This is a genomic window from Streptomyces marincola (genome assembly GCF_020410765.1).
Lineage (GTDB): Bacteria > Actinomycetota > Actinomycetes > Streptomycetales > Streptomycetaceae > Streptomyces > Streptomyces marincola.
This window is the reverse complement of the sequence record NZ_CP084541.1, coordinates 6,473,630-6,531,300: the sequence shown is the minus strand read 5'-3', so window position 1 is coordinate 6,531,300 and position 57,671 is coordinate 6,473,630. Positions and strand designations below refer to the sequence as shown.

The following is a 57,671-nucleotide window of genomic DNA, read 5'->3' as shown; positions in this document are numbered from 1 at the left end:
AGGTCGAGCTGATCGGGCGCCGCGAGGAGGAACCGCTGGCCGACCCGGACCTCGACGCCCGCAGGCGGTCGCTCCCGTTCCTGCTGTGCGAGTACGCGCACGCCATGGGCAACGGACCGGGCGGGCTCTCCGAGTACCAACGGCTGTTCGAGACCTACGAGCGACTCCAGGGCGGCTTCGTCTGGGAGTGGATCGACCACGGGCTGCCGAAGCGGACGCCCGACGGGCGGACCTACTTCGCCTACGGGGGCGACTTCGGCGAAGAGGTGCACGACGGCAACTTCGTGTGCGACGGCCTGCTGTTCCCCGACCGCACGCCCTCGCCCGGGCTGCTTGAGTACAAGAAGGTCATCGAACCGGTGCGCATCACCGGCGACGCCGGGCGCGGCACGCTCACCGTGCGCAACGGCCACGATTTCGCCGACCTGTCCCACCTGGCCTTCGAGTGGGTCTTCGAGACCGACGGCGAACGCCTGGGCGGAGGCCTGCTCGACGTCCCGCCCCTGGCCCCCGGCGAGTCGGCCGACATCGCGCTGCCGCCGGCCCCCGCGGCGGGCGGCGGCGCGGAGGGCGAGTCCGTGTGGACCGTGCGCGCGGTGCTCGCCCGGGACACCGCGTGGGCCGCCGCGGGCCACGTCGTGGCCTGGGGGCAGATCGCCGCCTCGGGTCACCGGCGGCGCGCGGCCCCGGCGCCCGCGCTCGCCGTCGCCGGCCGGCGCGCGGACGGCACGATCACGCTCGGGCCGGCGGAGTTCGACGCCGCCACCGGCGCCCTGACGCGGCTCGGCGGCCTCGTCCCCGTGTCGGCGCCGCGCCTGGACGTGTGGCGCGCGCCCACCGACAACGACCTCGGCGCCTCCTGGCACGAGGAGGCCAGGTACGGCATGCGCTGGCGCGAACTCGGCCTGCACCGCGTGCGCCACCGTCTCGACGGCGTGAGCCTGGAGGACGGCACCCTCACCGTGCGCACGCGCGTCGCGCCGGCCGCGACCGACGCCGGACTGCGCACCGAGTACCGGTGGAGCGCGACCGGGGACGAGCTGTGGCTGAACGTGGCGGTGACGGCGGAGGGCGACTGGCCCTGCCCGCTCCCCCGGCTCGGGCTGCGCCTGGGACTGCCGGCGGCGTTCGGGCGCGCCGCCTGGTTCGGTGGCGGACCGGGCGAGGCGTACCCGGACACCCGCGCCGCCGCGGCGCTCGGCCGCTGGGAACTGCCGGTCGACGCACTTCAGACGCCGTACGTGCGACCGCAGGAGAACGGGGCGCGGGCCGATGTCCGCTGGGCCGAACTGCGCACCGCGGACGGCTCGGGACTGCGGATGAGGGCGGGCTCGGCACCGTTCTGGTTCACCGCGCGGCGCTGGACGAGCGAGCAGCTCGACGCCGCCTCGCACACCACGGACCTGGTTCCCGGCGACGCGGTGTGGGTCAACCTCGACCACGGGCAGCAGGGGATCGGCAGCCAGTCCTGCGGCCCCGGGCCGCTGCCGCAGTACCTCCTCGCCGCCGGGGCGGCCGAGTTCTCCCTGTCGTTCCGGGAGGTCGCGCCGGAGTCCCCGGCGGGCTGAGCCAGGCGGGGGGCGCGTGCCCAGCGGCACACGCCCCCCGCGGTCAGCGCTTGACGCCGACTCCGCAGTAGAACCCCAGCCCGCGCAGCATCGGGTCGTCGGGCACCGGGGCGTCCGGCTGCCAGAACGGCGGCTGGACGAGCCCGGGGGGATCGATGAGGTCGAACCCGTCGAAGTAGGCGGCGATCTCGCTCAGTGGGCGCGGCGTCAGGTTCGCCGTGGAGTCCGCGTACACCTCGCGCACCTGGTCGATCCGCTCGGAGTCGTGGAAGTCCATGGTGCCGTGGCTGAGGACCAGCACGCTGCCGGGCGCCAGCGGCTCGGTCAGCGCGCGCACGATGCCGGCCGGGTCGGACGCGTCGTCCACGAAGTGGAGGATCGCCACGAGGAGCAGTGCCACCGGCTGCCCGAAGTCGATGAGCCGGGCGACGGCCGGGCTGTCGAGCACGGCCTTGGGGTCGCGCAGGTCCGCGAGGGCGAACGCCGCGTTGCCGTCGTTGACGAGCTTGGCTCCCGCGTAGGTGCTGACGATCGGGTCGTTGTCGACGTAGGCCACCCGGACGTCCGGGTTGACCGCGCGGGCGATCTCGTGGGTGTTCGGCGAGGTGGGTATACCGGTCCCGACATCGATGATCTGGCCGATGCCGCGCCGGGCCACGGCCCTGGTGGCCCGGCGCAGGAAGCCGCGGTTCTCGCGCGCCGCCATCTCGATGTCGGGCAGCAGCCGCATGATGCGCTCGGCCGCCTCCCGGTCGACCTCGTAGTTGTCCTGCCCACCGAGGAAATAGTCGTACATACGCGCGGGATGCGCGCGGCTGGTGTCGATCTGTTCGGCCGAGAAGCCCATCTCGTTCACAGCGTGCTCCGTCCTCTGTGTGTTCGACGCGGGCGCGGTGTCCGCCCCCCCGTGGGTGGACACCGCGCCCGCTCCTCCCCGCGGTCACACGAGCAGAAAGTCCGCTTCCCCGGATTTCACCCCTTGGATGAATCGCCGGATCTCGTGATGGGTGCAGATCAGCGCCGGCCCGTCGGGATCGGTCGACTGCCTCAAGGCCACTCGTCCGTCCCGGAGCCTCATCACCTCGACGCAGCTTCCGCCGTTGCCGCCGCTCCACGGCTTGGCCCAGCCCTCGGTGCCCAAGTGCTTGGCCGGCATGCCGTTGTAGATGCGCTCCATGCTCAGATCTCCTTGCGAATACCACTCAGGATGGCCTCGGTGCGGTGCACCGGCGCGGCCTGTGCGCACATCCGGTCCAGCGCCTCGCGGAACGCCGAGACGTCGTCGCGCTGGTCGAAGTACACGGCGCCGGCCAGGCTCTCCGCGCACGCCACGTCGGACAGCTCGGGCAGCGGAAACCGGAACAGGTGGAAGGGGCCGTACATGGCCGGGTGCGGCCCCGCGGAGAAGGGCATGATCTGGAGCCTGACATGCGGTGACGCGGTGCTCTCGATCAGTCGGGTGATCTGGTCGCGCATGACCTCAGGACGCCCGATCGGCCGGCGCATCACCGTCTCGTCCAGCACGATCCACAGCAGCGGCGGCCGGGGACCTGCCAGCAGCTCCTGGCGGTCCATGCGCAGCGCCACCAGCCGTTCGATCTCGCGGGCGGGTGCGTGCGGGAGACCGGCGCGGAGCACCGTCTCGGCGTACGCCTCCGTCTGGAGCAGCCCTGGCATGTAGTGCGGCTCGTAGGCGCGGATCTGGTCGGCCTCGGCCTCCAGGCTGATGAACGCCGTGAACCAGTCGGGCAGGACGTCGCGGTAGCGGTGCCACCAGCCGGGCTGGTTGGCCTCGCGGACGAGGCGGAGGAACGCGTCGATGTCCTCCTGCTCCGTCACCCCGTAGACGCGCAGCAGCTTCTCCACGTAGGGGATCTTGAGACCCACCTGCGCCTTCTCCATCCGGCGGATGGTGGCGTGGGTCACATCGAGCGCCCGGGCCGCCTCGTCGAACGAGACCCCGGCCGCCTCGCGCAGGTCCTGAAGCCGTTTGCCCAGCACGAGCCGCAGCACGGTCGCCGCTCCGCTGACCTGTCCGCCGGCCACGGGCACCACCCTCCAACTGCCGCCATCGGGAAGAAGTCTGCCAGACCGTCAGCGGCACCGACAGACTGACACCAACGATTTTGTAATTTGCAGGATGCCTCTTGCCGGATGAGAGGGACAGACCGCACAGTAGAACGGTGTTCTTCTCCTCGGTCCCTCAGCCACTCATGCGCGCCGGGAGCACGGTTCACCCGGACCAGCGACTGCGGTTCCTGCTGCCCGCGGCGGACACCTCACCCGCGGAGGCCCGCAGACGGACCCGGGGGCAGCTCATGGCCTGGGCGGCGACGCAGGAGACGTGCGAGAACGCCGCCCTGGTGATCTCCGAGCTGGTCACGAACGCGCTGCGGCACACCGAGAGCGCCACCATCGGCTGCGAGTTGCGCGCCGGCGGCCCCCTGCTGCGCGTCGCCGTCGCCGGCGCGGGCCAGGGGCCGGAGCGGCGGGTGCGGCAGGCGGACCGGGACGACGAGGGCGGGCGGGGCCTGCTGCTGGTGTGCGCCCTGGCCCGGATGTGGGGCGTGCGCCGCGGGCTCGCGGGCGAGGGCCACGTCGTCTGGGCCGACCTGCCGCTCGGCCGCGCCGGGCGCTGAGCCCCGGTCCCGCCCGCCGCCCGGCTCGCCGCCACGGGGCGGGTGGCAGAATCCCCTTGCGGCCGGGAGGCGTTCACAGACCGGACACGCGGCCCGGCCGGTCCGTCGCCCGCTCCGCGTCGAAAGGCCCGCACGCCATGGATACGACCCCGCACCGCCTGTGGTACCCACGGCCCGCACGCACCTGGCTGGAGGCCCTGCCCGTCGGCAACGGCAGGCTCGGCGCCATGGTGCACGGCGGCACGGCGACGGAGGAGCTGCAACTCAACGAGGACACGATATGGGCCGGCGGCCCGCACACCTTCGACAACCCCGCCGCGCTCGGGGCGCTGCCCGAGATCAGACGCCTGGTGTTCGCCGGCGAGTGGGACGCCGCGCAGCGGCTCGTCGACGACGCGTTCATGGGCGTGCCCGTCAAGCAGCCGCCGTACCAGACGGTCGGCAGCCTGCGGCTGGCCTTCACCCGGGCAGCGGAACCGGGGGAACGGGAGGAGGCGGCCGACCGGGACGGGCAGGTCACCGACTACCGGCGCGAACTCGACCTGGCCACGGCCGTGCACACGGTGGAGTACACGCGAGCCGGCGTACGGTACCGGCGCGAAGTGCTGGCCAGCGCGCCGGACCAGGTCGTCGCCGTGCGGCTGACCGCCGACGCGCCCGGCGCGGTGTCGTTCACCGCGTCCTTCGACAGCCCGCTGGCCACCGGCTCCTCCTCCCCCGACGCCACGACGATCGAACTGACCGGCCGCGGCGAGGACTACGGCGGGGTGGCCGGCCGCGTCCGCTTCACGGCACTGGCCCGCGCGGTGGCCGAGGGCGGCACGGTCGACTCGGCCGGCGGACGGCTGCGCGTGCGCGGCGCCGACGCGGTGACCCTGCTGGTCACCGCGGGTACGAACCACGTCGACTGGCAGGACCTGAGCGGCGACCCGCGGCGGCGCGCGACGGCGGACCTCGACGGAGCCGCGGCCCGCCCCTACCCGCGCCTGCGGGAGCGGCATGTGGCCGACCACGGCGCGCTGTTCGGGCGCGCGGACCTCCAACTGCCGGCGACCGAGGCAGCCGCGCGCCCCACGGACGAGCGCGTACGGGCTTTCGCCGACGGAGGCGACCCGCAACTCGCCGCGCTCTGCTTCCAGTTCGGCCGGTACCTGCTGATCGCCTCGTCCCGCCCCGGCACCCAGCCCGCGAACCTCCAGGGGCTGTGGAACGACATGACCGACCCGCCGTGGGGCTGCAAGTACACCATCAACATCAACACCGAGATGAACTACTGGCCGGCGGGGCCCGCCAACCTCCTGGAGTGCTGGCAGCCGCTGTTCGCCCTGCTCGCGGACCTGCGCGTCGCGGGCGCCCGCACGGCGAAGGACAGTTACGGCGCACGCGGCTGGGTCGCCCACCACAACGTGGACGCGTGGCGCGGAACCGCCCCGGTGGACGGCGCGTTCTGGGGCATGTGGCCCACCGGCGGCGCGTGGCTCGCGATGTCCCTGTGGGAGCACTACCGGTTCACCGGTGACGTCGCGGCCCTGCGGGAGCACTACCCGGTGCTGGCCGACGCCGCCCGGTTCTTCCTCGACACGCTGGTGACCGATCCCACGTCCGGGCACCTGGTGACGTGCCCCTCGGTGTCACCGGAGAACGCGCACCACCCCGGGGACGGCGGCTCGCTGTGCGCGGGGCCGACGATGGACGGCCAGATCCTGCGCGACCTGTTCGCGGCCGTGGACGCGGCGGGGCGGCTGCTCGACGTGGACGAGGACCTGCGCGCGGAGGCCAGGGCGGCGGCCCGCAGGCTGCCGCCCATGCGGGTGGGGGCGCAGGGGCAGCTCCAGGAGTGGCAGGAGGACTGGGACGCCCAGGCTCCCGAGCAGCACCACCGGCACGTCTCGCACCTGTACGGACTGCACCCGAGCAATCAGATCACCGAGGAGACCCCCGCGCTGTTCGACGCGGCGCGGGTGACCCTGGAGCAGCGCGGCGACGCGGGCACCGGCTGGTCGCTCGGCTGGAAGATCAACTTCTGGGCGCGGCTCGGCGACGGCGACCGTTCGTTCAAACTCCTCTCCGACCAGCTGACACCGGAGCGGACGGCGCCCAACCTGTTCGACCTGCACCCGCCGTTCCAGATCGACGGCAACTTCGCGGCCACCGCCGGCATCACCGAGTGGCTGGTGCAGAGCCACACGGACGAGCTGCGCCTGCTGCCCGCCCTGCCCGGCGCCCTGCCCGAGGGCAGGGTGCGCGGCCTGCTGGCCCGCGGCGGCTTCGAGGTGGCCCTCGACTGGTCGGGCGGCGCGCTGACCCGGGCCCGGGTGCTGTCGCGGCTCGGCCGGACGGCGCGCGTGCGTACCGCCGTCGACCTCGACGTCACCGAGATACCCGAGATCACCGAGGCCGGTGAACGGGCGGTCGACGTGCGGCGCCCGGCGCCCGGCGTGGCGGAGTTCGCGACCCGGGAGGGCTCGACGTACGTGCTCAGGCCGCGTCGGTGAAGCGGGCCGCGGCCAGTGCGCGCAACTGCCGCGCGCCGGCCAGCGCCACCAGCAGCCCCGCGCAGCCGCAGGCGAGGGTGACCGCGTAGGCCCAGCGGGCGCCGTGGGCGTCGGCCACCACGCCCACGGTCAGCACACCGAGGGCGCGGCCGACACCCACGGCGGTCGACAGCCAGGCCATGCCCTCGGTGAGGCCGGCGGCCGGCAGCCCCTGCCGCACCAGGCTGTAGCCGGCGATGACGGTGGGCGCGACGAGGACGCCGGAGAAGAGGGAGAACGCCCACAGCGCCGCCACGCCCGGCATCGCGAACAGCGGCCCGACCCCGACCACGACCGCGCCGAGCGCCAGCAGGAACTGCCGGTCGAGCGGTGACCGCCACTGCCGCGCCCCGTACCACAGGCCGCCGACAGCGCTGCCCACCGCGTAGGTGGCCAGGACACCGCCGACCATCCACGGCTGCCCGTAGGTGTCGACGAAGGCCATGGTGCTCAGTTCCCACCCGGCGAACATGGCGGCGGTGCACACGTACACCCCGCACACCAGGCGCAGTCCCGCCGACGACATCGCCCGGCCGCCGCCCGGCGCGCGGGGCAGCACGGGCGGCTCGGTGCGCCGCTGGGCGGCGAGCAGCAGGCAGCCGGCGACGCCGCAGACCGTGACGGTCACGACCCCGGCCGACGGGTGGACGAGGACGACGGTGGAGACGAGCAGCGGGCCGATCACGAAGATCAGTTCATCGGCGACCGACTCGAAGGAGTAGGAGGACCTGAGCAGGGTGCCGCTGGTGTCGGCCGCGGTCATGTGGCTCCAGCGGGCCCGCACCAGGGCGCTCAGCGGTGGCATGAGGGCGCCGAAGGCGGCGCCGGCCGCGAACAGGAGCCAGCCGGGCGCGCCGGACCGGGCGGCGAGTACGAACAGTGCTCCCGCGACCCCGAACGCCGCCGCCACCGGCCGCAGCACGCGGGACTGGCCGAAGCGGTCCACGGCGTAGCCGATCTGCGGCACCACGAGGGCGTAGCACAGTGCTCCGCCGGCCGCCACGGCTCCGGCCGCCGCATAGCCGTCCGTGACATGGGTGATGAGGAAGACGGTGCTCAGCGACAGCGCGGACATGGGCAGACGGCCGACGAGCGTGGCACCGACGAAGGGGCGGGCACCCGGTATGCGGAAGATGTCCCGGTAGAACCGCAGCCCGGCGGCAGCTGGCGTCACGTGGCCAGATCATGCCAGACGTGCCGGCCGGCCCCCGGACCGCCGACCGGCCGCCGCCGGGAGCGCACGGACCGGCACAGGATCTTTATCTGCTTCGAACACGCGTGACTTTACTGTTCCATTAAGCTTGCAGCCGATTGCCCCGGCCCCCGGGGCCGCGGCATGCCCGGCCACCGGGAAGGAACGGACCCTCATGCCTCACGCGACGGGCCGGCCCGGGCTGCGGGAAAACAGGGATGAGCGTGGTGGAAACAAGCACGGCCGGGTACCCCAGTGGCCCTCGGCCGTGTGCCGCCACGCACGTCGCCAAGTACGTTTGATCGAACACATACGGAAGACCCGGAGGAACAGTGGACGTCTCGTTGACCATGTGGGTGGTCACGGTGTTGGTGCTGTGCGCACTCATCGCCGTCGACTTCTTCTTCGGGCGCAAACCACACGAGGTGACGCTCCGCGAGGCCGGGACCTGGACCATCATCTGGATCGTGCTCGCGGTCCTGTTCGGCCTGTGGCTGCTCGTCGCCGAAGGCGGCACCCCCGCCGGTGAGTTCTTCGCCGGATACGTGACCGAGAAGTCGCTGAGCGTCGACAATCTCTTCGTCTTCGTGCTGATCATGACCAAGTTCGCCGTGCCCGCCCAGTACCAGGCGCGCGTGCTGCTGGTCGGCGTCCTGATCGCGCTCGTGCTGCGCGGCATCTTCATCGCGGCCGGCGCCGCGCTCATCGCGAGCTTCTCCTGGGTCTTCTACTTCTTCGGCGCCTTCCTGATCTGGACCGCGTGGAAGCTGATCAAGGACGCGCGCAGCGACGAGGAGGAAGAGGAGTACGAGGAGAACCGCTTCCTGAAGCTGGTCGAGCGGCGCTTCCCCTCCACCGACGAGTACCACGGCACCAAGCTGTGGATCTACGAGAACGGCAAGCGCCTGATCACGCCGATGCTCATCGTCATGCTGGCGATCGGCAGCACGGACATCCTCTTCGCGCTCGACTCCATCCCGGCCATCTACGGCCTCACCGAGGACCCCTACATCGTCTTCACGGCCAACGCGTTCGCGCTGATGGGCCTGCGGCAGCTGTACTTCCTCATCGGCGGCCTGCTCCAGAAGCTGGTGCACCTGTCGTACGGCCTGTCGATCATCCTCGGCTTCATCGGCGTCAAGCTGATCCTGCACGCGCTGCACGAGTCCGGGGTGCACGTCCCCGAGATCAGCACCTTCGTCTCGCTCGGCGTGATCTGCGGCGTCCTGATCGTGACCACGATCACGAGCCTCATGGCGACCCGCAAGGAGCAGCAGCAGAGCTCGGACTCCACCAAGAGCGGCTCGTAGGACCGCACGGCGTCCGGAAGGACGCCCGGGTGCCGCGGCCCGGTGGGCCGCGGTGCCCTTCCAGGAACCCCGGGTCCCCGCGAGACGTTGTTCTCGCGGGGACCCGCGCGTCCGGGCCAGGACGGGAGGCAAGCTGATGGGCACGGAGCCGAGGGGTCAGGACGACCCGCAGCCCGACGAGTGGGACAACGTGGTGCTGGACGAGAGCTTCGTCCGGGGCGCGGAGGTGCGCGAGCCGACCGCCAGGACGCGCATGCTGCGCGAGCGCTGGAAGGACGGCGGGCCCGCCCCGCAGCCGTGGCGTTCCGACGAACCTCCCGCCGGCTGGATACACGGTTCGGGTTCGGGACGGCGCCGCGAGCGGCCCGCCCGGCAGCGCAAGCGGCGCTGGTTCCGCCGCAGGAAGAAGGAAGGCGACGGCGAGTAGGCGCGAGGTGGCCGAGGAACCCGACGGCCCGATCGCACGGGGGCCCGCCGCGACACGTGCGCCGGCCGCCCTCGACACGGGCCGGCCCGCCGAAGCCGGCGGGCCCCCGTTGCTCCTGCTGCACGGCTGGGGCGGTGACGGCGCCGAGTGGGCGCCGCATCTGCCGCTGCTCGCCCCCCACCACCGCGTGCTGGCCCCCGACCTGCCGGGGCACGGCCGCACCCCGCTCGCCCCCGGCCCGTGCACTCCGCGGCACATCGCGGCCGGCCTGGCCGACTGGCTGGCGACGCTCGCCACCGGGCCCGTGATCGCGGTGGGCCACTCCATGGGCGGCCAGGTGGCGACCGCGCTGGCCGTCGAGCACCCATCGCTGGTGCGGTCCGTGGTCACGCTGGCGACGGGGTACGGCGGCGGTCCCGAGGCCGCCGCCCGGCTGCCCGCCGAGCTGGCGGCCCTGCGGCGCGAGGGCGCGGACTGGGCGGTGCGGTTCGTCCGCCGGGCCTGCGGTGCCACCGCGCCGCGCGCGGTACGGGAACGGCACGAGCGGCTGGTCGCCGCGATGGATCCCGAGGTGCTGGCCCGCTTGCGCGAGGGGATGTACCTGGCGGCCGGTTCGTTCGGGCTGCGGCCGGCCGCGGAGAAGTACCTGCGCCGCCGCCGCTGCCCGGCTCTCGCCGTGCACACCTCGCCGTCCGCCGCGGCCTGGGAGCGCGCGGTGGCGGGCGACCGCACCCGGGTCCTGCTGTGGGAGGGCCGCGGCCACTACCTCCACGAGGAACGGCCGGCCGAGCTGGCCGCCCTGCTGCGGGAGTGGTCCGCCGCCCTCCCGTGACGGCCGGCGGGGGTTCCGCCCCGCGCGGGCGGCGCGAAAGACGGCGAAAGGCACCGCCGGGCGGGCCCCGGGAAACGCCCTCGCCCCGCCCGCCCTGCCCTCTCCCCCCTGGCGGCCGGGACGCGGGCCGCGGAACGGCTCCAAGCGTCGTCGTGCCCGCTCCCCGGGGCTTCACAGCGATTCGGAGCGGCGTTAACGTATGCGGCCTGCCACTCGTTCACCGTGCCGACGGACCGTCGCCGGACGACCGAAACTTTTCGGTCCGTCGTCGGGCGGAAGGGGATTTCGGATGGTCCGTTCCGCTGGGTCGGGGCGGCCGACGCTGGCGATGGTGGCCAGGGCGGCCGGGGTCTCGGTACCGACCGCGTCGAAGGTCGCCAACGGGCGCGAGGACGTGGCTCCCGAGACGCGCCGCCGGGTCACGGAGGTGCTGGAACGGCTCGGCTACGTGCCCCGTCCGCAGCCCGCGGCACGTCAGCCGCCGGCCCTGATCGACCTCGTGGTGCACGATCTGGCGAGTCCCTGGTCGGGCGCCGTGCTGCTGGGCGTGGACGAGGCCGCGCACGAGGCCGGCCTCGGCGTCGTGATCTCCGCCGCCGCCACCGCCGCGCGCGGCGGGCAGCCACCGCGCGGGTGGCTCGACCGGCTCTCCACACGGGGTTCGGCCGGCGTGCTCTTCAACGTGACGGAGCTGGACGCCGCCCAGCACGCCTGGCTGGCGCACCACCGGATCCCGTTCGTGATGATCGACCCGGTCGTGGAGCCGCCGGCCGGGGTGCCGTCCGTCGGCGCGACCAACTGGCAGGGCGGGGTGAGCGCCACCGAGCACCTGATCGGCCTGGGCCACGAGCGGATCGCGGTGATCGGCGGGCACCGCCGCAAGGCGTGCAGCGCGGGGCGGGTGGCGGGGTACCGCTCGGCCATGTCGGCCGCGGGCCTCGCCGTGCCGCCCGGGTACGTGCGCTACGGATCGTTCGAGGAGACCGGCGGCCGGCGGCAGATGCGGGAACTGCTCGCCCTGCCGCAGCCGCCGACCGCCGTGTTCGTGTGCTCCGACCAGATGGCGCTGGGCGCGGGCCTGGCGGTGCGCGAACGCGGTCTGCGCGTGCCGCGCGACGTGAGCATCGTCGGCTTCGACGACCTGCCGCAGGCCGAGTGGGCGACGCCGGCGCTGACCACGGTCAGGCAGCCGCTGTCGGAGATGGCCGCCGCGGCGCTGCGCATCCTGCTGCGCCTGCTGGACGGCCACCGGCCCGAGGGCACGCGCACGGAACTGTCGACCCGCCTGGTGGTGCGCGGCAGCACGGCGCCCCCGGCCGCCTGAACCGGGGGCGCCGGCGCCGGGCCGTCCCGCGTCAGCCGCGGGCGGCCAGCAGGTGGTCGGTCGCCAGCTGGTCCAGGGCCTCGAAGGCCATGGCGCGGCGGCCGGCGGCCTCCGGGTCGAAGTCCTCGAACGCGGAGCTGTCGGCGAGCAGCGCGGCCGGGGTCTCGCCGGGCTCCAGGGTCGGCCTGGCCAGCTCGTCGACGCGGGAGGCGCGCAGCGCCTCCTGCACGGCGGGGTCGGCGCGGAAGGCGGCGGCGCGCTCCTTGAGGATCAGGTAGGTGCGCATGCAGCCCGCGGCCGACGCCCACACCCCGTCGAAGTCCTCGGTCCGCGGCGGCTTGAAGTCGAAGTGGCGCGGGCCCTGGTAACCGGCCGACTCCAGCAGGTCGACCAGCCAGAAGGCGGACCTCAGGTCGCCCGCTCCGAACCGCAGGTCCTGGTCGAACTTGATGCCGTTCTGCCCGTTGAGGTCGATGTGGAACAGCTTGCCCGCCCACAGCGCCTGCGCGATGCCGTGCGGGAAGTTGAGCCCGGCCATCTGCTCGTGCCCCACCTCGGGGTTGACGCCGAACAGCTCGGGCCGCTCCAGCCGCTCGATGAACGCCAGGGCGTGCCCGACGGTGGGCAGCAGGATGTCGCCGCGCGGCTCGTTCGGCTTGGGCTCCAGCGCGAAGCGCAGGTTGTAGCCCTGCTCGGTGACGTACTCGGCCAGCAGGTCGAACGCTTCCTTGAACCGGTCGAGCGCGGCCCTGACGTCCTTGGCCGCCCCGGACTCCGCGCCCTCGCGGCCACCCCACGCGACGTAGGTCTCGGCGCCCAGCTCGGCCGCGAGGTCGATGTTGCGCATCGTCTTGCGCAGCGCGTAACGCCGCACGTCCCGGTCGTTGGCCGTGAAGGCGCCGTCCTTGAAGACAGGGTGCGTGAAGAGGTTGGTCGTGGCCATCGGCACGGCCATCCCGGTGGCGTCCAGGGCCTGCCTGAACCGCTTGATGTGCCCCTCGCGCTCGCTCTGCGACGCGCCGAAGGGGATCAGGTCGTCGTCGTGGAAGGTCACACCGTAGGCGCCGAGCTCGGCGAGCCGGGTGACGGACTCGGCCGGGTCGAGGGCAGGGCGGGTGGCGTCGCCGAACGGGTCACGCCCCTGCCAGCCGACGGTCCACAGACCGAAGCTGAACTTGTCCGCGGGTGTGGGCTGGAATGACATGGCGGCTCCTCGCTCCCCAGTATTTCGTCATGGCCGTTGACAAATTAGTATGCACAGGCATCCCTGGGGAATCCAGGCCCCTGCCCCGGCCTGTCAGAGAGGACCGCGCTCATGGCTGCACCGGACGGACCACTCGTCATCGGCGTGGACAGTTCCACGCAATCCACCAAGGCGCTCGTGGTGGACACCGCGACCGGCACGGTCGTGGCCCGCGGCCAGGCGCCGCACGTGGTGACCGAAGAACACGACAGCGACCCCGAGCAGTGGTGGCGGGCACTGTCCCAGGCGCTGGAGCAGTGCGGGCCCGCCGCCCAGCAGGCGGCGGCCGTCTCGGTCGCCGGCCAGCAGCACGGCCTGGTCACCCTCGACGCGGACGGCCGCCCGGTGCGCAACGCGCTCCTGTGGAACGACACGCGTTCCGCGCCGCAGCGCGACCGCCTCATCGCGGAGCTCGGCGGCCCCGAGGAGTGGGCGCGGCGCGCCGGCAGCGTGCCGCCCGCGTCGTTCACCGTGACCAAGTGGGCCTGGCTGCGCGAGAACGAGCCGGACGCCGCCGCCGCGACGCGGGCCGTGCGCCTGCCGCACGACTACCTGACCGGACGCCTCACCGGCCAGGGGGTGCGGGGCGGCACGACCGACCGGGGCGACGCCTCGGGCAGCGGCTGGTGGTCGACGGCGACCGAGAGCTACGACGAGCGGATCCTGGCGCACGTCGGCCTCGACCCCGACCTGCTGCCGCGCGTCGTCGGGCCGGGCGAGCCGGCGGGCACGGTGGCCAAGGGCCTGCCGCTGCCCGAGGGCATCCTGGTCGCGGCGGGCACGGGCGACAACATGGCGGGCGCGCTCGGCCTCGGGCTCGGCCCCGGCCGGCCCGTGCTCAGCCTGGGCACGTCCGGCACGGTCTACGCGGTCAGTGAGCGCCGGCCGGCCGACCCGAGCGGGATCGTGGCCGGGTTCGCGGACGCGGGCCGCGCGTGGCTGCCGCTGGCCTGCACGCTGAACTGCACCCAGGCCGTCGACCGGTTCGCGGCGCTGCTCGGTCTCGACCGGGAGGCGACCGAGCCCGGCGGGTCCGCGGTGGTGCTGCCGTTCCTCGACGGCGAACGCACCCCCGACCTGCCGTACGCGTCCGGCCTCGTGCACGGTCTGCGGCACTCCACGACCGGCGGGCAGCTGCTCCAGGCCGCCTACGACGGCGCCGTGTTCGCCCTGCTCCGCGCGCTCGGGCTCGTGCTCGACGACACCGCGGAACCGGACGCGCCGATCCTGCTCATCGGCGGCGGCGCGCGGGGCACCGCCTGGCGGGAGACCGTGCGGCGGCTCTCGGGCCGCCCGGTGACGGTGCCGCACGCGGACGAACTCGTCGCCCTCGGCGCCGCCGCCCAGGCCGCCGGGCTGCTGCTCGGGCGGGACCCGGCCGCCGTCTCCCGGGAGTGGGACACCGCGGCCGGTCCCGAGTACGGGGCCGTCCCGCGCGACGACGAGGCCCTGGCCAGGCTCGACGCCACGCTCGGCGACGCGGACGCGCTGCTGCGGCGGCGCTGAGGACGGCCGTGGCCCAGCCGGCGCCGAAGGCGCAGCAGGAGATGCGGCAGCGCAACCTGTCGCGCGTGCTCCACGCCCTGGCCGGCGGCGGCCCGCTCTCACGGGCGGCCGTCGCCGCCGAGATCGGCCTCACCAGGGCGGCGGTCTCGACCCTGGTCGACGAGCTGCTGCGCGGCGGCCTCCTCGTCGAACGGGGCCCGGGCCGTTCGGGTGCCGTGGGCCGACCCGGCACCCAGCTGCTGCTGACCGACCGCGGCCCGTGCGGTATCGGCGCCGAGATCGGCGTGGACCACCTGGCCGTCTGCGTGATGGACCTGCGCGGGGACGTGCGGGTCCGTACCGCGCGCGCGACGCGCAACCAGGACAGCGCGCCCGCCCGCGTGCTCGGGACGCTGGACGACATGCTCGGCGCCGCCGCGGGCGAGGCGGCGGCGCTCGGGCTGCGCCCGGCCGGCCTGACCGTGGCCGTGCCGGGGCTGGTCGCCCGCGACGCGGCGACGGTGCTGCGGGCCCCGAACCTCGGCTGGCACCACACCGACCTCGCGGCGGCCCTGCCCGGCGGGCTCGGCCCGGTCACCGTGGAGAACGAGGCCAACCTCGGCGCCCTCGCGGAACTGTGGTCGGCCCACCACACGCCGCCCGGCGCGGGGCCCGACACCTTCGTGCACGTCTCCGCCGAGATCGGCATCGGCGCCGCCCTGGTCTTCGAAGGGGAACTGCTGCGCGGAGCGCACGGGTTCGCCGGCGAGCTGGGGCACCTGCCGGTGCGGCCCGAGGGCCGCCCGTGCACGTGCGGCGGGCGCGGCTGCCTGGAGACGTACGCGGGCGTGGAAGCCGTCCTGCGCGCGGCCGGGCTGGAACCCGGGCCAGGCGTCCGGCTCGGCGCGCTGACCGAACGGTGCGAGGCGGGCGAGGCGCGGGCCCTGCGCGCCGTGCGGCAGGCCGGCGCCGCGCTCGGCATCGCGCTGTCCGGCGCGGTCAACCTGTTCGACCCGGGCCAGGTCGTGATCGGCGGGGCGCTCGCCCGGCTCGCCCCCTGGCTCCTGCCGCCCGTGCGCAGGGAACTCGCGCGGCGCACCGCCGTCGCCGCGGACGGCCGCGCCACCCCCGTGCCGGTGACCGCTTCTCCGCTCGGGCCAGACGGCCCCCTGCTCGGCGCGGCGCGCTTCGCCGTCCGGGCCGCGCTCGATGCCCCGGGCGCGCTGCTGGGCTCCTGAACCACCGCCCCCGCCGGGCCCGTCGGGGTCCTGTGTCCCGTCACCGGACGCGATCTTCACCCGATCAGGGGAATTACCGTCAAGGCCCTCATGCCGTTCGCGGCGCGGGCGCAGGATCGCTCCGTGACGAAGAGGCTGCACGCACTCCGGGTGAGCGCCGCGACCGCGTGCGCGGCGCTCGTCCTCGCGGGCGCCGGCTCCGGGACGGCCACGGCCTCCGCGCCCGCCCTCGGCGACTGGCCGTGGCCGCCGCCGTGCCCCTGGCCGCCGCCCCTTTCCTGGCTGCTGCCCTGTCCGCCACCGCCCCCCGTTCCGCCACCGCCACCCCCCATTCCGCCACCGCCGCCGAAGCCGACTCCGCCGCCGCCGGAGCCGAGCCCGCCGCCCGAGCCTCCGCCGCCGCCCGAGCCTCCGACGCCCAGCCCACCGCCCCCCGCGCCGTCCCCTCCCCCGGCGCCACCGCCGCCCTCGCCCGAGCCGGCGCCGCAACCGGCCGCACCGTCGGAAGGCGCCCCCGCGCCGCCGCCCCCGCGGCCGGCTCCCGAGCCGGCGCCGCCCCCCGCTCCCGAGCCGCCCGAGCCACCGCCGCAGGAACCGCCGGAGCCGGAGCCCGGCCCACCGGCCACGGCCCCCGCCGTCCTGTCCGTTCCCCCGCCGCCGCCCACCACGTCAGAACCCCCGGGCGGCGGCAGCCCGCTGACCACCAGAACGCTGCTCATCGTGGCCCCCGCCGTCCTGGCGGCGGCGGCCCTGCGTCCCCGTTCCCGCCCCGGCACCCGTTCGGGCGGCACCTAGGAGGCCCCGTGTCCGAATGGCTCGTGCTGGCGATCGCGGTCGGCGCCACCTGCCTGCTCGTCGTCGTCGCCGTCGTCCTGCGGCAGCGGCGGGCGGGGCAGGACGACGATCCGTCGGAGACACCCGACGTCATCGAGTACATGACGATGATGATCGGCGTCGTGTACGCCATCGTGCTCGGCCTGGCCATCGCGGGTGTCTGGGAGGCCCGCGGCGCGGCGGACGAGTGGGTGCGGCAGGAGGCGCAGGCGCTGTACGAAGTCGGCGAGCGCGCCGGGGTGTTCCCCGCCGAGACGCGCGACCGCATCCGGGCGGACGTGCACGCCTACGTCGCCCACACGGTCGACGACGAGTGGGACTACATGGTCGAGCACGGCGAACTGACCTCGGAGGGCGACGAACTGCTCAAGCAGCTGCGCGGCGTGGTGCTGGGCCAGGATCCGAAGACCGTCCGCGAGGCGCAGGCCTACCAGGGCATGATCGACCAGGTGGCCACCGCGGACGAGGCGCGGGTGGGACGCGGGGACAGCGCCGAGCCGACGATGCCCCCCGTGGTCTGGATCGGCCTGGTCGCCGGGGCCGCCGTCACGGTCGGCATGGTGTTCACCCTCCAGATCCAGCGCTCCGGACGGGAGTTGCTGCTCGCCGGGATGTTCAGCGCCCTGCTCGCCTTCCTGCTGTTCCTGGTCTGGTATTTCGACAACCCGTTCGCCCACGGCGTCGGCAACTCGGGGGAGGCGTTCCGGGCCCTGTTCCCGCAGGCCGTCAGCGGCGGTTGAGCCGCCGCGCCCACGGCGGCTACCTCTATGCCCCGTCAGCCAAGGTTCGCCCCGTCGCGACGCCCGGCACGTCCCCCGGCCCGGCGGCCGGGAGGTGCCCCCATCGCCGCGTTGCCGCATCACCCCAGTGCGCCCAGCACGAGGGCGATCCGGCGCCTTGCGACGCACCGCACCGGATCGCCGCTCCTTGACGGGCAAACCCCGACTGACGCGGCACTAGCATGATGCGAATGAGCCCACTGTTCCCCGAGTCGGCCGGCCAGTCGGCCAAGCCCGCCCTGCACTTCGGCGACCGGATACTCAGCCACGCGCGACTGCACTCGGCCGCCGGGGCACTGGCCCAGCGGCTCGCCGGGCACCAGCGCGTCGCGCTGTGGGCGACGCCCACGCCGCACACGGCCGTCGCCACGGTGGCGGCACTGCTCGCGAGCGTGCCGGTCGTGCCCGTCAACCCCAGGATCGGCCACCGCGAGCTGGCGCACATCGTGACCGACAGCGGCCCGTCGCTGGTGCTCGCCGCCGCAGGTGACACGCTGCCGGGGCCGCTGGCCGCGCTGCCCCGGCTCGACGCCCAGCTCGACCCCGGTCCCGGCGCGGTCGCGCCCCCCGGCGGGCCGGCCCGGGCGGCGGACCCGGAGCGGCCCGCCCTGATCGTGTACACCTCGGGCACCACGGGTCCGCCCAAGGGCGTCGTGCTCTCCCCGCGGGCGCTGGCCAGCACGCTCGACGCGCTGGCCGACGCGTGGCAGTGGACCGCGGAGGACACCGTGGTGCACGCGCTCCCGCTGTTCCACGTGCACGGCCTGGTGCTCGGCGTGCTCGGCCCGCTGCGGCGCGGCGGCACGGTGCGGCACCTCGGCAAGTTCTCGACGGACGGGGTCGCCGAGGCGCTGTCGGCCGGGGGCACCATGCTGTTCGGGGTGCCGACGATGTACCACCGGCTGGCCGAGGCGGTCGGCGGGGACCCGCGCCTCGCCGCGGCGCTCGGTGGGGCGCGCCTGCTGGTCTCGGGGTCGGCGCCGCTGCCGGTGACCGACCACGAGCGGATCGAGGCGGCGACGGGCCGCCGCGTCATCGAACGCTACGGCATGACCGAGACGTTGATGAACACCAGCGTCCGCGCCGACGCGCCCCCCGCCACCGGCACGGTCGGCGTGCCGCTGCCCGGGGTGGAGGTGCGCCTGGTGGACGAGGCCGGGCAGCCGGTGACCGGAGGCGACGGCGAGACGGTCGGCGAGATCCAGGTCCGCGGCCCGAACCTCTTCACCGCGTACCTGGGGCGCCCCGACGCCACCGCCGAGGCGTTCGACGGCGACTGGTTCCGCACCGGCGACATGGCGACACGGGACGCGGCCGGCCGGTACCGGATCGTGGGGCGCAAGTCGACCGACCTCATCAAGTCGGGCGGCTACAAGATCGGCGCGGGCGAGATCGAGAACGTGCTGCTCGCCCACCCCTCGGTCGCCGAGGCCGCGGTCACCGCGGCCCCCGATCCCGATCTCGGCGAGAAGATCGTCGCCTGGATCGTGCCCAGGGACGCGGCGAGCCCGCCGTCCGCCGAGGAGCTGACCGACCACGTGGCCGGGCAGCTCGCGTCCCACAAGCGCCCCCGGGATGTCAGGTTCCTGTCGGCGCTGCCCCGCAACGACATGGGCAAGGTGCTCAAGCGGGAGCTGGCGTGACGTCGGCCGCCACCGGAAGGGCACTGCCCGCGCGCGAGCTGATCGCGGCGCTCACCGCCACGTTCACCGGGCTGCCGGAGCGGACCGGGGACACCGCCGGAGACGGACCGCTCGGCTGGGACGGGTACGGCCGTTCGCGGGCCCGGGCGCGCGAGCGCACCGGCGAGGCGGAGGCCGTGGTCTGCGGCATCGGGGACGTCGGGGGCACGGAAGCGGTCCTGGTCGCCTTCGAGTTCGGCTTCCTCGGCGGCTCCATCGGCGAGAGCACCGGGGAACGCGTCGAGAACGCCTTCATCACGGCCCGTGACCTGGGTCTCCCCGTGGTCTCCCTCATCGCGAGCGGCGGCAGCCGACTCCAGGAGGGCATGTGCGCGCTCACCCAGTTGCAGCGCGTCGCACGCCAGCTCGTCCGGCTGCGGGCCGCCGGCCTGCCGCACCTGGCGGTGCTCGCGGGGCCGGTCACCGGCGGCGGATGGGCGGCTCTGGGCGCGGGCGCGGATGTGCGGGTCGCCCTGCCGGGGGCCCAGATCGGTTTCGCCGGGTCCCGGGTCAGGCCACCGGGCGAGGACTCGCGGGCCTACACCGCCGAGGGGCAGTTCGCGGCCGGTCACATCGACGAGATCGTGCCGGCCGCCGGGCTCGGCGCGTCGGCCGCGCGCTGGCTGCGGCTGCTGACGACGCCGGCGGCGGGCCCCGCCGAGCCGCCCGCGGCGCTGCGCGCCGTGCCCCCGCCGGCCACCGGGTGGGAGGCGGTGCAACGGGCGCGGGAACCGTCGCGGCCCGGCGCGGAGGCCTACCTGCGCGCGTACTTCACCGAACGCGCGCAGCTGGCCGCGCCGGATCCCGGGCTGCTGTGCGGGTTCGGGCTGCGCGGCGGGCGCAGCGTCGCGTACGTGGCGCAGCGCGGCACGGCCACGCGGCCGGCCGGGTTCCGCGCCGCGACGCGGCTGCTGACGCTCGCGGACCGGCTCGCGGTGCCCGTGCTCACGCTGGTGGACACGCCGGGGGCGGCCGACGACGCCGAGGCCGAACGGGAGGGCGTGGGCCCGGCGATCGCGGAAGCGCTCGCGGCGGTCGCGGGGGCGCGGATCCCGGTGACGACGCTGCTCGTCGGCGAGGGCGGCTCGGGCGGCGCCGCCGCCCTGACCTCGGTGGGGCACATGTGGGTGACCCCCGACAGCTACTACGCGGTGGTGGCGCCCGAGCGCGCGGCGGCCGTGTTCAAGCGCGGTCCCGACGAGGTCGCGTCGACGGCCGAGCAACTGCGGCTGCGACCGCAGGACCTCGTCGGCCTCGGTGTCGCCCGCGGCATCGTGCCCGTGGGCTGAACGGCGTGGGCTGAACGGCGCTCCCGTGCCTGCCGGTACCGCGGCGGTGCCGGCGGGCCGCGCGGTGGTGGCCGTGGCTGGGGGCCAGTACTCTGAACGCCGCGGGCCCGGTGGGTGTGTGCGGCCGTGAGCCGTCCGGGACATGACCACAGGCGCTTCCCAGCTCCGTGCGCGGGCCCCCGTACCTCCCCTTTTTGCTCCCCTTCGGTTCACCCTCCCTTCCCGTTGCCGCGGGCTCGTCGTCCTGGAGGGGTGCCGCGGGAACGGTCCGGGTCGCGCGAAAGGCTCGACGAACATGCGGCGTTACATCCTGACCGGCACACCGGGCGCGGGGAAGACCTCGCTGCTGCGACGCCTGGCCGCGCTGGGCCACCCGGTCGTCGAGGAGGCGGCGACGGCTGTCATCGCCCGGGCCCAGGCCCGGGGCGAGGACGAGCCGTGGTCGCGGGCGTCCTTCGTCGACGAAGTCGTCGCGCTCCAGCGGGAGCGGCAGGTGGCGGCGCCCGCGACGGGCCCGGTGCAGTTCTTCGACCGCTCACCGGTGTGCACGCTGGCGCTCGCCACGTACCTGGGGCTGCCTGTGTCCTCGGCCCTGACCGCGGAGCTCGAACGCGTCGCCGCCGGGCGGATCTACCAGCGGCAGGTGTTCTTCGTTCGCCACCTGGGACATTGCGAGCCCACGCCGGCCCGGCGGATCACGTTCGAGGAGTCCCTGGTGTTCGAGGAGGTCCACGCCCGCTGCTACCGGGAGTTGGGGTACGAGCTGGTCGATGTCCCGGCCGGCGATCTCGCGGGGCGCCTCGCCGTGGTGAGCGCGGCGATCGCCTCGTACGCCCGCTGAACGCGCCCCCGGCGGCGCGGTCCCGGACGCGCCTCACGCGTCGTGCCGTGCCCGGTCGGTGATGCCGAGGGCGGCGAGGAAGGCGGTGGCCGCGGGCGTGCGGACGGACGCCTCCCGGAGGACCTCGCCGCAGGCGTTCCCGCTCAGGCGTCGTGAGCCGGGCGCGGGGCGAGACCGGCCAGGCGCGCGAGTCTGCGGCTGGAGTCGAGCCGGGCGGCCGGGTCGTGGGTGGCGAGCGTGATCATCAACTCGTCGGCGCCGGTGCGGGCGACGAGGCGGCCGAGCACGTCGGCCATCTCGGCCTCCGTGCCGTACAGGTGCCCGGCGCGTGCCTGGGCGAAGTAACGCCGTTCCGTCTCGGTGAAGTTCCGCGCCAGGATGTCCCGCGGGGCGTCGAGGGCCGGGAAGACCCCGCGGGTGCGGGACCAGACGGTGGCCCACGCCTCGGGCACCTGGAGCAGTTCCGCTTCCTCCCTCGTCCCCGCCACCGCGGCGTTCACCGCGACGATCACATAGGGACGGGCGCCGTGCGAGGAAGGGGTGAATTCCGCACGGTAGCGGTCGAGGGCCGTGCGCATGCGGTCCTCATCGCTCAGGTGTGCCATCACCAGGGGCAGACCGTGCGCCGCCGCGGCCCTGGCCCCCTCCCCCACCGCGAGGACGAACGCGGGCACGCGCAGCCCCTCCGCGGGGAGGGCGCGCACGGGACCGCCGGGTTCGAACCAGCCGAGCAGCTCGGCGATGTCGTCGCCGAACCGGTCGGCGGCGTCCTTGCCCGCGCCGAGCGCCCGGCGGACCGGCTCGACGAATCCGACGGAGCGGCCGAGCCCCATGTCGATGCGCCCGGGGAAGAGGGACTCCAGCACGCCGAACTGCTCGGCCACGACGAACGGGCGGTGGTTGGGCAGCATCACGCCGCCGGTCCCGACCCTGATGCGCTCGGTCGCGGAGGCGACCGCAGCCGCGAGCACGGTGGGCGCGGAGCCGGCGACACCGGGAACGCCGTGGTGCTCGGCCACCCAGAACCTGGCGAATCCGAGGCGTTCCGCGTCCCGGGCGAAGCCCACCGTGTCCCGCAACGCCTCGGCGGGCTGCTGTCCGGTGCGGATCAGCGCGCGGTCGAGAATCGACCAGCGCACCGACCGCAAACGTGCCGTCGTGTCCACGTCTGATCCAACAGTCGACATCGCGGAACATTCCCGCGGGCCGGTTCAGGGCTCGTCGGTGAGCCCGGCGTCGTGGACGAGGAGGGCGATCTGCACCCGGTTGTTCAGGCCGAGCTTGGCCAGCACGCGGGAGACGTGGGTCTTGACCGTCGGCAGGCTCATGTACAGCTCGGCGGCGATCTCGGCGTTCGACCGGCCCCGCCCGATCGCCACGGCGACCTCGCGCTCCCGTTCGGCGAGCGCCGCGAGCCTGCCGCGGGCGCGGTGGGTCTCCCGGGCCGGGCCGGTGACGTGCGCGATGAGGCGCTGGGTCACGGCGGGCGAGAGCACCGGGTCGCCGGCGGCCACGCGCCGCACGGCCTCGACGATCTCCCCCGGCGGGGTGTCCTTGAGCACGAAGCCCGCGGCGCCGGCCCGCAGCGCCCGCAGCACGTGCTCGTCGGCGTTGAAGGTGGTCAGCATCACGACCTCGGGCGGCGAGGGCAGGGCCCGCAGGCTCTCGGTCGCCGCGAGGCCGTCCATGCCCGGCATGCGGATGTCCATCAGGACGACGTCGGGCGCGAGCCGCTCCACGAGACCGGTCACCTCCGCGCCGTCCGCCGCCTCGCCCGTGACCTCGATGTCCTGGGCGGCGCCGAGCATCAGGCGCAGTCCCGAGCGGACGAGGGGGTCGTCGTCGACGAGCAGCACGCGGATGGTCATGCCGGTCACGGTAGCCAGCGCGGGTCCGGCCGCCCACCGCGGCCCCGGCCCGCGCGGCGGGCGGGGGCTCAGCCGGCGGCCGGGCCGGCCGGGAAGTCGAGGACCCGGTCGCACCACCGGCCGAGCAGCACCCGGTCGTGCCCCACGGCGAGCAGTGCCGCGCCGCTCTCGCGCCGGTAGTCCTCGACGACGGCGACCAGAGCGGCCGTTGTGGACGCGTCGAGCATGGCGGTCATCTCGTCGCAGATCAGCAGCGAGGGCCGCAGGAGCAGCGCGCGGGCCAGGCAGGCGCGCTGCAACTGCCCGTCGCTGACCTCGTGCGGGCGGCGGCCGAGCAGTTCTGGGCCGAGTCCGACGGTGGCGGCCAGGTCCGCGGCGCGGTCGGCGAGTTCCCGGCCGCGGCCGGTGGCGCGCGCGGGCTCCGCGATCAGGTCGCGCAGGGCCAGCCTGGGGTCGGCGGCCAGGCGCGGCTGCTGGAAGACGACGCCGACGCGGGTGCGCTGCTCGCGCGGCGCGCGGTGGCGGAAGCCGCGCACGGGCTCGCCCGCGAGGCGGACGGTGCCCGCGTCGGGGCGGTGCAGCAGCGCGGCGACGCGGGCCAGGGTGGACTTGCCGCAGCCGCTCGGGCCGAGCAGTCCGAGGGCCTCGCCGTCGGCGACGGTGAGCGACATGTCGCGGACGACCGGCTTGCCGCGCACCCAGCCCGCGGTGATGCGGTCGAGTTCAAGCATCGACGGCCTCCTCGGCGTGATGGCAGGCGACTCCGCCGGTGAGGGCGGGGAGGGTGCGGCAGACGCCGGTGGCGCGTTCGCAGCGGGGGGCGAACGCGCAGCCATCGGGCAGGGCGTCCAGTTCGGGCGGCAGGCCGGGGATGGGGGTGAACGCGCGTTCCGGCAGCGCGTCGAGGAGTCCGCGCGCGTAGGGGTGCCGCGGGCCGGGACGGCCGAAGAACGCGGGGGCGTCGGCCACTTCGACGAGGCGGCCCGCGTACATGACCGCGACCCGGTCGGCCATGCGTTCCGCGGCGGCGAGGTCGTGGGTGATGACGAGCAGGCCGTGGCCGTCGTCGGTGTGCCCGCGCAGTTCGTCGACGGTGCGGTCCACGAGGTCGCGGTCGAGTCCTGTGGTCGGTTCGTCGGCGATCAGCAGCGGGGCGCCGCCGACCAGCGCGAGCGCGGTCGCGGCGCGCTGGGCGAGTCCGCCGGAGAGCTGGTGCGGGTAGCGGTCGAGGTGGTCGGCGGGGAACGCGGCGCGTGCCGCGGCGGCCTCGCCCGCGGCGCGGAGCCCGCCGCGCGGGACGTCGCGCAGTTCGCGGACGGTCTCCTCCAACTGGGCCCGCACTGTGCGCACGGGCGTGAGGTGCGCGGCCGGGCTCTGCGGTATCAGCCCCGCGCGCCGGCCGCGCACGGTCCTGGCGAGGACCGTCTCGCCGGCGCCGAGCAGGTCGACCCGGTCGCCGGGCCCGAGCAGCGCGGAGCCCCGGGTCCTGGCGTTGCCGGGGAGCAGCCCGAGCAGCGCGGAGGCCAGGACGGACTTGCCGCAGCCGCTCTCCCCCACGAGGGCGAGGCATTCCCCGGCCGCCAGGTCGAAGGACACGGAGTTGACGGCGGCGACGTGCCGTCCGCCCGGCATGAGGAAACGCACGGACAGCTCCCGCACGGACAGCAGCGGGCCCTCGGCCGGCTCCAGCCCCGGGGTGCCTGCCCCCGGCTCGCGGAGGCCGTCCCCGCGTCCTGGCGCGGTGGGCGCGTCGTTCACAGGACCAGCTCCGATCGGCGGCGGGGGTTGATCCGTTCCCGCCAGGCGCCGGCGAGTCCGGCGATGGCGAGGGTGGGGATGACGATGAACAGGCCGGGGAACAGCGTGGGCCACCATTCGCCGGTGACGAGCGAGCCCCTGGCCCCGTTGATCATGGTGCCGAGGCTGGCCTCGTGGGCGGGGATGCCCAGGCCGAGGAACGACAGCGCGGACTCGTGCCAGATGGCGTGCGGCACCATGAGCACGGCCGCGAGCCCGGCCTGCGGGAGCACCGCGGGCAGCAGGTGGCGCGACGCGACGCGCATCCGCGAGGCGCCGCCGGAGATCGCGGCGTCCACGAACGGCCTGGCACGCAGCGACAGCACTTCGGCGCGCACGATGCGGGCGGTGGACACCCAGTGGGTGAGTCCGACGGAGGCCACGACGGGCCAGATGCCCGGCCGGAACATCGCGACGATGAAGATGCCCATCAGCAGGTGCGGCACGGCCGTGAACGTGTCGACCAGGCGCATCACGACCCGGTCCGTCCGGCCGCCGAGCGCCCCGGCCGCGCAGCCGACGACGAGCCCGATGCCGCTGGCCACGAGCGCCGCGACCAGGCCGACGAGGAGGGAGACGCGCAGCCCGTAGACGCTGCGGAGGAGCACGTCGCGGCCCACCTCGTCGGTGCCGAAGGGGTGGTCGGCGCTCGGCGGGTCGAGCTTGGCGGTCAGGTCGACCGCCTGCTGGTCGAGGTGGAAGAGCGGCGGGACCAGGAGGACGGCCAGGGCCGCGGCGCCGACCAGCACGGCGGACACGGCGATGCGCGCGGTCCTGGTGCCGCGCCGGTCGGGCGCGGGTGTCCGCCATGCCTGTTCTGTGGCTTGAGCGTTCATGGCATCACATCTCGTCGTGGTCGACGCGCGGGTCGGCCAGGCCGTACAGCAGGTCGGCGAGCAGGTTCCCGGCCAGGACGGCGAGGGCCGAGAGCACCGTCAGGGCGGCGAGCAGCGGGAAGTCGGTCGCGGTGGCGGCGCGCACGGTGGCGGAGGCGATGCCGGGCCAGCTGAACACCGTTTCGATCAGCAGGGCGCCGGTGATCAGCTCGGGTATGCGGGTGCCGACCAGGGTCAGGACCGGCAGCAGCCCGGAGCGCAGGGCGTGACCGAGGAGCACGGTGCGTTCGCTCAGCCCGCGGGCGCGGGCGCCCCGCACCGGGTCCTCGCGCAGCGCGTCGCCGACCCCCTGGCGCACGTACAGCACGAACCAGGGCAGCTGCGAGATCGCGAGCACTCCGGCGGGGAGGACCAGGTGGCTGAGCAGGGAGCCGGCCGTGACCACGTCGGAACCCGGGTCGGTGAGGCCGCCGGCCGGGAGGATGTCGAGTTGCAGCGCGAACAGCCAGATCGCCAGCAGCGCGAGCCAGAACGGCGGCGCGGCCTGGAGGGTGTAGCCGAGCGAGGTGACGACCCGGTCCAGGACGCCGCCGGGGCGGCGGGCGGCGAGCACGCCAAGCGCGGTGCCCAGGAGCACGGCGATGACGAACGCCACCGAGCACAGCAGCACCGACCAGCCGATGCGTTCGGTGATGACCTGGCCGACGGGCTGGTGCAGGGCCAGGGACTGGCCGAGGTCACCGCCGGCGACGGAACGCAGCCAGGCCCACCACTGCTCGACGAACGTGCCGCTGGTGCCGAGGTTCTCGCGCAGCGCGTCCAGCGTCTCCTGCGACGCCCCCATGCCGCCGTCGCCGATGTACTGGCGGACCGGGTCGAACGGGGAGGCGGCGCCCAGGGCGAACATGCCGAGCGTCACCAGGGCGAGGACGGGGACGGCGGCCAGCAGCCGCCGTCCCGAGAGCCGGGCCATGGCGGCCCAGGGAAGGGAGGTCACCGACGGACCGTCCAGTCCTCCACGTTCCACCAGGGACCGTGGCCCAGGCCGTGGTCGTGCGGTTCCACCTGGGTGCTGACGCCGTCCCAGTGGTCGGCCATGACGTAGACGTGGTCGATGTGGGTGAGGAAGATGTAGCCCGGGTCCTCGACGAGTTCGCGCTGCACGGCGTCGTAGGCCGCGGCCCGCTCCTGCGGGTCGTTGCTGCGGCGGCCGATGTCGAGCTGCTCGTCGACGGCCGGGTTGTCGTACTGGCCCATGTTGTTGTATCCGTTGCCGGCCAGATCGGACTTCAGCAGCGTGTAGAGGTCGAAGTCGGGGTCCGCCGGGCTGCCGCCGCCGGCGAGGACGGCGTCCTGCGCGAGGCGCTCGTCGATGACCTCCCAGGGGCCCGACTCGACGGTGGCCTCGATGCCCACCTCCCTGGCGTCCGAGGCGAAGGCGAGCGCGTGCTCCTGGCGCAGCCGGTCGCCGGCCGGATACCACAGGGTGAACTCGGCGCGCTGCCCGTCCCTGACCCGGATGCCGTCCTCACCCGGCTCCCAGCCGGCCTCGTCGAGGATCTGACGCGCCGCGTCCGGGTCGTGGGAGCGTTCCGTGCCCTCGGTGAACCAGGAGCTGGCGGCGGGCACGGGGCCGTGCGCGGGGCTGCCCGCGCCCTCCAGGATGCTGTCGACCATCAGCTGGCGGTCCACCGCGGTGTCCAGGGCCCGGCGCACGGCGCGGTCCCCGGTGACGGGGTTGCCCGTGGGCAGGGTCACGGACCTGAAGTCGGCGCTCTCGGCGTTCAGCGTGACCATGCCGTCCTCGTCGGCGAAGGTGCCGGCCAGGTTGGGCGGGAGCACGGCGGCGTCGATGTCCCCGGAACGCAGGCGGGTGGCGCGCACGTCGTCGTCCGGGATGACGGCCATGGTCACGCGCGTGACCTCAGGGGCGCCGTCCCAGTAGTCCGGGTTGGCCTCCAGCGTGATGCGTTCGCCGCGGGTCCAGCCGGTGACCACGTAGGGCCCGGTGCCCACGGGCTCGGAGTTGTAGGGGCCGGTGTTCACGTCCTGCCCGCCGGCGGCCCCGGCCGACGCGATGGGCAGCACGGTCCGTTCCGCGAAGGGGGCGTAGGGGTAGGCGAGGGTGAACACGACCGTGTGGTCGCCCTCCGCCGTGACGCTCTCGATGGCGGCCAGGTCGTCCTTGGCCGGGTTGTTGGTGTCCTCGTCGAGGATCGTCTCGTAGGTGAAGACGACGTCGCGGGCGGTGAAGGGCTGGCCGTCGCTGAACTCGACGCCCTCGCGCAAGGTGTAGGTGTAGGTGAGCCCGTCGTCACTGATCTCGGGCAGCTCCGTCGCGAGCGCGGGCTGGAGTTCCAGGTTCTCGTCGTGGCGCAGCAGCCCGTCGAATATCTTCGAGTTGCCGTCCTGGCCGTAGCCGAGGAGCGGGGACAGCGACTCGGGTTCCGTGGCTATGCCGATGACGATCGAGTCCTGGCCACCGCCCGTCTCCCCGTCGCCCCCGTCCTCCGAAGGGGCCGAACAGGCGGCGGTCGCCAGCGTGAGCGCCGCCGCCGTCGCGGCCATCCCCGTGCGTAGTGTCCGGGCCGTCATGCCACACACCCCTGCCAGGCGTCGTCGGTTATTGCGAAACAGTCGCAATTAAACAGGAGAGGCGGCAGGCCCTGTCCAGGGAATGTGATCAGCGGCTCAGCCCCGGGTGCCGAGCCCCCGGCCGGCGAGCCAGTCCAGCTGGGTCACGGCCTGCGAGGCGCGCCCGCCCCCGTGGTCGCCGAACTCCCAGACGGTGATGTCCTTCTCCCCCGCGTAGCGGTTGTACGCGGCGAAGACGGTGCTCGGCGGGCAGACCGGGTCCATCAGCCCGACGCTGAACAGCGCGGGCGCGTGCGCCCGGGGCGCGAAGTGCACGCCGTCGAAATAGCCGAGGGTGCCGAACACGCGCGCCGGGTCGACCCGCCGGTGCACGCCGAGGTACTGGACCAGTTCGGGGTAGGGCCCGGCGGAGGCGATGTCGGCGCCCCGCCGGTAGTGGCACAGGAACGGCACGTCCACCAGGGCCGCCGCCACCGCGTCGCCGGCCAGACCCGCCGTCGCCAGGGCGAGGCCGCCGCCCTGGCTGCCGCCGTGCACGACGATCCGGTCCGCGTCCACGGCCGGGTGCGCGCGCAGCGCGTCGACGGCGCGGACGCAGTCGGTCATCAGCCGGCGGTAGTAGTACTCCGCCGGACTCGTTATCCCCCGGGTCATGAACCCGCCGACCCACTGCGGCGCACGCGCCGGGTCGGGGTCGGGCGTCTCGTGCCCCTGGCCCCGGCTGTCGACCACGAGGTGCGCGTACCCGGCGGCGCTCCACAGCAGGTGCTCCTCCGGCAGTCCCCGACCGCCGCCGTAGCCCTGGTAGGTCACGACCGCGGGCAGCGGGCCGGGCGCCCGGGGCAGCAGCAGCCAGGCGGCGACCGGCTGGCCGTCCCAGCCGGGGAAGCGCACGTCGAACACCTCCACGGACGTCAGCCGCGCGCCGGGCACCGGCCGGAACTCGGCGGGCGCGGCGGTGGCGGCCCTGGCCGCGCCGAGGGTGCCCGACCAGAAGTCGTCGAAGTCGTCCGGCTCCGTGAGCTCGGGGCGGTAGGCCCGCAGTTCGTCCAGGGGCATGTCGGTCAGCGGCATCGGGGGCCTTCCTCTGGCGCCGTGCCCTCCCGGGACACGGTCGGCGATGTCCGCGCAGAAGCTATGCCGTGACGACGCCCCAGGTCAACGGCGCTTCCGTGCCGCGCGGCCCACCCGGTGGTAGGCATGGGGCATGGACTGGACCGCCGCCCCCGACGCCTGGCTGAGCCGGCTGGTGATCCAGCGCGGCGTGGCCGTGGTCTACCTGCTCGCGTTCCTCGCCGCGCTCCGCGAGTTCCGCGTGCTCGCCGGGGAGCGCGGGCTGACGCCCGCGCCCGCGTTCCTGCGGCGCGTGCCGTTCCGCCGCGCGCCCGGCTTGTTCCACCTGCACTACTCGGACCGCGCCCTCGCGGCGGTGGCCTGGTCGGGGGCGGCGCTCTCCGCCGCCGTGGCGGCCGGCGCGGCCGACGCCGTGCCGCTCGGCGGCTCGATGGCCCTGTGGGCGGTGCTCTGGGTGCTGTACCTGTCGGTGGTCAACGCGGGGCAGACCTGGTACGCGTACGGCTGGGAGTCCCTGCTGCTCGAAGCCGGCTTCCTGATGGTCTTCCTCGGCAACGACGACATCGCGCCGCCGACCGTGACCCTGTACCTCGTGCTGTGGCTCGTCTTCCGCGTCGAGCTCGGGGCCGGGCTGATCAAGTGGCGCGGCGACCCCTGCTGGCGCGACCTGACCTGCCTGTACCACCACCACGAGACCCAGCCGATGCCGGGCCCGCTCAGCTGGTGGTTCCACCACCTGCCGCGACCGCTGCACCGCGTGGAGGCGGCGGCGAACCACGTCACCCAACTGATCGTGCCCTTCGGCCTGTTCCTGCCGCAGCCGCTGGCCACCTGGGCGGCGCTCGCCGTGATCGCCACCCAGCTGTGGCTCGTCGCCTCGGGGAACTTCGCCTGGCTCAACTGGCTCACCATGATCCTCGCCCTGGCCGCAGTCGACGGCGCGACGGCCGCGCGCCACCTGCCTCTTCCCGCCCCTCCCGACGGGCAGGGGGACGCCCCCGCCTGGTTCACGGTCGCCGTCCTCGCGGTGGCCGCGGCGGTCGCCGTCCTGAGCTACTGGCCGGTGCGGAACCTGCTGTCCTCCCGCCAGCAGATGAACCGCGCCTACAACGGCGCGCACCTGGTGAACGCCTACGGCGCGTTCGGCAGCGTGACCCGGGTGCGGCACGAGATCGTGTTCGAGGGCACCTCGGACCCCGACCCAGGACCCGACACCCGGTGGCGCGCGTACGAGTTCCACGGCAAGCCGGGCGACCCGCGCCGCCTGCCCCGGCAGTTCGCCCCGTTCCACCTGCGCCTGGACTGGCAGCTCTGGATCGCCGCGCTGTCCCCGCACGCCCCCGCGCCGTGGCTGCGCCCCCTGGTCCGCCGCCTGCGCGAGGGCGACCCCGCCGTCCTGGCGCTGCTGCGCGCCAACCCCTTCCCCGGGCGGCCGCCCGCCCACGTCAGGGCCCGCGTCCACCGCTACCGGTTCACCACGCCGCGCGAACGCCGCGAGACCCGCGCCTGGTGGCACCGCACCCCGCTGGGGGTGCTCCTCACCACGGAGCACGGCTGAGCGAGCACCCCCGCGCATGCGGTATGGTTCTCGTGCACGGCAAGGGGGGAACCCCTGGTAGGACCGGGCACCGGGACGTGGCGCAGTTTGGTAGCGCACTTGACTGGGGGTCAAGGGGTCGTGGGTTCAAATCCCGCCGTCCCGACGCAGGTCAAAAGCCCTCTGGGTACTACCCAGAGGGCTTTTGACATCTTCCGCTGACATCAACGTGCCGTTCAGCGGCTCTCTGGAGCTCCTTCCGCGCCGCTTTCCTCCTCTCCCCCACTGGCCAGCCCGAGGGCGTCATCCATCCGGGCGGCAGCCGCCTTGAGCGTTGTCTCCATCACGTGCGCGTAGGTGTCCAGCGTCATCGTGATCGTGCTGCGCCCCAAGGTCTCCATAATCGTCCGGGCGTCCACCCCCTGTGCCAGCAGCAGCGTGGCACACGTGTGTCGAAAATCATGAACGCGGACGCTCCGCACGTTCGCAGTCCGGCAGAGCACCGCGAGTTCCCTCCACGAAGCAGGTACCGCCCTCACCAACCACCTCAACAACCAACGCCCTGCCCTCACACGCAAGCCGCCGCTCCGCAACATCATCCGCGGACGGTAGGTCAAGGCAGTGATGCGCCTGTGGCCAACGGCACTGTCACTGCTCCCATTCACGATCTCAGAGGAAGATCCGCCGAATGCCGCACCTTCCCAGCTCGACCTTCATGCAGTTGTGCTGGCTTCGCCCCAGTTCGGCCGCAAACAACAGCTCACATGTGGGACCGTTAGCGAGTGGGGAATGGGACGAGTCAAGGAAACAGTCCGCCTCAGGCGTCCTGGAGCATCCATGCCGCCAATTCCGAGAGGCTCCCTGGTGTGACCGTTCCGATGACGGCCACCAGGGAGTCCCAGCGTGCGATGTAGAGGGCTTCGATCAGGAGGCGTCGCCCTTCTACCGAGGGACCGACGGCATGGGCAAGGGCACCGAGGGCTTGGCCCCGCGCCTCGGGGCTGTCGATGGAAGCCAGCAAGCTGGCGGCCTCATCTCGCCTCCCTTCCAGTGCCAGAGCTTTGACAATCGAGTGAAGTACAGTTTCCCGCCTATAGGTGGAACGGATGAGATCGGCTACTTCCTGTGCGCCGTCGAGGTCGCCGGCTGCTGCCACTCCTTCCACGATACTGGCGAGCGCACTGTCCTGTTCTGCCACAAATACGATGTCGCCAGCGACGCTCAGCGCCCGATCGAAGGCCCCGGCCGCTGCAAGGCCAATGGCAACTCGCTCAAGGGCACTGGCGGCAGCATCAGGAATGGCGATGCTTTTGATTAACTCGAGGGCTCGATCGAACTGTCCGGCGTGGGTGAATGCGCGGGCCGCCGCCTCTAAAATATATGACCGATTGTGTTCACTCTCGACTGCCACGACCATACCGGCTACATGGGTGGCTATTTCGGCAGCTTGCTCTTTATCGCCACTGGCAGCGAACCCCTCGGCGATGTACGCCAGCGCTTCCGCATATTCCATCTGATCCGCCAAAAGCGGGGCGGAGCAGTGCGCTCGGCTAAGAACCTGATGCGCTGCGCTCCGGCAGCCTGCAACAGACAGGGCGACCGCGGCGGAGGCCCGAGCCGCGATCCCCCAGTAGTGGATGCTGGCCTCGTCGTCCTGAGCCAGTGCGGCCGCGTGAGTTGCCACCTGCACCGCCTGATCGAGCTGGTTCGCCGCCACAAGCGCCGCGACAACGGCACGCAAAGGCGCCATACGTCTTCGGCCGTGCACGTTGGCGCCCGCCAGATTGGTCGCGGCGCGGCCCAGCGTCACCGCCTCGTCCATCCGGTGCACACGCCCCAGGACTCCGGCCGCGGCCACCAAGGCCGAGATCGACCATGCACCGTGGTCAACCCCATCGATCAGATTGGTAGCCTGCTGGATCATTTCCACCGCCCTGCCCGGCTGCCTCGCTACGGCCATCGCCTCGGCCAGGGCACTTAGCGCGAGGGACCGGGCTGGCAGGTCATTGATCGTGTGCGCCAACCCCGCCGCCCGGTCGTACTCCCCCGCCCCGGCTAGACCACCGACAATTCGAACGACGATCCTGTCCTGGTCCTCCTCGGCCGCATGATCAAGGACGAGACGGAGCGCCTGGTCAAACCGGCCACAAGCGACCAGGGCTTCGACAAGGTGCTCAACGGGAAAGGTCCGTTCCACCGGATCAGCGATGCCCTGGAGCACGTCGATCGCCTTGTCCGTGAGCTCAATGGCCCGCCCGCGTTGTTCTCCGGAGCTCAGCTCACTGGCAACAACCGCGAGCTGTTGGGCCCGGCGGTACATCTCCGTCTCGAGAGCGACGTGTTCGAGGGCAAGTGCAAGTACTTCGGCTGCGCGACTGGCGAGGCCGGCGATCGAAAGCGCCTCGGAGACTACCGTCAGACACCTGATTTCCTCCGATGTGTCAGTGGCGAAGTCGCTGGCAGCCGCCTCGGCGGCGAGCAAGACAGCTTGGTCGGGTATGCCGCTTCGGGCGAGCTCCCGGGCGACGGTAGCCAGCGCTGTCCCGCGCCTGTCTTGCTCGCGGACGGTGCGCGCTGTTTCGACCGCGTCCTGGTGACGGCCTGCCGATGCCATTGCGAGGGCGATTGCGGCCAAACAGGAGTCTCCGGTGTACCCGGGGGCCACATCGCTGGCGACGACAATCGCCTGGTCGAGCTGCCCGGCCGCCACGAGGGAGTGAGCAATGGCCCCCAGTGCCGCGTCCCTCCCCCGCGGGCCTTGGGCATTCGCAAGATTTCTGGCGTAGTCGAGATGTCCTAGCCGAGCCCACAGGCCGATCAGCTCGTCGGAAACATGGGCCATCCGGTCGTGGAGAGCATCACGGTGGAATGCGAGCCGCAGAGCCATCCCGGCAGCTTGGTCGTCCCAGCTGGGGCTCGCGAGGAGCAGGGCGAATGCTAAAGCGATCTCGGTGAGAGATCCCAAGTCCGAACCGCTGACCTGCCAGAGGCGTTCCTGACGAGCGGAGTCGCAAACGATATCGGCCAGGCGGGCCGTCTCCCCCTGGCTTGCCAGGAGCTGGGTGTATCCGCGCAGCAGGTACTCGGGTGTGCCCGGTGGCCAGCCAGCTTCACGGTACGACGCAGCCCACTCGTGGAGGCGCGCCCGATAATCGGCCAGCTCGGAGTTGGTGAGAAGATCCATGGCTCCCTGCTGGATCTCCTCGTGGGCCAGCAGGTAGACGTCCGGACCGCTTTCGGTGTCACCGGGTGGCAGCCAGTGGGGGCCTCGGGTACGGAAGCCGCGCCCGCTCACCGCGTTCAGCTCCCGCTCGACCAGACGCGGCCGGCTGGCCGCCAAGTGGGCGAGGTCGGTCTCGCTCAGGCCGCCTCCTGCGGCAGCGATCAGCCCCATGAGATCCCGGCCCAGCCCACCACCTTCCAACAGCCGCAGCAGGTCCCTTTCGGCATCCACCCGGACTGCTTGCGCATGCGGCGAAACCTCCAACGAACGGTTGATTCCGCCATCTCGCATAGGGTGGTCCACTGACACATCGTCGGGAACCGGCGGATGTGGACGGCTTGTCACAATAATCCGCATGCCAGAGGGCGGGATCCTCGGCAAAAGTGCGGCGATACTGTGGCTATTCGAGCCGGACGTGACCCCGTGGTCCTCATCAAGCCCATCGACCACCAGCACCAGCCGCTTACCCCGCACAGTACAAAACCGTGCGGCGCGGTCGAGCGCAAGACGCAGTTGCTCATCACGGCCGTATGCAGTGGTCAGCGGCTCCTCCTCGCCCAGCAAGGCATAGAGCTGTCGTTGGACCACCTCGCAGAACGCATCCCGGTCATTCTGCCGAGCCAGCCGAGCGGTGACGAAAAAGGACACCACCTCGACTCCCGGCGGAGGATGGAGCACGAAATGGGCCATCAGCGCTGTTTTCCCAGCCCATGCCGGAGCCAGCCACCGCCAGTACGTGCCCGAGGCCGTAGCGCTTCCTTCGGGCAAGCGAGTGGTACAGAAGTCGGCCATCGCGGCCAGCTCAGCTTCGCGGCCAATGCAGTGAGGCGCGGCGATGGCCTCCACCTGCAACAGGTAGCCGGAACGGGAGACTCTTGGGACGACGAGCGTGACCCCGCCGGTGATTACCCCGGTGTTCGACAGCGCCACCCGGCCGCCAGCCTCCGCCTGGCCGGTCCCCTTCGCGACCACTCGCTGATCCCCCACCACGCCTTCGCCCCCCGTTCTCGCGATCGACTACCGCTGCTCAACACCCGTGTTCGCCACTCCGTCGTCGGCCTGGGCACCGCCAGTCCTCTCGACAGTCACGGAGTCGGGTAGCGTGCCCGCAGCCGACAGGACGAACCCGGAATTGGCCCCACCTCCCCCGGTGGTCATCGCATCGCCCGTATCGGACACGCGGACTGAGGTCCTCCCAGAGCCGCTCAGGACCGCCCAGACCCCGACTCCCAGTCCGGCAACGCTCACCGCGGCGGAGACCACACCGGCGAGTTGGTTCGCCCGGTCCCAGCTGAGGAGGGAAAAGACACCAACCAAGATGCCGATCGCCAGTCCCGTCGCGCCCAACACGATCCGCTGTCTACTGCCCATCCCTCCATCATGGCCCAGGTCTACCACCCATCGGGACCGAAAGCCGGTGCTGCGACCAACTGACGTCCGACGAAAGTGGGCGTCGCGGAGATGCGTAACGCTCCGCCACGCTCGACGGCCGGTCCGCGCAGGGCCGCCCAGAACCGCCCAGACGTCTGGGTGACCGGAACGAGATTGGCCGACGGCCACCGGCCTTTCGCCTGCACGGGGCTCTCGGGAACCAACTGCGGACCACACTACGTGCTTCCACAAACGCGTACCGTACCCGTAGGGCTCTGGTTCACATTCCCATCGTATGCCTGACCAGGCAAGACCTCTGCTTCGACGTGCTGGGGGTCAAGGGGTCGTGGGTTCAAATCCCGCCGTCCCGACACGGTGCGATGCCCGCTGAGTGGGATTCTTCCCAGCTCAGCGGGCCTTTGTCATTCCGGTAGCCGATCACCGCACCAGGCGGGGGCGGGCGCGAGCCCGCTCCCTGGGGCCGCTGCGGGGCCGGTCGGGGGAAACGGGTCCGGGGCGGCTTCCGGGTGAGCGCGCGGCGCCGCTCCGCGCGTTCCGCCGGCGGCTCACGGCCCGGGGCGCGGTGGCGCGGGTGCACGCCGCGTGGATGCCCTACGCGGCGGTCGACTGACGCCGCGGTAGGCGACGGAGGGGTTGCCGAGGCTGTCGTGCCCGATGTCCGCCGCGACACCGAAGACGTCCCGCAGCCGCTGCGGGGTCAGGACCTCCCTGGGTGTGCCGATGGCGGCCAGGCGACCGCCGTGGAGCAGCAGGAGGCGGTCGCAGAAGCGGGCGGCCAGTGACAGGTCGTGCAGGGCCACGAGCACCGTCCGGTCGGTGGCCGCCAGCAGGTCCAGCAGGTCCAGCTGGTGCCGGATGTCGAGGTGGTTGGTCGGCTCGTCGAGCAGCAGCGCCCAGGGCCGCTGCGCCAACGCGCGGGCGAGGTGGGCTCGTTGACGTTCGCCGCCCGAGAGGGTCCGCCACGCGCGGGAGCGCAGCCCGCTCAGGTCCATCCGGGCCAGGGCGGCGTCGACGATCGCGTGGTCGGCCGGGCTCAGGCCGCGCCACCGGTCGCGGAAAGGGGTGCGGCCCAGCGCGACGACCTCGGCCACCCGCAAGTCGCTCCCCGCCTCCGCGGCCTGCTCCACGAAGCCGACGTGCCGCGCGATGCGCCGCGCGCTCCACCCGGCGATGTCCTGCCCGCCGTAGCGGACCGCGCCCGCGGAGGGAGTGCGCAGGCCGGCGGCGCAGCGCAGCAGCGTGGACTTCCCCGAGCCGTTGGGGCCGATCAGGCCGACCGTCTCACCGGGTTCGACCCGGGCCGTCACCTCCCGCAGGATGGTCCGGCCGCCCGTCGCCCAGCTCACGGCGTCGAACTCGATCGCCAGTGCCTTATCCGCGGCGCTCATATCTCTCCCCGTCGCCGCAGGATCAGCAGGAACAGCGGCACGCCCACCAGCGCCGTGAACACCCCGACCGGCACCTCGCGCGGGTCGAAGACGGTGCGCGCCAGGGCGTCGGACCACACCAGGAACACCGCCCCCGCCAGGGCGGAGAACGGAAGCAGCAGCCGGTGGGTGGGCCCGACGACGAAGCGCACGCCGTGCGGCACGATCAGTCCGACGAAGCCGATCGCCCCGACGTACGCCACGGCCGCGGCGGTCAGCAGCGCGGTGGTGACCAGCAGCACCACGCGCGTGGCCTTCACGTTGACGCCGAGCGAGGCGGCGGTGTCCGCACCGAACGCGAAGCCGTCGAGCGCCGTCGCGCACAGCCAGCACACCAGCAGCCCCGCCGCGCCCACCACCGCGCAGATCACCACGGCGTCCCAGCGGGCGGTGGCCATCGAGCCCAGCAGCCAGCGCATCATCGCGCGCGTGTCGTCGGCGTCGCCCGACGCCATCAGGAGCAGCGAGGTGAGGGCGACGAAGAGGTGCCACACGACGACGCCGGTCAGCACGACCCGACTCGAGTCCAGGGCTGTGCGCCGCAGCAGCAGGAGCAGCAGGCCGAAGGAGAGCAGCGCGCCGGCGAACGCCCCGCCCGTCATCCCGAGGGAGTCCGCGCCCGCTCCGAGCACGAGGACGGTGACGGCTCCCGTGGAGGCGCCGGAGGCGACGCCCAGCAGATAGGGGTCGGCCAGGGCGTTGCGGGTGATGGATTGCAGCACGGCGCCGCAGACCGCCAGCGAGGCGCCGACCAGGGCGGCCAGCAGCACGCGCGGCACGCGCAGGTCCCAGATGAGGGAGTCGCGCAGCGGCGGCAGGGCCTCGACGTCCAGCCACATCCGGCCGGCCACCGCGCGGCCGATCTCCCCGTAGGAGATGTCGCTCGCGCCGAGCCGGACCGCCAGCACCATGGACGCAAGCAGCACCGCGGTTCCCGCCAAAAACGCCGGCAGCGGCCCGACCCCGGGCCGTTCGGTCCCGGGCGTCGCCACGGGCGCCGGGGGCAGCCGGAGGGCCGCCACGGGAACGGCCGGGTGCAGCACGTCCGGGAGCGGGCCGGCCGGGTCGCCGGACGCGGATGTCGCGGCCCCGGCGGCGGGGCCGGCGGGTTCAGCGGACATGGCCGAGTCCCCGTATGCCGTCCACCACCAGGTCAAGGGTGTGCACGCTGCGGACGGACGGGTCCATCCCGATGCCGGGGACGACCACGATCCTGTCCTCCTGCACGGCCGTCAGGCGTGAGGTCACCGGGTCGTCCCGCAGGACCTCGATCTTCTCCTCCGCGCTGTCGCCCGGCGCGCCGCGCTCGGCCAGGTCGCCGACGACGATCACGTCCGGGTCCCGGTCGGCGATCTCCTCCCAGGAGACCTCCGGCCAGTCCTCGGGCACATCGTCGAACGCGTTGCTCGCACCGATCAGCGCGCTCATCTCGCTGGGCAGTCCGGTGCCGCCGGCCACGTAGGGCAGTCCGTTGTAGACCGAGTAGAGCCAGACCAGCGTCGGCTCCTCCGCCAGTTCCCCGCCGGCGGCGGCATCGATGGCCTGCCGCTGCTCGGCGACGAGGGCTTCCGCGCGGTCCTCGGCGCCGAACAGCCGGCCCAGCCTCTCGTAGTCGAGGAGCAGGCGGTCGAACGCCGTGACGTGCGGGTGGTCCTCGGGGCAGTCGACCGCGCTGACGTACGAGAGCACCCCGAGCTCGGCCAACTCGGCGCGGGTACCGGCCCTGTCGCGGGTGAAGCCGTCGGCGAAGGAGGCGACGACCGCGTCCGGTGTCGCCGCGCGCACCTGCTCGGCCGTGGGGATCTCCGGATTCAGCACCGGGATGCGCCCGTAGGCGTCCTGGTGCTCCGGGGCGACAGGGACCTTGAGGTTCGAGGTGCCCACCATGCGGTCGGCCAGCCCGAGTTCCAGCAGTGTCTCGGTCGCGGACTGGTCGAGGGTGACGATGCGTTCCGGCGGCGTCGCCGGGGCCAGCGTGCGGCCGCAGCTCTCCACGGACGCCGCGTCGGGATCCGCCGCGGCCGAGCCGTCCCCTTCCCCGGGAGTGGAGCAGCCGGCGGCCGGCGGTACGAGGAGGAGTGCGGCTGCGAAAGCGCCGAGCGGAGCGCGACGGCGTGCACGGCTGAGCATGGGGACCTCCAGAGCGGTCACTGCCTTCGCGCTTCCACCGGAAGCGCCCGTAGTGTACTGAAAGCGATTTTCATGTCACGTAGGTCTCGGACAGGGGCGCCCTTCCGTCCGCACGACCGGCCGGTACGCACCTCCCCTCCCGGAAGCGGATCGGCCCGGCCCGGGGATGGACGCTCTCCGCGCCCGCTCCTGCCACCCCGTCAGGGGCCCGACGCCTCCAGCTTATTGCAAATCATTGGCAACAACTGCATCATGGCACCATGCCTGCACTTCCCGGCCCCGGGCTCGTGCCCGAGCGGGCCCCGGCCGCACGAGCGGCCGACGCCCGCCGGCTGCTGGCGCGCGACGGCGCGGTGATCCTCACGGGCTGGGAGAGCACGGAGGACGCGTTGTTCACCGCGGCGGCCGGCGTGCTCGGCAGCCGCCTGCGGCAGCTCTTCCCGCCCCGGCTGCGGCGTGCCGCCGACGCGGGGCCCGTGCACCTGCACGCCGACAGCTTCGACCTCCTCGTCGACATCGGCGGGGTGCCGGTGCGCCACCGGGACCCGGACGAGGACCACGTGCTCATCCAGTGCGTCCGCGCCCCCGGCTCGGGCGGCCGGTCGTTCCTCGCGGACGCCTATCGCTTCGCCGACGACTGCCGAGCCGATGATCCGGAGCTGTGGGAGTTCCTCACCGGCACGGACGTCGACCTCTACGGCGCCTGGTCACCGGACCTCCGGGGCCTGCCCGCGACGCCCCGCGTCGCCAGGCACGTGGAGTACACCCGCACCGGCCGGCGCATCGTGCGGCGAGCGGAAGGCGCCGTCCCGCTGCACCGCGACCCCGCCACCGCGCATGTCCGCGCCATGCTCGACCGCTTCGGGAAGACCGTGCGCGCCCTGGAGGACGGCCTGCCGCGCTTCACCCTCGCCGAGGGCGAGATCCTCCTGCTGGACAACTACCGCTGCTGGCACGGCCGCGAGGCCCACACCGGCGACCGGGCCGTACGCATCCTCACCCTTCGCACCACCGACGCGCGGTGATCTCGGCCGCCGGGCCGCGCTCGTCGGCACGCGGCGGTTGACTTCGAGTGCTCTCCAGCCCGTAGCGTCGCCGCATGACGAACACGAGCACCCCCCAGCGCCCCATCGACTCCGGCTTCGGCGAGCGCAGCACGGCGGACGACGTCCTCGACGGCATCGACCTGTCGGGCAAGCTCGCCATCGTGACCGGCGGCTACTCCGGCCTCGGCCTGGAAACGGCCCGCTCCCTGGCGCGGGCCGGAGCCCGGGTGATCGTTCCGGCCCGGCGTCCCGACACCGCGCGGGACGCGCTCGCCGGCATCGAAGGCGCCGAGGTGGCGCGGCTCGACCTGGCGGACCTGGCGGACGTCCACGCGTTCGCGCGCGGCGTTCTCGACTCGGGCCGCGCCGTGGACCTCCTCATCAACAACGCGGGCGTCATGGCCTGCCCCGAGACGCGGGTCGGCCCCGGCTGGGAGGCGCAGTTCGCGGTCAACCACCTCGGCCACCACGCGCTGACCAACCTGCTCTGGCCCGCGCTCGCGCGCGCCGGCGCCCGGGTCGTCGCCGTGTCCTCCGGCGCGCACCGGCGCTCCGGAATCCGCTGGGACGACCCGCAGTTCACGCGCGGCTACGACAAGTGGCTGGCCTACGGGCAGGCGAAGACGGCGAACGCGCTGTTCGCGCTGCACCTCGACGCGCTGGGACAGGCGCACGGCGTGCGGGCGTTCTCGCTCAACCCGGGCCCCATCCTCACGCCGCTCCAGCGGCACCTGCCGCGGGCCGAGATGGTGGAAGCCGGGTGGATCGACGAGGAGGGCAACGGGATCGACCCGACGTTCAAGACGCCGGAGCAGGGGGCCGCGACCCAGGTGTGGGCGGCCACGTCCCCGCGGCTCGCCGGGCACGGCGGGGTCTACTGCCAGGACTGCGACATCGCCCCGGCCGACGGCGTCGCCGCGCACGCCCGCGACCCGGAGCAGGCCGCCCGGCTGTGGGCCCTGTCCGCGGAGCTGACCGGCCTCGACGCCTTCGCGACGCCGGGCCGGTGACGCCTGCCTCCGGTGGCCGCGGCGACCATGGTCAGCGGGGCGGATGAGGGGCGTGGTACTCAAGGGGGACTCCGCGGATCGGCAGCGTTGGGGACGACCGCGGCCCATGCCGCCGCCTACCGTGTCGGCGTGACCCAGACCGCCGAACACCACACGCTGAGAAGCGAACTGCGCTCCGCCCGCAGGAAGATCCACGTCCTGCGCGGCAAACTGCCCACCGGCGCGATTCCCTTCCGGCCGCTTCCGCCCATGCCCGTCGCCGGCCCCCTGCGCGGCCTGCCGGAAGGTGCCCGCGCCGCGGCGCCCTGGCTGCCGCACGCGGCCGTCGTGCTGACCGCGGTGGTGGCGATGCTGCTCTCCGCCCAACGGATCCACTCCTGGGACCGGTACACACCGTGGCTGAGCGTGCTGTGCTTCGGAGTTCCGCTGATCGCCGCGCTGCTCCACCCCGTCGGCGCCTGGTGGCTCTCCCTCGCGGGGTGCGTGGTGATCGCCTACCAGGACGTGTCGTTCCACTGGCCCTGGCTTCCCGGCCAGATGGTGACGCACACCCTGGTGATGGTCCTGGCGGCGGTGCGCTCCAGGGCGCGCGCGGTCGCCGGGATGTGGGCGCTCACCGTCCTCGTCAGCGCCCTGATCACGGCCTTCCCCGGAGTGTCCTGGCGGGGCTGGCGGGACGACAACACGTGGACCATGGCCGCCGTTTCCTTCCTGACGCTGCTCACCGCGCTGCTGCTGCGCGGTTGGCTCGAATCGCGCCACGAGGTCGTGCGGCAGGTCGCCGTCACGCGGCAGGAGCGTTCGCGCCGCACGCGGCTGGAGGAACGCACCACCATCACCCGCGAGTTGCACGACGTGGTGGCGCACCACATGTCGGTCGTCGCGATCCAGGCTGAGGCGGCCCCCTACCGGGTGGACAGCGCGCCGCCCGAGCTGACACAGGCATTCGCGACGATCAGGGAGAACGCGGTGGCCGCGCTGGCCGAGCTGCGGCGGGTCCTCGGGGTGGTCCGCGCCGAGGACCACGAGGCCCCCGACGCGCCGCAGCCGACGCTCGCCGACCTCGACCGCCTGCTGGACAACGTGCGCGGGGCCGGCCTGCCCGTGGAGAAGACCGTCACCGGCACCGAGCGGCAACTCCCGCAGGGCGTCGAGCTGTCCGCGTTCCGCATCGTCCAGGAGGCATTGAGCAACGCCCTGCGGCACGCCCCCGGCGCCGCCGCCCGCGTCGACGTCTCCCATGTGCTCGGCGGCCTCGGCCTGCGCGTCGTCAACGGCCCGCCGCAGGCGCCGGCGCCCCCATCGCCCGGCGCCGGGCACGGCATCGCCGGCATGCGGGAGCGGGTGGCGATGCTGGGCGGCGAGATGACGGCGGAGCCCACCGCGGACGGCGGCTTCGAGGTCTCCGTCTTCCTCCCGCTCGCCCTCGTCGCGAGGGCCGGCGCATGACGATCCGGGTGCTGATCGTCGACGACCAGGCCATGGTCCGCGAGGGTTTCTCCGTGCTGCTGAACGCCCAGCCCGGCATCGAGGTGGCGGGCGAGGCGGTGGACGGCCGCCAGGCGATCGAGCGCAGCGCCGCGCTGCGCCCGGACGTCGTGCTCATGGACATCCGGATGCCGGAGCTGAACGGCATCGAGGCGACCCGCCGGATCGTCTCCGCCGACCACGCGCCGCGGGTGCTCGTGCTGACGACCTTCGACCTGGACGAGTACGTGTACCAGGCACTGCGCGCCGGGGCGTCCGGCTTCCTGCTGAAGGACGCCTCGGCCCGCCAGCTCGCCGACGGGGTACGGGTGGTCGCGGCGGGCGAGGCGCTCCTGGCGCCGACCGTGACCAAGCGGCTGATCGTGGAGTTCGCCCGGCGCGGCGGGCCGCCGGCCCCGCCCGCGGGAGTGCGGGTGGGCGAACTCACCGAGCGCGAGACGGAGGTGCTGGCGCTCATCGCGCACGGCCTGTCGAACGCCGAGATCGCCGACCGGCTGCTGGTCGCCGAGTCCACCGTCAAGACGCACGTCAGCAGGGTGCTGGTGAAGCTGGGCCTGCGCGACCGCACACAGGCCGCGATCTTCGCCTACGAGGCGCGCCTCGTCACACCGTCATGACGCGGGTCACCGGGCCGCCGTCGGTCCCCGCGCGGCCCGGTGGCCGCCCGCTCAGGGCCGCGGGTAGGGCGTGAGCAGCTGGTCGACGGGCGCGAAGTCGTCCGTCAGCACCTGCGCGTCACCGACCCACTCCGCGAGTTCGGCGCCCTCGATGACCTCCCAGTCGCCGCGCCCGCCGCGTTCGGCGTAGCGCTCCGCCCACGCCGCCGCGTCGAACGCGCGGTCCGAGGCCGAGGCCACGAAGTTGCCGCCGCCGGTCTCGTCGAACGCGCCGCGCTCCGCCGCCACCGCGACGTGGTCGAACTCCGCAAGCAGCGTGGCGACTCCCGCCCTGACGAACGCGCGCTCGCCGTGGTCGATCATGTTGACGACGTAGGCGCCCTCGGGGCGCAGCACACGGTCGATGTCGGCGAGCGCCTCCCGGGTCGTGAGGTGCCAGGGGACGCTGATGCCCCCGAACGCGTCGCCGACGACCAGGTCCCGCGAGTCCGTGGCGATCCTCCGCAGTCCGATCCTGCCGTCCTCCACCCTCACCCTGAGGTCCTCGTCCGTCTCCGCGCCCAGCCACCGCCGGTCGGCCTCGACCACGCCGGGGTCGATCTCGGAGACCACGCTGGTGGAGCCGGGTCGCACCGCCTCCAGGTAGTGCGGGATCGAGAGCCCGCCGGCGCCCAGGTGGTAGGCGTTCAGCGCCTCGCCCTCCGGATAGGCGGTGTCGATCAGGGAGGCGATGGCCCGCACGTAGGCGAAGTCCAGGTACTCGGGGTCGTCGAGGTCCACGTACGAGTGACGCAGCCCGTCGAGGACCAGGGTCCGGCCGCTGTCCCGTTCGGGGTCCTCCACCACGCTCGCGCAGTGGTAGCGCGTCTCCGCGTCGCAGCCGCTCGGCACGACGGCGCTCGCCGTCACGCTGCCGCCCACGACCACACTCGCCACGAGTGCCTGCCGGCCGCGGCGCCAGTCCCGCAGGGAGGCGTCGACCAGCACGCCCGTGACCAGCAGGAGCAGGCCCAGGGCGATCAGGATGGCGCTGACCGGGACGATGGAGATCAGCACGAAGCCGGTCAGCACGGTGCCGGCGATCCCGCCCGCCGTGCCGATGCCCGACAGCCGCCCCACGACCGTTCCCGTCACCGCCAGGTCGACCAGCAGGAGCTTGGTGACCATGGGCGTCACCGCCGTGAGCAGCGCGGCCGGGACGAACAGGCAGGCACCGCCGACGAGCAGCGCGGGGCCGCCCCCCGACTCGCCCACCAGCCGCACCAGGGCCGGCGTCACCGCCACGGCCAGCCCCGAAAGCAGCAGCAGCGGTCCGAGCGCCCGGCGGGGCGCCACGACGTCGGCGGCCCGTCCGCCGGCCCACGAACCGAAGGCGATCGCGGACAGGGCGATGCCGATCACCATGGTGTTCATCTCCATGGTGAGCCCGACGTACGGCGCCAGCAGGCGCAGCGCCACCAACTCGACGACCAGCACCGCCGCCGAGGACCCGAAGACCAGGACGGCCCCGGCCCGGGGACCGATCCCCGGCGCACTCACCGTTCCGCTGTCCGCCACCATGCCCGCCTCCCTCGGAGAGCCGCTCCGGGCTCGTTCCGGGCGAACGGTACAGGCAGCGGAACGCCGTCAGGAAACGGGGTCCTGGCCAGGGAACGGAGGGATCGCCGCTGGTCGGCCGGGCGGCGGGCGGCGCGCGAGAGGCCCACCGGGCCCGTCGGGGCCCGGTGGGCGGGAAGAGCGGCGGCCTGGCGGACCGGCTCAGGTGAAGTTGACGTCGCTGCAGATGAAGTACGTCTGGTCCAGGTGCGACGCCTGCCAGATGGTGTAGACGATGTGGTGCCCGCTGCGACCGGGAGCCTGGACGTCGAACGTGATGTCGGAGGCCGGCGGGTAGCTGCCGGTCTGCTCCACGAGTTCGAGGTCGTCCCAGCCCAGCGCGTCGGTGGTGGGGTCGAAGCCCTGCTTGGTGACGTAGACCTGGAAGTAGTCCGCGCCGTGGCTCGCCGTGTCGTACAGGTGGACGCTGAAGTTGCTGCCGACGTCCGTGGTGGTCCACCGGCCCGGCCTGTCCAGCGAACTCGCCAGGCCGCCCTGGGCGTCACCGGCGCTGCACAGCTTCCCGTCCGGGATGGCGCCCCGCAAGTCGCCGGCCAGGTTCTCCCTGAACAGGCTCATCCAGTTCCACATGGTGTTCGGGTTGGCCTGGAACGCCTGCCAGCACATGGGGTCCTGCTGCTGCATGGCCGGGTTCAGGTGGTCGTGGCCCCAGCGTTCCCAGCAGCCGTAGTTGCGCGAGGCGGGATCCACGATCGATCCGTGCGCGCGGGCCGAGTCGCTCCAGGGGCTCAGGAACAGGGCGAGCAGGCCGACCACACCGGCCAGCACCGGCGCGATCACCCGCAGCGTCCAGCGGCGTGTGGGGGTTTCTGCGTACATTGTGCGGTCTCCGTCTTCCGGAAGTGGGGTGGGGATTCCGGCATGGGAGCGCTCCCAATAGCTGGTGCCACCGTACCCGGTGGCACACCGCCGGAACACCCCTCGCGCACCGCGGGTTCCTCGGGCCCCGGCTCCCTCTCCGCGCTGCCCCGCCCGGTGACCGCCGTCAGCGCGGGAGCGGCGCGACGCCCCGGCGGCCCGGCGAGCGCTCGCCGGCCCCGGTGAGGGCCAGGGCCAGCAGGGCGACGAGGCCGAGCAGGACGAGGCCGATCGCGTACGAGCCGTGGGCGCCGTACAGCGCGCCCATCACCAGCGGCGGCACGAAGCCGCCGAGACCGCCGGCGGCGCCGACGACGCCGGTGACGGAGCCGACCTGGTCCGCCGGGGCGGTCAGGGCCAGCAGGGCGAAGACCGCCCCGCTGCCCGCCCCGAGCGCGGCGGCCATGGCGAGGAACGCGATCGTGCCGGTCGGGGTCAGCGACGGGGTCGTGGCCTGCGCGAGGGCGGCGACGAGCACCGCGCCGAGCGAGGCCCTGAGCACACGCACCGGACCGATCCGGTCCGAGAGCCAGCCGCCGACGGGGCGCATCGCCACCGCGAGGACCACGAACCCGGCCATCCGGTTCGCCGCGTCCGCCTGGTCGAGGCCGTAGCCGGTCTTCAGGTAGGTGGGCAGGTAGACGGAGAAGGCCACGTAGCCGCCGAAGGTCACCGCGTACAGCGCCGACGCCTGCCAGGTGACGCGCAGCCGGCAGGTCCTCGCCAGGCGGCGGGCCGGCGGCTGCGCCGGCACCGCACGCCCCGGGGCGTCCCGGATCAGGAGGGCCGACACGACCGCGTACCCGGCCAGGGCGGCGGCGGTGATCAGGAACGGGGTCGCCGTGCCGCCCGCGTCCACCAGCCGCACGGTGGTCAGCGCGCTGATGGCCGTACCGCCCATGCCCATGCCGAAGACGCCGATGGCAAGACCCCGCCTGCGCGGCGGGAACCAGGCGGTGACCAGGGGCACTCCGACGGCGAACACCGTGCCTCCGATGCCGAGGAAGAACCCGCCCGCGAGCAGCGCGGCCAGCGAGGAGTGCCCGCCCAGGCCGATGAAGAGCACCGGCACGATGGTGGACGCCGAGACCAGCGGAAACATCACGCGCGCGCCGTACCGGTCGGTGAGCGCCCCGACCGGTACGCGGCCCAGCGAGCCGACCACGACGGGCACCGCCACGAGCAGCGACTGCTGGAACGAGGAGAGCGCGAGGCTGTCCTCGAACCGCGGGCCCAGGGGGCTGAGCAGTGCCCAGGCCCAGAAGTTGACGGTGAACCCGGCCGTGGCCAACGCCAGCGTCAGCCATGCCCGCCGGGCCACCGGCTCGGCCCTCGCCCCCGGCTCCCGGTCATTCTTCCGTGTCGACGGCTCCAGCATGCCGCCCGTCCCTTCTCGCGCAGTGCTGCGGCGGTGGCTCCGCGCCCGGACCGCACGCCTCCGTGGGGCGACCGGGGCGGCCGGTTGCCACTGTCCGCCGCCCGCCGCCGCCGGGGAGAGGGCCCGAGGGGCCCGTGGCGCCGGGCCGCGGGTCCCGCGCCTGGGGCCCCGGCCGTCCCTGCGGCCCGGCCGCCGGCAGATGGGGCCGACCGGCCCTGACGGCGCGGCGGTGCGGGCGGGGAGCATGGGGGGATGGCGCACAACGACGGCTTCCGCCCGATCGACCGGCAGGAGTGCCTGCGGCTTCTCGCCGGGGTGCCGGTCGGTCGCATCGTGTACACGCGGCAGGCGCTGCCCGCGGTACTGCCGGTGAACTTCGCCCTGGACACCGACACGTCGATCCTGCTGCGCACCGCGACCGGGTCGGATCTCGCGCGCGCCGTCGGCGGCGTCGTGGTCGCGTTCGAGGCGGACGCGTTCGACGCCGCGAACAGATCCGGCTGGAGCGTGGTCGTCACCGGCCCGGCGACCCTGGTGACCGACCCGGCCGAACACCAGCGCCTGCTGCGGACCGGGCCCAGGTCGTGGATGCCGTCCCAGCCGGACTCCTCCGTCCAGTTCGTCAGGATCGAGCCGGCGATGGTCACCGGGCGGGAACTCGCGGCCTCCTGAGCCCGGCCGGCGCCGCGCCCCCCGCGTACCGGTGCGCGGGGGCGTCACGGCACCGGTGGCGTGCACGGGCGTCGCGGCCCGGCCGGGGGCCGCCGGCCGGGGGCCGGGGGCCGGGGGCCGGGCGCGCCGGGCGGCGGCCCGCCGGGGGCGCGGACGGCGTGCCGCCGGTGCCCGCGCCCGGCCAGGGCCGCGGCCGGGCGCGGGCATCCGCCTGCCCGGCCCAGCCGCCGGGCCGGCGGACGCGATCGGGCCGGAAGGGCGGCGTGGGACGCGCCCGCGGCCGGGCCTGACCCGCGACGGGGAAGCGGGCCGGGTCGGCGCCCGGTCCGGCCGGGCGTGCGCCGCCCCCGGTCCGATCCCCCTCAGCATGCACCGCGGCGACGCTCCCAGGACCGCGCCGACCGACCCTCGCCGTGGGCCGATGGGCCCCCTCCCGCGGTCCTCGCGGGAGCCGCACGGCGCCGGTCGCGAGGGCGTTCGGCCCAAGAGCCGCACGGCGGGCCCGCGTAGGTTCCGCGGCATGGAGAAGGACGAGAACGCGCGGCGGCGCGAGCCGCGGACCGGGCGCGACTGGCCGCTCGCCGCCCGCCGCCTGCTGACCCGGGGCACGGTGTCCGCCGACGGCCGTGCCGTGTTCGGGCGTGACGACGGCGGATGGGAGGGGTTCTACCGGGACCGCTGGGCCCACGACAAGGTGGTGCGCTCCACGCACGGCGTCAACTGCACCGGTTCCTGCTCGTGGCTTGTCTACGTCAAGGACGGCATCATCACCTGGGAGCACCAGGCGACCGACTATCCCTCGATCGGCGCGGACTGCCCCGAGTACGAGCCGCGCGGCTGCCCGCGCGGGGCCTCGTTCTCCTGGTACACCTACTCCCCCAGCCGCGTGCGGTACCCGTACGTGCGAGGCGAGTTGCTGACGATGTGGCGCGAGGCGCGGCGCCGGCTCGGCGACCCGGTGGCGGCGTGGGCCGAGATCACGGATGACCCGGTGCGCAGCCGCGCGTACAAGCGGGCGCGCGGCAAGGGCGGCCTGGTGCGCGCGGACTGGGACGAGGTGACCGAGCTGGTGGCCGCCGCCCACGTGCACACCATCAAGCGGTGGGGGCCCGACCGCGTGGCGGGCTTCTCACCGATCCCGGCCATGTCGATGGCCTCCTTCGCGGCCGGTTCCCGCTTCATGTCGCTGATCGGCGGCACCCTGCTGTCGTTCTACGACTGGTACGCGGATCTGCCCGTCGCCTCCCCGCAGGTCTTCGGCGACCAGACGGACGTGCCCGAGGCGGCGGACTGGTGGAACGCGGAGTACCTGGTGATGTGGGGCTCCAACATCCCGGTGACCCGCACGCCCGACGCGCACTTCCTGACCGAGACCCGCTACAACGGCACGAAGGTCGTCGCGGTCAGTCCCGACTACGCGGACAACGTGAAGTTCGCCGACGAGTGGCTGGCCCCGCACCCGGGCACCGACGGGGCGCTGGCGATGGCCATGGGGCACGTGATCCTGCGGGAGTTCCTCGTCGACCGGGACGTGCCGTACTTCCGCGCGTACCTGCGGACGTACACGGACGCGCCGTTCCTTGTGACCCTGCGCGAGGGCCCGCACGGGCTGGTGCCCGGCGGCTTCCTGACCGCCGCCGACCTGGGCAGCGAGGAGGAGCACGCGGCGGCCAAGACGGTGCTGTTCGACCGGGCCACCGGCGAGGCGGTGGTGCCGGGCGGCTCGCTCGGTTTCCGGTGGGAGACGGCGGGGCAGGGCCGGTGGAACCTCGATCTCGCCGGAGTCGAACCGGAGTTGAGCCTGCTGGAGGCGGCGGAGGACGCGGTGGAGGTGGCGCTGCCGCGGTTCGACGAGGGCGTGACCGAGGGCGGCTCGGTGATGTCGCGCGGCGTGCCCGTACGGCGGCTCGGCGGCCGGCTGGTGACCACCGTCTTCGACCTGATGCTCGCCCAGTACGGGGTGCGCCGCCCCGGGCTGCCCGGCCGCTGGCCGTCCTCGTACGAGGACGCGGCCGAGCCGTACACGCCCGCCTGGCAGGAGACGATCACGTCGGTGCCGGCCGGGCAGGCCGCCCGCATCGCGCGCGAGTTCGCCCGCAACGCCGAGCGCACCGAGGGGCGTTCGATGATCGCGATGGGCGCGGGCACCAACCACTGGTTCCACTCGGACACGACCTACCGGGCGTTCCTGGCGCTGACGACCATGACCGGCTGCCAGGGGGTGAACGGCGGCGGCTGGGCCCACTACGTGGGGCAGGAGAAGGTGCGCCCGCTGACCGGCTTCCAGCATCTGGCGTTCGCCTTCGACTGGCAGCGGCCGACCCGGCACATGGCGGGCACGTCCTACTGGTACCTGAACACCGACCAGTGGCGCTACGAGTCGTTCGGCCCCGACGAGCTGGCCTCCCCGCTCGGCGAGGGCCGGTTCAGGGGCAGGGCGTTCGCGGACTGCGTCGCGCAGGCCGTGCGCCTGGGGTGGACGCCGGGCCACCCCGCGTTCGACCGCAATCCGCTCGACCTGGCGGACGAGGCGGCGCGGCGCGGGCGCGGTGCCGCCGAGCACGTCGTGGAGGAGCTGGCCTCGGGTCGCCTGCGGTTCGCCGCCGAGGACCCGGACGCCCCGGCCAACTTCCCCCGGGTGCTGACGGTGTGGCGGGCGAACCTGCTGGGTTCGTCGGGCAAGGGCAACGAGTACTTCCTGCGCCACCTGCTGGGCGCGGACGCCGCCGTCCGCTCCGCCGAGACGCCGGAGGGGCAGCGGCCCGCCGACGTGGTGTGGCACGAGCGGGCCCCGGAGGGCAAGCTCGATCTGCTGGTCTCCATGGATTTCCGGATGACGTCGACCGGCCTGCTGTCCGATGTCGTCCTGCCGGCCGCGACGTGGTACGAGAAGGACGATCTGTCCAGCACGGACATGCACCCCTTCGTGCACGCGTTCACCCCGGCCATCGCCCCGCCCTGGCAGGCGCGCACGGACTACGACACGTTCCTGGCGATCGCCGACCGGTTCAGCGAGCTGGCCGCCGGTCACCTGGGGACGCGCACCGACGTGCTCGCGGTGCCGCTGACGCACGACACCCCGGACGAACTCGCCCAGCCGGGCGGGGCCGTGCGGGACTGGAGGACCGGAGCGTGCGCGCCGGTGCCGGGGCGCACCATGCCGAAGCTGGTCGTCGTGGAGCGGGACTACGCGGCGGTCGCGCAGAAGATGCGGGCCGTCGGCCCGCTGCTCGACACCCTGGGCACCACGACCAAGGGCGTCACCGTCCACCCGGACCGGGAGATCGAGGAGCTGCGGCGCCGCTGCGGCACCGTGCGCGCGGGGGCCGGGGCCGGGCGTCCTTCCCTGGCGACCGCGAGCGACATGTGCGAGGCGATCCTCGCGCTGTCCGGGACCACCAACGGCCGCCTGGCCGCCGAGGGGTTCAGGGAGCTGGAGCGGCAGACCGGCAGCGAGGGCCTGGTGGGGCTGGCGGCGGAACGCGAGGCCGAGCGGATCACGTTCGCCGACACCCGCGCGCAGCCGCGCGCGGTGATGACGTCGTACGAGTGGTCGGGGTCGGAGACCGGGGGGCGCCGCTACTCGCCGTTCGTCATCAACGTCGAGCACAAGAAGCCCTGGCACACCCTCACCGGGCGCCAGCACTTCTTCGTCGAGCACGACTGGATCGCCGAACTCGGCGAGCATCTGCCCGTGTACCGGCCGCCGTTGAACGCGCGTCGCCACCACGGCGACGAGCACCTGCACGAGGCCGGCCGGGCCGAGGTGACCGTGCGCTACCTGACGCCGCACTCCAAGTGGTCCATCCACTCCGCGTACCAGGACAACGCCCACATGCTGGCGCTGTCCCGGGGCGGCCCGGTGATCTGGATGTCCACGGCGGACGCCGAGAAGATCGGGGTCAGGGACAACGAGTGGATCGAGGCGTACAACCGCAACGGCGTGGTGGCCGCCCGGGCGGTGGTCACCCACCGGATGCCGGAGGGCACCGTGTACATGTACCACGCCAAGGACCGCACGGTGGACACGCCGAGGACCGAACTCACCGGCAGGCGCGGCGGTATCCACAACTCGCTGACCAGGCTGCTGATCAAGCCCACGCATCTCGCGGGCGGCCATGCCCAGTTCACCTACGCCTTCAACTACTACGGCCCGACCGGCAACCAGCGGGACGAGGTCACCGTCATCCGCCGCCGCGACCAGCGAGTGGAGTACTGACATGCGTGTGATGGCGCAGATCGCCATGGTGATGAACCTGGACAAGTGCATCGGGTGCCACACGTGCTCGGTCACCTGCAAGCAGACCTGGACCAACAGGAGCGGCGTCGAGTACGCCTGGTTCAACAACGTGGAGACCAAGCCAGGGGTCGGCTACCCGCGCCGGTACGAGGACCAGGAGCGCTGGCGGGGCGGCTGGGCACTGGACGGCCGGGGCCGGCTGGTGCTGCGTTCGGGCGGCCGGGTCAGGCGGCTGCTCTCGCTGTTCGCCAACCCCGGCCTGCCGGGCATCGACGACTACTACGAGCCCGTCACGTACGACTACGACCACCTGGTCGGCGCGCCCGCGGGTCCCGACATGCCGGTGGCCCGCCCCCGGTCGGTGCTCACCGGCAGGCCGGCCGCCATCACCTGGGGCGCGAACTGGGAGGACGGCCTCGGCGGTGCGCCGGAGCACGCGGGCGGCGACCCGAACCTGAGGGGCGAGTGGGCCGAGAAGGTCAGGTTCGAGTTCGAGCAGACCTTCCTGTTCCACCTGCCCCGGCTGTGCGAGCACTGCCTCAACCCGGCCTGCGTGTCGGCGTGCCCGTCCGGCGCGCTGTACAAGCGGGTCGAGGACGGCGTCGTCCTGGTCGACCAGGACCGCTGCCGCGGCTGGCGGATGTGCGTCACGGCGTGCCCGTACAAGAAGGTGTACGTCAACCACGCCACCGGCAAGGCCGAGAAATGCACGTTCTGCTTCCCGCGCCTGGAGGCGGGGCAGCCCACGGTCTGCGCGGAGACGTGCGTCGGCCGGCTGCGCTACCTGGGCCTGCTGCTGTACGACGCCGACCGGGTGGGCGAGGCCGCCGCGACCCCGGACGAGGCGGACCTGCTGGACGCGCAGCGCGACGTCTTCCTCGACCCCTCCGACCCCGAGGTGGTCGCGGCGGCGAGGGCCGCGGGCATCCCGGAGGACTGGCTGGACGCGGCGCGCCGCTCCCCGGTGTACGCGCTGGTGTCGAGGTTCCGGGTGGCGCTGCCGCTGCACCCGGAGTACCGCACGCTGCCCATGGTCTGGTACATACCGCCGCTCTCCCCCGTCCTGGACGCGGTGGGCGCGGCGGGCGGCGACAGGGACGACCCGGACCACGTGTTCGCCGCCGTCACCCGGCTCCGCATTCCGCTGGAGTACCTGGCGGAGCTGTTCGCCGCGGGGGACGCGGACGTGGTCGGCGGCGTGCTGATGAAGCTGACCGCCCTGCGCTCGTACATGAGGGGCCGCGGTGTGGGCGCGGCCGGTGACGAGGCGGCGCTGCGGGCCGCCGGGCTGACCGCGGGGGACGCGGAGGACCTGCACCGGCTGCTCGCGGTGGCCGGGTACCGGGACCGCTATGTCGTGCCGGCCGCGCACAAGGAGGACGCCGCCGCGCTCGGCGCCGTGGAGGACCGCTGCCCGGTGGCGCCCGCCGGCGAGCCGGTCGGCGGGAAGGTGCTGCTCGGCCTCCCCCGCGTGCGCCGGCGCGCCGGGGGGAGCCGCGCGGGAGGCCGGCGGTGAACGCGGCGCCCGCGCGTTTCTCCGCCATCGTCCGCGCCCGGGTGCGGGCCGCGGTGCGCCGCCCGCCCCGGCTCACGCCCGATCAGGCCGCGGACCGGGCGCTGCTGCTGCGGCTGCTGTCGCTGCTGCTCCAGTACCCGGACGCGGAGCTGGCCGAGGGGCGCCCGGTCGTCGCCGCCGCCGTCCGCGCACTGCCGCGGTCGCCTGCCGCCGCGGAACTCGCCGCGTTCACCGACTGGTTCACCGCCCGGGACCCGCAGGCGCTGGAGCGGCACTACGTCGAGCACTTCGACCTGCGCCGCAAGAGCAGTCTGCACCTCACCTACTACCTGCACGGCGACACCCGCCGCCGCGGCATGGCCCTGCTCACCCTGGCCAGGCGCTACCGCGCGGCGGGCTGGGAGATCGCCGGCGGCGAACTGCCCGACCACCTGCCTGTGGTGCTGGAGTTCGCCGCCCTGGCGGGCCCGGGCCCGGGCGAGGCGCCGCTGCGCCAGCACCGGCGCGGCCTCGATCTGATCCACCGGGCCCTGGCCGACGCGCGCTCGCCCTACCGGCACCTGATGGCCGCGCTGCTGACGCTGCTGCCGCGGGCCACCGAGGCGGACCGCGCGGCGGTGGCCGCGCTGGCCGCCGAGGGGCCGCCGGCCGAGGACGTCGGCCTGTCCCCGTTCGGGGACGGGGCGTTCGCCCCGCCGGGCGCCGCGGGCCCGACCGGGCGGGCCGACGCGCCCGTCGTGCCGCCACCGCTTCCGCCGTTCCCGTCGTTCCCGGAAGGTCATCGATGAACGTCTCGGCAACCGGCCTGCTGCTGTGGGTCGCCTTCCCCTTCGCCTGCCTGGCCGTGTTCTCGGCCGGCCACGTCTGGCGCTACCGGCGGGACCAGTTCGGCTGGACCTCGCGCACCAGCCAGCTGCTCGAACACCGGTGGCTGCGCTGGGGCAGCCCGCTGTTCCACCTCGGGACGTTCCTGGTGATCGCGGGCCACGCCGTGGGCCTGGCCGTGCCCGCCTCCTGGACCGAGGCGGTGGGGATCGGCGAGCACGCGTACCACACCATGGCCGTGTGGGCGGGGTCGCTGGCGGGCGCGGCCATGGTCGCCGGGCTCGGCATGCTGTGCGCCCGCCGCCTGCTGAGCCCGCGGGTGCGGCCGGGCACCGACCTCGGCGACAAGGTCCTCTTCCCGCTGCTGTCGGCCACGGTGCTGCTCGGCATCGGGGCCACCGCGACGCACAACGTGTTCGGCGGTGGCTACGACTACCGCGAGACCGTGTCGGTGTGGTTCCGGGGGATCTTCACCTTCCAGCCGCAGCCCGAGGCGATGACCGGGGCGCCGCTGCTGTTCCAGGCCCACGCCCTCAGCGCCTGCCTGCTCTTCGCGGCCTGGCCCTTCACCCGCCTCGTGCACGTGTGGAGCGCCCCGGTCGGCTACCTCGTCCGCCCGTACCTGGTCTACCGGCGCCGGGCGACCGCCGCGCGTCCCGCGGCGCGCGGCGGCGCTCGCTCCGGGCGCGCCGTGTGAGCGGGGCGCTGTGCGCGGGCGCCGGTCGTCCGCGCGCCGGCGCGCGGAAGGGCCCCGGCGGCGCGGTCCGGCCGCCGGGGCCCGGCCGGCGGGCGGCCGGCCGTTCCCGAGGGTGGTCAGTTCTCCGTGCGGGCCAGCCACAGGTCGGGGCCGAAGACCTCGTAGCGGATGCGGCGGGCGGGCACGCCCGATCTGAGGAGCTGGGCGCGGACATCGCGCATGAAGGGCAGCGGGCCGCACAGGTACACGTCGGCGTCGGCCGGCAGCCCCAGGCCGCCGAGGTCCATCCGGCCCCCGTGGGCGCCGGGTCCGGCGCCCTGCCCGTACCAGAAGTCCGCGCGGGCGTCGGCCAGGGTGCCGACGAGGCGGCCGGTGTCCTCGCGCAGGGCGTGGTCGGCCGGGGACCGGTCGGCGTGCAGGACCCGGATCCGCCGGCCGGAGCCCGCGGCGGCCAGGTGCTCCAGCATGCCGACCATCGGGGTGCAGCCGATGCCGGCGGACGCCAGCACCAGGGGCGCCGCGGAGTCGTCGAGGACCACGTCGCCGAACGGCGCGGACAGCGTCAGCTCGTCCCCCTCCCGGGCGGTGCGGTGCAGTGCGTTGGAGACCTCGCCCTCGGGGGTCCCCGCCGCGCCGGCCACGCGCTTGACGGTGATGCGCCGCAGCGTGCCGCCGATGCCCCCGGAGAGGCTGTACTGCCGCACCTGGCGCACGCCGTCGGCCAGTCGCACGCGGACGCCGACGTACTGGCCGGCCCGCGCGGGCGGCGGGGGCCCGCCGTCCGCGGGGCGGAGCAGGAAGGAGGCCGCGTCCGCGGTCTCCTCGCGGCGCCCGACGACGGTCCATCGCCGCCAGGGGCGGCGCGGGTCGACGCCGGCCTCCTGGTAGAGGCGGGCCTCGCGGGCGATGAGCGCGCCGGCCATGAGCCAGTACACCTCGTCCCAGGCGCCGACGACCTCGGGGGTGACGGCGTTCCCGAGGACGTCCACGATCGCGCCGAACAGGTACTTGTGCACGATCGTGTACTGGTCCTCCGTGACGCCGAGGGCCGCGTGCTTGTGCGCGATCCTGGCGAGCAACGCGTCCGGGCGGGCGTCGGGGTCGGCCAGGAGCGCGCGGGCGAAGGCGGCGACGGAGCCGGCCAGGGCCTTGCGCTGTTCGCCGTTCGCCTGGTTGGTCCGGTTGAACAAGCCGTCGAGCAGGGCGGGCTGTTCGGCGAACATCGTGCTGTAGAAGCGTTCGGTGATGTCGTCGAGTGCCCCGCCGACGACGGGCAGGGTGGCACGGACGACGGTGGCGGACTCGGGCGAGAGCATGGGTCTCCTCGGGGGCAAGGACGGTGGCCCGCCGCTCACGCGGCGCGGTGGACATTTCGTGTCTAACAGCCACCGGGCCCCGCGGGGGGCGCTCGGGCCGCATCGGGGCCCAACGGCCGGCCGAGTCGGGCCGACCGGTCCCGGCGGCGCCGCCGCGGGCGGGGCCGCCCGGCCCAACCGGCCTGCCCGCCCGGCCCCCCGGCCCGGCTAGGGGGTGCCGACCGGGACCCGCCACACGAGCCGGGTGCCGCCGTCCTCCGGGGTCGTCCAGCTCAGGTCGCCGCCGAGCCGCGTGGCGCGCTCGGCCATGTTCGCGAGGCCGCTGCGCCGGCCCCCGGGCGGGATGCCCACGCCGTTGTCGGCCACGGTGAGGCGCACCGTGCTGCCGTCCGTCTCCAGCGTGACATCGACGCGGTCGGCGCGGGCGTGCCTGGCGACGTTGGCCAGGGACTCGGACAGGACGGCCACGATGTGGTCGGCCGTCTCCCTGGGCACGTGGGTGTCGAGCAGCCCCTCCATGCGCAGGCCGGGCGCGAAGCCGAGGACCGGCGCCGCCTCGCCGACGACGTGGACGATCCGCGCGCGCGGGCCCGTGGACCGGTCGTCGTCGTGCAGCCGCAGGCCGAAAATGGTCGACCTGATGATCCTGATGGTCTCGTCGAGGTCGTCCACGGCCCGCAACACCCGTTCCTTGGCCTCGGTGTGGTCGATGAACCGGCCCGCGCTCTGCAACGTCATGCCGGTCGCGAACAGCCGCTGGATCGCGAGGTCGTGCAGGTCGCGGGCGATGCGGTCGCGGTCCTCGAACAGGGCGATCTGCTGGGCGTCACGGCGCCGTTCCGCCAGCTCCATGGCGACGGCCGCCTGCGCGGCGAACCCCCGCAGCGGGCCGGTCTCCTCGTCGCTGAACGGGCTCCGGCCCGCCGTCCTGACCAGCAGGACCACACCGCGTACGCCCGTGCCGGTGCCGATGGGCACGGCCACGGCGGGGCCGAGCCCGGTGAACCGCGGGGAGCCGGCCGAGACCCGCGGGTCGCTCGCGATGTCCGGGCTGGTGACGGGCACGGCAGTGGAGAAGGCGCGGCCGGTCAGGCTGGCGTCGAGCGGCAGCACGAGGCCGCGGTGCTTCTCCGCCTCCTGCCCGATGGCCAGTTCGACGGTGAGCGCGTCGGTGCCCGCCACCGGGACCGCGACCACGGCGAGCGCGGCGCCCGTGGTCTCCAGCGCCCGCTCGGCGATCATCGCGAGCACCTCGCCGCCCTCGCTGCCGGACATCAGGGCGTGCGTGATCTCCG

General features: G+C 73.9%; 46 protein-coding genes and 1 tRNA gene (2 of these 47 running past the window's edge). 24 read left to right on the top strand and 23 right to left on the bottom strand.

All coding sequences use genetic code 11. From position 1 onward, the window contains the following. Positions 1-1,568: the 3' portion of a glycoside hydrolase family 2 TIM barrel-domain containing protein gene (locus LC193_RS28480; protein WP_226078253.1), read on the top strand. The gene continues 1,387 nt to the left of window position 1, outside the view; the window shows 1,568 of its 2,955 coding nt (coding positions 1,388-2,955); its start codon lies beyond the left edge, outside the window; the stop codon is at positions 1,566-1,568. A 43-nt stretch (positions 1,569-1,611) separates the two neighbouring features. Here the strand turns inward: LC193_RS28480 and LC193_RS28475 are convergent, their stop codons facing one another. The 3 genes from LC193_RS28475 to LC193_RS28465 form a co-directional block, all read right to left on the bottom strand. Next, positions 1,612-2,415 carry an SAM-dependent methyltransferase gene (locus tag LC193_RS28475; RefSeq protein WP_226078914.1) on the bottom strand — a complete coding sequence of 268 codons (804 nt, stop codon included), beginning with the start codon at positions 2,413-2,415 and terminating at the stop codon, positions 1,612-1,614. A gap of 93 nt (positions 2,416-2,508) precedes the next feature. Continuing rightward, positions 2,509-2,745, bottom strand: coding sequence for a DUF397 domain-containing protein (locus LC193_RS28470; RefSeq protein WP_086156991.1), 237 nt, complete (start codon positions 2,743-2,745; stop codon positions 2,509-2,511). A gap of 2 nt (positions 2,746-2,747) precedes the next feature. Further along, positions 2,748-3,614 carry a helix-turn-helix domain-containing protein gene (locus tag LC193_RS28465; RefSeq protein WP_226078252.1) on the bottom strand — a complete coding sequence of 289 codons (867 nt, stop codon included), beginning with the start codon at positions 3,612-3,614 and terminating at the stop codon, positions 2,748-2,750. A gap of 167 nt (positions 3,615-3,781) precedes the next feature. Here LC193_RS28465 and LC193_RS28460 point away from each other — a divergent pair, with 167 nt between their 5' ends. Then, positions 3,782-4,207, top strand: coding sequence for an ATP-binding protein (locus LC193_RS28460; RefSeq protein ID WP_226078250.1), 426 nt, complete (start codon positions 3,782-3,784; stop codon positions 4,205-4,207). Positions 4,208-4,344: 137 nt separating this feature from the next. Next, a complete protein-coding gene (locus LC193_RS28455) occupies positions 4,345-6,702 on the top strand; it encodes a glycoside hydrolase family 95 protein (RefSeq protein WP_226078249.1) in 2,358 nt (785 codons plus the stop codon). On the opposite strand, the gene LC193_RS28450 is transcribed toward LC193_RS28455, so the two are convergent. Continuing rightward, positions 6,686-7,915 carry an MFS transporter gene (locus tag LC193_RS28450; protein WP_226078248.1) on the bottom strand — a complete coding sequence of 410 codons (1,230 nt, stop codon included), beginning with the start codon at positions 7,913-7,915 and terminating at the stop codon, positions 6,686-6,688. The two genes, LC193_RS28455 and LC193_RS28450, sit on opposite strands and share 17 nt — an antisense overlap. Positions 7,916-8,265: 350 nt before the next feature. On the opposite strand from LC193_RS28450, the gene LC193_RS28445 reads away from it, so the two are divergent. The 4 genes from LC193_RS28445 to LC193_RS28430 all read left to right on the top strand — a co-directional run bounded on the left by LC193_RS28445 (position 8,266) and on the right by LC193_RS28430 (position 11,826). Further along, on the top strand, positions 8,266-9,243 hold the full coding sequence (locus LC193_RS28445) for a TerC family protein (protein ID WP_226078247.1): 978 nt from the start codon (positions 8,266-8,268) through the stop codon (positions 9,241-9,243). Between the two features lie 136 nt (positions 9,244-9,379). Then, complete coding sequence (locus LC193_RS28440) at positions 9,380-9,670, top strand: SGM_3592 family protein (RefSeq protein ID WP_226078246.1); 291 nt, start codon at positions 9,380-9,382, stop codon at positions 9,668-9,670. A 7-nt stretch (positions 9,671-9,677) separates the two neighbouring features. Continuing rightward, positions 9,678-10,502: an alpha/beta fold hydrolase gene (locus tag LC193_RS28435; RefSeq protein ID WP_226078245.1), complete on the top strand. Its 825-nt coding sequence runs from the start codon at positions 9,678-9,680 to the stop codon at positions 10,500-10,502. Positions 10,503-10,791: 289 nt separating this feature from the next. Next, positions 10,792-11,826, top strand: a complete 1,035-nt coding sequence (locus tag LC193_RS28430) for a LacI family DNA-binding transcriptional regulator (protein WP_226078244.1) — start codon at positions 10,792-10,794, stop codon at positions 11,824-11,826. Positions 11,827-11,857: 31 nt separating this feature from the next. Here the strand turns inward: LC193_RS28430 and xylA are convergent, their stop codons facing one another. Next, on the bottom strand, positions 11,858-13,030 hold the full coding sequence (gene xylA, locus LC193_RS28425) for a xylose isomerase (protein WP_086156998.1): 1,173 nt from the start codon (positions 13,028-13,030) through the stop codon (positions 11,858-11,860). A gap of 111 nt (positions 13,031-13,141) precedes the next feature. Between xylA and xylB the strand changes: the two genes are divergently transcribed. The 6 genes from xylB to LC193_RS28395 all read left to right on the top strand — a co-directional run bounded on the left by xylB (position 13,142) and on the right by LC193_RS28395 (position 21,217). After that, positions 13,142-14,575 carry a xylulokinase gene (gene xylB, locus LC193_RS28420; RefSeq protein WP_226078243.1) on the top strand — a complete coding sequence of 478 codons (1,434 nt, stop codon included), beginning with the start codon at positions 13,142-13,144 and terminating at the stop codon, positions 14,573-14,575. A gap of 41 nt (positions 14,576-14,616) precedes the next feature. Next, positions 14,617-15,792 carry an ROK family transcriptional regulator gene (locus LC193_RS28415; protein ID WP_226078913.1) on the top strand — a complete coding sequence of 392 codons (1,176 nt, stop codon included), beginning with the start codon at positions 14,617-14,619 and terminating at the stop codon, positions 15,790-15,792. An 803-nt stretch (positions 15,793-16,595) separates the two neighbouring features. Next, positions 16,596-17,366 carry a bestrophin-like domain gene (locus tag LC193_RS28410; protein ID WP_226078242.1) on the top strand — a complete coding sequence of 257 codons (771 nt, stop codon included), beginning with the start codon at positions 16,596-16,598 and terminating at the stop codon, positions 17,364-17,366. A gap of 230 nt (positions 17,367-17,596) precedes the next feature. Beyond that, a complete protein-coding gene (locus tag LC193_RS28405; protein ID WP_226078241.1) occupies positions 17,597-19,048 on the top strand; it encodes an acyl-CoA synthetase in 1,452 nt (483 codons plus the stop codon). Then, the gene (locus LC193_RS28400; protein WP_318842197.1) at positions 19,045-20,376 is read left to right on the top strand and encodes a carboxyl transferase domain-containing protein; all 1,332 of its coding nucleotides are present in this window, start codon (positions 19,045-19,047) and stop codon (positions 20,374-20,376) included. Before LC193_RS28405 ends, LC193_RS28400 begins: the two co-directional genes overlap by 4 nt. A gap of 295 nt (positions 20,377-20,671) precedes the next feature. Continuing rightward, entirely contained in the window at positions 20,672-21,217 is a 546-nt protein-coding gene (locus LC193_RS28395) for an ATP/GTP-binding protein (RefSeq protein ID WP_226078240.1), read from the top strand. 143 nt (positions 21,218-21,360) lie between these two features. Here LC193_RS28395 and LC193_RS28390 read toward each other — a convergent pair whose 3' ends face one another. From LC193_RS28390 to LC193_RS28355, 8 genes are all read right to left on the bottom strand, one after another. After that, entirely contained in the window at positions 21,361-22,404 is a 1,044-nt protein-coding gene (locus tag LC193_RS28390; protein ID WP_226078239.1) for an MsnO8 family LLM class oxidoreductase, read from the bottom strand. Between the two features lie 24 nt (positions 22,405-22,428). Then, entirely contained in the window at positions 22,429-23,085 is a 657-nt protein-coding gene (locus LC193_RS28385) for a response regulator (RefSeq protein ID WP_226078238.1), read from the bottom strand. Positions 23,086-23,153: 68 nt separating this feature from the next. Continuing rightward, positions 23,154-23,816 carry an ABC transporter ATP-binding protein gene (locus LC193_RS28380; protein ID WP_226078237.1) on the bottom strand — a complete coding sequence of 221 codons (663 nt, stop codon included), beginning with the start codon at positions 23,814-23,816 and terminating at the stop codon, positions 23,154-23,156. Next, positions 23,809-24,717: an ABC transporter ATP-binding protein gene (locus LC193_RS28375; protein WP_226078911.1), complete on the bottom strand. Its 909-nt coding sequence runs from the start codon at positions 24,715-24,717 to the stop codon at positions 23,809-23,811. Before LC193_RS28375 ends, LC193_RS28380 begins: the two co-directional genes overlap by 8 nt. A 122-nt stretch (positions 24,718-24,839) precedes the next feature. Then, positions 24,840-25,718 carry an ABC transporter permease gene (locus LC193_RS28370; RefSeq protein WP_226078236.1) on the bottom strand — a complete coding sequence of 293 codons (879 nt, stop codon included), beginning with the start codon at positions 25,716-25,718 and terminating at the stop codon, positions 24,840-24,842. A 4-nt stretch (positions 25,719-25,722) separates the two neighbouring features. Beyond that, the gene (locus LC193_RS28365; RefSeq protein ID WP_226078235.1) at positions 25,723-26,715 is read right to left on the bottom strand and encodes an ABC transporter permease; all 993 of its coding nucleotides are present in this window, start codon (positions 26,713-26,715) and stop codon (positions 25,723-25,725) included. Then, the gene (locus tag LC193_RS28360; RefSeq protein WP_226078234.1) at positions 26,712-28,313 is read right to left on the bottom strand and encodes an ABC transporter substrate-binding protein; all 1,602 of its coding nucleotides are present in this window, start codon (positions 28,311-28,313) and stop codon (positions 26,712-26,714) included. Before LC193_RS28360 ends, LC193_RS28365 begins: the two co-directional genes overlap by 4 nt. 96 nt (positions 28,314-28,409) lie before the next feature. Then, positions 28,410-29,387 (bottom strand): acetylxylan esterase, encoded by a 978-nt coding sequence (locus LC193_RS28355; protein WP_226078233.1) that lies wholly within the window; start codon positions 29,385-29,387, stop codon positions 28,410-28,412. A 133-nt stretch (positions 29,388-29,520) separates the two neighbouring features. On the opposite strand from LC193_RS28355, the gene LC193_RS28350 reads away from it, so the two are divergent. Next, positions 29,521-30,945, top strand: coding sequence for a lipase maturation factor family protein (locus LC193_RS28350; RefSeq protein ID WP_226078232.1), 1,425 nt, complete (start codon positions 29,521-29,523; stop codon positions 30,943-30,945). A 71-nt stretch (positions 30,946-31,016) separates the two neighbouring features. Then, positions 31,017-31,090 (top strand) — tRNA-Pro (locus LC193_RS28345). A gap of 70 nt (positions 31,091-31,160) precedes the next feature. Here LC193_RS28345 and LC193_RS28340 read toward each other — a convergent pair. The 5 genes from LC193_RS28340 to LC193_RS28320 all read right to left on the bottom strand — a co-directional run bounded on the left by LC193_RS28340 (position 31,161) and on the right by LC193_RS28320 (position 39,096). Beyond that, a complete protein-coding gene (locus LC193_RS28340) occupies positions 31,161-31,520 on the bottom strand; it encodes a tyrosine-type recombinase/integrase (protein WP_226078910.1) in 360 nt (119 codons plus the stop codon). Positions 31,521-31,741: 221 nt separating this feature from the next. Further along, a complete protein-coding gene (locus tag LC193_RS28335; protein ID WP_226078231.1) occupies positions 31,742-35,119 on the bottom strand; it encodes a P-loop NTPase family protein in 3,378 nt (1,125 codons plus the stop codon). A gap of 965 nt (positions 35,120-36,084) precedes the next feature. Further along, positions 36,085-36,927: an ABC transporter ATP-binding protein gene (locus LC193_RS28330; RefSeq protein WP_226078230.1), complete on the bottom strand. Its 843-nt coding sequence runs from the start codon at positions 36,925-36,927 to the stop codon at positions 36,085-36,087. Next, on the bottom strand, positions 36,924-38,087 hold the full coding sequence (locus tag LC193_RS28325) for a FecCD family ABC transporter permease (RefSeq protein WP_226078229.1): 1,164 nt from the start codon (positions 38,085-38,087) through the stop codon (positions 36,924-36,926). The genes LC193_RS28330 and LC193_RS28325 overlap by 4 nt, the downstream gene beginning before the upstream one ends. Continuing rightward, positions 38,077-39,096, bottom strand: a complete 1,020-nt coding sequence (locus LC193_RS28320; protein WP_226078228.1) for an ABC transporter substrate-binding protein — start codon at positions 39,094-39,096, stop codon at positions 38,077-38,079. Before LC193_RS28320 ends, LC193_RS28325 begins: the two co-directional genes overlap by 11 nt. Positions 39,097-39,356: 260 nt before the next feature. Here LC193_RS28320 and LC193_RS28315 point away from each other — a divergent pair, with 260 nt between their 5' ends. The 4 genes from LC193_RS28315 to LC193_RS28300 all read left to right on the top strand — a co-directional run bounded on the left by LC193_RS28315 (position 39,357) and on the right by LC193_RS28300 (position 43,257). Further along, the gene (locus LC193_RS28315; RefSeq protein ID WP_226078227.1) at positions 39,357-40,121 is read left to right on the top strand and encodes a TauD/TfdA family dioxygenase; all 765 of its coding nucleotides are present in this window, start codon (positions 39,357-39,359) and stop codon (positions 40,119-40,121) included. 74 nt (positions 40,122-40,195) lie between these two features. Continuing rightward, on the top strand, positions 40,196-41,152 hold the full coding sequence (locus tag LC193_RS28310; RefSeq protein ID WP_226078226.1) for an SDR family NAD(P)-dependent oxidoreductase: 957 nt from the start codon (positions 40,196-40,198) through the stop codon (positions 41,150-41,152). A gap of 129 nt (positions 41,153-41,281) precedes the next feature. Continuing rightward, on the top strand, positions 41,282-42,601 hold the full coding sequence (locus tag LC193_RS28305; protein WP_226078225.1) for a sensor histidine kinase: 1,320 nt from the start codon (positions 41,282-41,284) through the stop codon (positions 42,599-42,601). Then, the gene (locus LC193_RS28300) at positions 42,598-43,257 is read left to right on the top strand and encodes a response regulator (RefSeq protein ID WP_226078224.1); all 660 of its coding nucleotides are present in this window, start codon (positions 42,598-42,600) and stop codon (positions 43,255-43,257) included. Before LC193_RS28305 ends, LC193_RS28300 begins: the two co-directional genes overlap by 4 nt. Before the next feature lie 51 nt (positions 43,258-43,308). On the opposite strand, the gene LC193_RS28295 is transcribed toward LC193_RS28300, so the two are convergent. The 3 genes from LC193_RS28295 to LC193_RS28285 all read right to left on the bottom strand — a co-directional run bounded on the left by LC193_RS28295 (position 43,309) and on the right by LC193_RS28285 (position 47,110). Further along, the gene (locus LC193_RS28295; RefSeq protein WP_226078223.1) at positions 43,309-44,817 is read right to left on the bottom strand and encodes a fused MFS/spermidine synthase; all 1,509 of its coding nucleotides are present in this window, start codon (positions 44,815-44,817) and stop codon (positions 43,309-43,311) included. A 198-nt stretch (positions 44,818-45,015) separates the two neighbouring features. Continuing rightward, positions 45,016-45,693 carry a lytic polysaccharide monooxygenase auxiliary activity family 9 protein gene (locus tag LC193_RS28290; protein ID WP_226078222.1) on the bottom strand — a complete coding sequence of 226 codons (678 nt, stop codon included), beginning with the start codon at positions 45,691-45,693 and terminating at the stop codon, positions 45,016-45,018. A gap of 166 nt (positions 45,694-45,859) precedes the next feature. Next, entirely contained in the window at positions 45,860-47,110 is a 1,251-nt protein-coding gene (locus LC193_RS28285) for an MFS transporter (protein ID WP_226078221.1), read from the bottom strand. Between the two features lie 252 nt (positions 47,111-47,362). Here LC193_RS28285 and LC193_RS28280 point away from each other — a divergent pair, with 252 nt between their 5' ends. The 5 genes from LC193_RS28280 to narI all read left to right on the top strand — a co-directional run bounded on the left by LC193_RS28280 (position 47,363) and on the right by narI (position 55,060). Beyond that, positions 47,363-47,782, top strand: a complete 420-nt coding sequence (locus LC193_RS28280) for a pyridoxamine 5'-phosphate oxidase family protein (RefSeq protein WP_226078220.1) — start codon at positions 47,363-47,365, stop codon at positions 47,780-47,782. A gap of 520 nt (positions 47,783-48,302) precedes the next feature. Further along, complete coding sequence (locus LC193_RS28275) at positions 48,303-52,001, top strand: nitrate reductase subunit alpha (RefSeq protein ID WP_226078219.1); 3,699 nt, start codon at positions 48,303-48,305, stop codon at positions 51,999-52,001. A 1-nt stretch (position 52,002) separates the two neighbouring features. Further along, entirely contained in the window at positions 52,003-53,538 is a 1,536-nt protein-coding gene (gene narH / locus LC193_RS28270) for a nitrate reductase subunit beta (RefSeq protein WP_226078218.1), read from the top strand. Further along, positions 53,535-54,326 carry a nitrate reductase molybdenum cofactor assembly chaperone gene (gene narJ / locus LC193_RS28265; protein ID WP_226078217.1) on the top strand — a complete coding sequence of 264 codons (792 nt, stop codon included), beginning with the start codon at positions 53,535-53,537 and terminating at the stop codon, positions 54,324-54,326. The genes narH and narJ overlap by 4 nt, the downstream gene beginning before the upstream one ends. Beyond that, positions 54,323-55,060, top strand: coding sequence for a respiratory nitrate reductase subunit gamma (gene narI / locus LC193_RS28260; protein WP_226078216.1), 738 nt, complete (start codon positions 54,323-54,325; stop codon positions 55,058-55,060). Before narJ ends, narI begins: the two co-directional genes overlap by 4 nt. Before the next feature lie 116 nt (positions 55,061-55,176). Here narI and LC193_RS28255 read toward each other — a convergent pair whose 3' ends face one another. Next, positions 55,177-56,376, bottom strand: a complete 1,200-nt coding sequence (locus LC193_RS28255) for a globin domain-containing protein (RefSeq protein ID WP_226078215.1) — start codon at positions 56,374-56,376, stop codon at positions 55,177-55,179. A gap of 207 nt (positions 56,377-56,583) precedes the next feature. After that, positions 56,584-57,671, bottom strand: the 3' portion of a protein-coding gene (locus LC193_RS28250; protein WP_226078214.1) for a GAF domain-containing sensor histidine kinase. 637 nt of this gene lie beyond the right edge of the window; 1,088 of the gene's 1,725 nt are visible here — the last part of the coding sequence; its start codon lies off the right edge, out of view — the gene reads right to left on this strand; the stop codon is at positions 56,584-56,586.

Bases quoted from the DNA above. Each gene is read 5' to 3' on its own strand.
- LC193_RS28475 (WP_226078914.1), bottom strand. From the start codon at position 2,415: ATGGGCTTCTCGGCCGAACAGATCGACACCAGCCGCGCGCATCCCGCG.
- LC193_RS28470 (WP_086156991.1), bottom strand. From the start codon at position 2,745: ATGGAGCGCATCTACAACGGCATGCCGGCCAAGCACTTGGGCACCGAG.
- LC193_RS28460 (WP_226078250.1), top strand. From the start codon at position 3,782: ATGCGCGCCGGGAGCACGGTTCACCCGGACCAGCGACTGCGGTTCCTG.
- LC193_RS28455 (WP_226078249.1), top strand. From the start codon at position 4,345: ATGGATACGACCCCGCACCGCCTGTGGTACCCACGGCCCGCACGCACC.
- LC193_RS28440 (WP_226078246.1), top strand. From the start codon at position 9,380: ATGGGCACGGAGCCGAGGGGTCAGGACGACCCGCAGCCCGACGAGTGG.
- LC193_RS28430 (WP_226078244.1), top strand. From the start codon at position 10,792: ATGGTCCGTTCCGCTGGGTCGGGGCGGCCGACGCTGGCGATGGTGGCC.
- xylA (WP_086156998.1), bottom strand. From the start codon at position 13,030: ATGTCATTCCAGCCCACACCCGCGGACAAGTTCAGCTTCGGTCTGTGG.
- xylB (WP_226078243.1), top strand. From the start codon at position 13,142: ATGGCTGCACCGGACGGACCACTCGTCATCGGCGTGGACAGTTCCACG.
- LC193_RS28415 (WP_226078913.1), top strand. From the start codon at position 14,617: ATGCGGCAGCGCAACCTGTCGCGCGTGCTCCACGCCCTGGCCGGCGGC.
- LC193_RS28405 (WP_226078241.1), top strand. From the start codon at position 17,597: ATGAGCCCACTGTTCCCCGAGTCGGCCGGCCAGTCGGCCAAGCCCGCC.
- LC193_RS28395 (WP_226078240.1), top strand. From the start codon at position 20,672: ATGCGGCGTTACATCCTGACCGGCACACCGGGCGCGGGGAAGACCTCG.
- LC193_RS28390 (WP_226078239.1), bottom strand. From the start codon at position 22,404: ATGTCGACTGTTGGATCAGACGTGGACACGACGGCACGTTTGCGGTCG.
- LC193_RS28385 (WP_226078238.1), bottom strand. From the start codon at position 23,085: ATGACCATCCGCGTGCTGCTCGTCGACGACGACCCCCTCGTCCGCTCG.
- LC193_RS28380 (WP_226078237.1), bottom strand. From the start codon at position 23,816: ATGCTTGAACTCGACCGCATCACCGCGGGCTGGGTGCGCGGCAAGCCG.
- LC193_RS28375 (WP_226078911.1), bottom strand. From the start codon at position 24,717: ATGCCGGGCGGACGGCACGTCGCCGCCGTCAACTCCGTGTCCTTCGAC.
- LC193_RS28370 (WP_226078236.1), bottom strand. From the start codon at position 25,718: ATGAACGCTCAAGCCACAGAACAGGCATGGCGGACACCCGCGCCCGAC.
- LC193_RS28360 (WP_226078234.1), bottom strand. From the start codon at position 28,313: ATGACGGCCCGGACACTACGCACGGGGATGGCCGCGACGGCGGCGGCG.
- LC193_RS28355 (WP_226078233.1), bottom strand. From the start codon at position 29,387: ATGCCGCTGACCGACATGCCCCTGGACGAACTGCGGGCCTACCGCCCC.
- LC193_RS28350 (WP_226078232.1), top strand. From the start codon at position 29,521: ATGGACTGGACCGCCGCCCCCGACGCCTGGCTGAGCCGGCTGGTGATC.
- LC193_RS28340 (WP_226078910.1), bottom strand. From the start codon at position 31,520: ATGTTGCGGAGCGGCGGCTTGCGTGTGAGGGCAGGGCGTTGGTTGTTG.
- LC193_RS28330 (WP_226078230.1), bottom strand. From the start codon at position 36,927: ATGAGCGCCGCGGATAAGGCACTGGCGATCGAGTTCGACGCCGTGAGC.
- LC193_RS28325 (WP_226078229.1), bottom strand. From the start codon at position 38,087: ATGTCCGCTGAACCCGCCGGCCCCGCCGCCGGGGCCGCGACATCCGCG.
- LC193_RS28320 (WP_226078228.1), bottom strand. From the start codon at position 39,096: ATGCTCAGCCGTGCACGCCGTCGCGCTCCGCTCGGCGCTTTCGCAGCC.
- LC193_RS28315 (WP_226078227.1), top strand. From the start codon at position 39,357: ATGCCTGCACTTCCCGGCCCCGGGCTCGTGCCCGAGCGGGCCCCGGCC.
- LC193_RS28310 (WP_226078226.1), top strand. From the start codon at position 40,196: ATGACGAACACGAGCACCCCCCAGCGCCCCATCGACTCCGGCTTCGGC.
- LC193_RS28300 (WP_226078224.1), top strand. From the start codon at position 42,598: ATGACGATCCGGGTGCTGATCGTCGACGACCAGGCCATGGTCCGCGAG.
- LC193_RS28295 (WP_226078223.1), bottom strand. From the start codon at position 44,817: ATGGTGGCGGACAGCGGAACGGTGAGTGCGCCGGGGATCGGTCCCCGG.
- LC193_RS28290 (WP_226078222.1), bottom strand. From the start codon at position 45,693: ATGTACGCAGAAACCCCCACACGCCGCTGGACGCTGCGGGTGATCGCG.
- LC193_RS28285 (WP_226078221.1), bottom strand. From the start codon at position 47,110: ATGCTGGAGCCGTCGACACGGAAGAATGACCGGGAGCCGGGGGCGAGG.
- LC193_RS28280 (WP_226078220.1), top strand. From the start codon at position 47,363: ATGGCGCACAACGACGGCTTCCGCCCGATCGACCGGCAGGAGTGCCTG.
- LC193_RS28275 (WP_226078219.1), top strand. From the start codon at position 48,303: ATGGAGAAGGACGAGAACGCGCGGCGGCGCGAGCCGCGGACCGGGCGC.
- narH (WP_226078218.1), top strand. From the start codon at position 52,003: ATGCGTGTGATGGCGCAGATCGCCATGGTGATGAACCTGGACAAGTGC.
- narI (WP_226078216.1), top strand. From the start codon at position 54,323: ATGAACGTCTCGGCAACCGGCCTGCTGCTGTGGGTCGCCTTCCCCTTC.
- LC193_RS28255 (WP_226078215.1), bottom strand. From the start codon at position 56,376: ATGCTCTCGCCCGAGTCCGCCACCGTCGTCCGTGCCACCCTGCCCGTC.